General features: G+C 38.2%; 43 protein-coding genes and 4 pseudogenes. 31 read left to right on the plus strand and 16 right to left on the minus strand.

Translation table 11 applies throughout. The features are described 5' to 3' along the window. Positions 1-488: 488 nt before the first annotated feature. A complete protein-coding gene (locus tag ACIQYG_RS24235; RefSeq protein ID WP_402843426.1) occupies positions 489-1,211 on the minus strand; it encodes an NADPH-dependent F420 reductase in 723 nt (240 codons plus the stop codon). A 203-nt stretch (positions 1,212-1,414) separates the two neighbouring features. On the opposite strand from ACIQYG_RS24235, the gene ACIQYG_RS24240 reads away from it, so the two are divergent. After that, the gene (locus tag ACIQYG_RS24240) at positions 1,415-1,774 is read left to right on the plus strand and encodes a winged helix-turn-helix transcriptional regulator (RefSeq protein WP_275729745.1); all 360 of its coding nucleotides are present in this window, start codon (positions 1,415-1,417) and stop codon (positions 1,772-1,774) included. Positions 1,775-2,476: 702 nt separating this feature from the next. On the opposite strand, the gene ACIQYG_RS24245 is transcribed toward ACIQYG_RS24240, so the two are convergent. Beyond that, entirely contained in the window at positions 2,477-3,031 is a 555-nt protein-coding gene (locus ACIQYG_RS24245) for a hypothetical protein (RefSeq protein WP_402843527.1), read from the minus strand. A 475-nt stretch (positions 3,032-3,506) separates the two neighbouring features. Here ACIQYG_RS24245 and ACIQYG_RS24250 point away from each other — a divergent pair. Beyond that, positions 3,507-3,584: pseudogene (locus ACIQYG_RS24250) on the plus strand (hypothetical protein); the annotation flags it as partial. 709 nt (positions 3,585-4,293) lie between these two features. Here the strand turns inward: ACIQYG_RS24250 and ACIQYG_RS24255 are convergent. Both ACIQYG_RS24255 and ACIQYG_RS24260 read right to left on the minus strand, forming a co-directional pair. Beyond that, a complete protein-coding gene (locus ACIQYG_RS24255) occupies positions 4,294-4,512 on the minus strand; it encodes a tyrosine-type recombinase/integrase (protein WP_402843429.1) in 219 nt (72 codons plus the stop codon). Positions 4,513-4,629: 117 nt separating this feature from the next. Continuing rightward, positions 4,630-5,022, minus strand: coding sequence for a site-specific integrase (locus ACIQYG_RS24260; protein ID WP_402843432.1), 393 nt, complete (start codon positions 5,020-5,022; stop codon positions 4,630-4,632). A 486-nt stretch (positions 5,023-5,508) separates the two neighbouring features. On the opposite strand from ACIQYG_RS24260, the gene ACIQYG_RS24265 reads away from it, so the two are divergent. Continuing rightward, on the plus strand, positions 5,509-6,405 hold the full coding sequence (locus ACIQYG_RS24265; RefSeq protein ID WP_402843434.1) for a DMT family transporter: 897 nt from the start codon (positions 5,509-5,511) through the stop codon (positions 6,403-6,405). 159 nt (positions 6,406-6,564) lie between these two features. Here ACIQYG_RS24265 and ACIQYG_RS24270 read toward each other — a convergent pair whose 3' ends face one another. Further along, positions 6,565-8,358, minus strand: coding sequence for a laminin G domain-containing metallophosphoesterase family protein (locus ACIQYG_RS24270; RefSeq protein ID WP_402843436.1), 1,794 nt, complete (start codon positions 8,356-8,358; stop codon positions 6,565-6,567). Positions 8,359-8,809: 451 nt separating this feature from the next. Here ACIQYG_RS24270 and ACIQYG_RS24275 point away from each other — a divergent pair, with 451 nt between their 5' ends. Together ACIQYG_RS24275 and ACIQYG_RS24280 are read left to right on the plus strand one after the other, a co-directional pair. Beyond that, entirely contained in the window at positions 8,810-9,571 is a 762-nt protein-coding gene (locus ACIQYG_RS24275) for a methyltransferase domain-containing protein (protein ID WP_402843439.1), read from the plus strand. A gap of 146 nt (positions 9,572-9,717) precedes the next feature. Continuing rightward, positions 9,718-10,275: a GNAT family N-acetyltransferase gene (locus tag ACIQYG_RS24280; RefSeq protein ID WP_402843441.1), complete on the plus strand. Its 558-nt coding sequence runs from the start codon at positions 9,718-9,720 to the stop codon at positions 10,273-10,275. A gap of 545 nt (positions 10,276-10,820) precedes the next feature. Here ACIQYG_RS24280 and ACIQYG_RS24285 read toward each other — a convergent pair. Then, on the minus strand, positions 10,821-11,147 hold the full coding sequence (locus ACIQYG_RS24285; RefSeq protein WP_402843443.1) for an antibiotic biosynthesis monooxygenase family protein: 327 nt from the start codon (positions 11,145-11,147) through the stop codon (positions 10,821-10,823). A 175-nt stretch (positions 11,148-11,322) separates the two neighbouring features. Between ACIQYG_RS24285 and ACIQYG_RS24290 the strand changes: the two genes are divergently transcribed. The 7 genes from ACIQYG_RS24290 to abc-f all read left to right on the plus strand — a co-directional run bounded on the left by ACIQYG_RS24290 (position 11,323) and on the right by abc-f (position 18,788). Continuing rightward, a complete protein-coding gene (locus ACIQYG_RS24290; protein ID WP_402843446.1) occupies positions 11,323-12,168 on the plus strand; it encodes a nucleotidyltransferase domain-containing protein in 846 nt (281 codons plus the stop codon). Between the two features lie 72 nt (positions 12,169-12,240). Then, positions 12,241-12,792, plus strand: coding sequence for a dihydrofolate reductase family protein (locus ACIQYG_RS24295; protein WP_402843448.1), 552 nt, complete (start codon positions 12,241-12,243; stop codon positions 12,790-12,792). A 200-nt stretch (positions 12,793-12,992) separates the two neighbouring features. After that, complete coding sequence (locus tag ACIQYG_RS24300) at positions 12,993-13,958, plus strand: alpha/beta fold hydrolase (RefSeq protein WP_402843451.1); 966 nt, start codon at positions 12,993-12,995, stop codon at positions 13,956-13,958. An 18-nt stretch (positions 13,959-13,976) separates the two neighbouring features. Continuing rightward, positions 13,977-14,648: a response regulator transcription factor gene (locus ACIQYG_RS24305; RefSeq protein ID WP_402843453.1), complete on the plus strand. Its 672-nt coding sequence runs from the start codon at positions 13,977-13,979 to the stop codon at positions 14,646-14,648. Then, complete coding sequence (locus ACIQYG_RS24310; protein WP_402843455.1) at positions 14,645-15,643, plus strand: sensor histidine kinase; 999 nt, start codon at positions 14,645-14,647, stop codon at positions 15,641-15,643. The genes ACIQYG_RS24305 and ACIQYG_RS24310 overlap by 4 nt, the downstream gene beginning before the upstream one ends. A 196-nt stretch (positions 15,644-15,839) precedes the next feature. Continuing rightward, positions 15,840-16,709 (plus strand): cation diffusion facilitator family transporter, encoded by an 870-nt coding sequence (locus ACIQYG_RS24315; RefSeq protein WP_402843457.1) that lies wholly within the window; start codon positions 15,840-15,842, stop codon positions 16,707-16,709. Between the two features lie 450 nt (positions 16,710-17,159). After that, positions 17,160-18,788 carry a ribosomal protection-like ABC-F family protein gene (gene abc-f / locus ACIQYG_RS24320; protein ID WP_402843459.1) on the plus strand — a complete coding sequence of 543 codons (1,629 nt, stop codon included), beginning with the start codon at positions 17,160-17,162 and terminating at the stop codon, positions 18,786-18,788. Positions 18,789-19,172: 384 nt separating this feature from the next. On the opposite strand, the gene ACIQYG_RS24325 is transcribed toward abc-f, so the two are convergent. Further along, positions 19,173-19,538 carry a potassium channel family protein gene (locus ACIQYG_RS24325; protein WP_402843462.1) on the minus strand — a complete coding sequence of 122 codons (366 nt, stop codon included), beginning with the start codon at positions 19,536-19,538 and terminating at the stop codon, positions 19,173-19,175. A 169-nt stretch (positions 19,539-19,707) separates the two neighbouring features. On the opposite strand from ACIQYG_RS24325, the gene ACIQYG_RS24330 reads away from it, so the two are divergent. Next, positions 19,708-20,127 (plus strand): VOC family protein, encoded by a 420-nt coding sequence (locus ACIQYG_RS24330; RefSeq protein WP_402843465.1) that lies wholly within the window; start codon positions 19,708-19,710, stop codon positions 20,125-20,127. A 119-nt stretch (positions 20,128-20,246) separates the two neighbouring features. Here ACIQYG_RS24330 and ACIQYG_RS24335 read toward each other — a convergent pair whose 3' ends face one another. Then, positions 20,247-20,519: a ribbon-helix-helix domain-containing protein gene (locus tag ACIQYG_RS24335; protein WP_402843468.1), complete on the minus strand. Its 273-nt coding sequence runs from the start codon at positions 20,517-20,519 to the stop codon at positions 20,247-20,249. Positions 20,520-20,894: 375 nt separating this feature from the next. On the opposite strand from ACIQYG_RS24335, the gene ACIQYG_RS24340 reads away from it, so the two are divergent. From ACIQYG_RS24340 to ACIQYG_RS24390, 11 genes and pseudogenes are all read left to right on the plus strand, one after another. After that, a complete protein-coding gene (locus ACIQYG_RS24340) occupies positions 20,895-22,223 on the plus strand; it encodes a PTS sugar transporter subunit IIC (RefSeq protein ID WP_402843471.1) in 1,329 nt (442 codons plus the stop codon). Further along, positions 22,216-22,512 (plus strand): hypothetical protein, encoded by a 297-nt coding sequence (locus ACIQYG_RS24345; protein WP_402843474.1) that lies wholly within the window; start codon positions 22,216-22,218, stop codon positions 22,510-22,512. Before ACIQYG_RS24340 ends, ACIQYG_RS24345 begins: the two co-directional genes overlap by 8 nt. Beyond that, complete coding sequence (locus ACIQYG_RS24350; RefSeq protein WP_402843477.1) at positions 22,509-23,591, plus strand: DUF871 domain-containing protein; 1,083 nt, start codon at positions 22,509-22,511, stop codon at positions 23,589-23,591. The genes ACIQYG_RS24345 and ACIQYG_RS24350 overlap by 4 nt, the downstream gene beginning before the upstream one ends. A gap of 30 nt (positions 23,592-23,621) precedes the next feature. Continuing rightward, positions 23,622-23,927, plus strand: coding sequence for a PTS sugar transporter subunit IIB (locus ACIQYG_RS24355; protein ID WP_402843530.1), 306 nt, complete (start codon positions 23,622-23,624; stop codon positions 23,925-23,927). A gap of 24 nt (positions 23,928-23,951) precedes the next feature. Beyond that, positions 23,952-24,278: a PTS sugar transporter subunit IIA gene (locus ACIQYG_RS24360; RefSeq protein WP_402843480.1), complete on the plus strand. Its 327-nt coding sequence runs from the start codon at positions 23,952-23,954 to the stop codon at positions 24,276-24,278. Positions 24,279-24,540: 262 nt separating this feature from the next. Next, a pseudogene (locus ACIQYG_RS24365) lies at positions 24,541-25,444 on the plus strand (aldo/keto reductase). Between the two features lie 744 nt (positions 25,445-26,188). Further along, positions 26,189-26,788: a nucleotidyltransferase family protein gene (locus ACIQYG_RS24370; protein WP_402843483.1), complete on the plus strand. Its 600-nt coding sequence runs from the start codon at positions 26,189-26,191 to the stop codon at positions 26,786-26,788. Between the two features lie 120 nt (positions 26,789-26,908). Next, the gene (locus ACIQYG_RS24375) at positions 26,909-29,068 is read left to right on the plus strand and encodes a xanthine dehydrogenase family protein molybdopterin-binding subunit (protein WP_402843486.1); all 2,160 of its coding nucleotides are present in this window, start codon (positions 26,909-26,911) and stop codon (positions 29,066-29,068) included. Next, a complete protein-coding gene (locus ACIQYG_RS24380) occupies positions 29,065-29,529 on the plus strand; it encodes a (2Fe-2S)-binding protein (protein WP_034312987.1) in 465 nt (154 codons plus the stop codon). Before ACIQYG_RS24375 ends, ACIQYG_RS24380 begins: the two co-directional genes overlap by 4 nt. Then, the gene (locus tag ACIQYG_RS24385; RefSeq protein ID WP_402843490.1) at positions 29,526-30,392 is read left to right on the plus strand and encodes an FAD binding domain-containing protein; all 867 of its coding nucleotides are present in this window, start codon (positions 29,526-29,528) and stop codon (positions 30,390-30,392) included. The genes ACIQYG_RS24380 and ACIQYG_RS24385 overlap by 4 nt, the downstream gene beginning before the upstream one ends. 26 nt (positions 30,393-30,418) lie before the next feature. Beyond that, positions 30,419-31,213 carry an XdhC family protein gene (locus ACIQYG_RS24390; protein WP_402843493.1) on the plus strand — a complete coding sequence of 265 codons (795 nt, stop codon included), beginning with the start codon at positions 30,419-30,421 and terminating at the stop codon, positions 31,211-31,213. A 338-nt stretch (positions 31,214-31,551) separates the two neighbouring features. Here the strand turns inward: ACIQYG_RS24390 and ACIQYG_RS24395 are convergent. Next, a pseudogene (locus tag ACIQYG_RS24395) lies at positions 31,552-31,649 on the minus strand (IS6 family transposase); the annotation flags it as partial. A 98-nt stretch (positions 31,650-31,747) separates the two neighbouring features. Between ACIQYG_RS24395 and ACIQYG_RS24400 the strand changes: the two are divergent. Continuing rightward, positions 31,748-32,860, plus strand: a complete 1,113-nt coding sequence (locus ACIQYG_RS24400) for a DNA alkylation repair protein (protein WP_402843496.1) — start codon at positions 31,748-31,750, stop codon at positions 32,858-32,860. Positions 32,861-33,018: 158 nt separating this feature from the next. Here the strand turns inward: ACIQYG_RS24400 and ACIQYG_RS24405 are convergent, their stop codons facing one another. Both ACIQYG_RS24405 and ACIQYG_RS24410 read right to left on the minus strand, forming a co-directional pair. After that, complete coding sequence (locus tag ACIQYG_RS24405) at positions 33,019-33,561, minus strand: HPP family protein (protein ID WP_402843499.1); 543 nt, start codon at positions 33,559-33,561, stop codon at positions 33,019-33,021. A 122-nt stretch (positions 33,562-33,683) separates the two neighbouring features. Next, entirely contained in the window at positions 33,684-34,265 is a 582-nt protein-coding gene (locus tag ACIQYG_RS24410; RefSeq protein WP_402843502.1) for a CGNR zinc finger domain-containing protein, read from the minus strand. A 316-nt stretch (positions 34,266-34,581) separates the two neighbouring features. On the opposite strand from ACIQYG_RS24410, the gene treP reads away from it, so the two are divergent. The 3 genes from treP to treR all read left to right on the plus strand — a co-directional run bounded on the left by treP (position 34,582) and on the right by treR (position 38,530). Then, positions 34,582-36,033, plus strand: coding sequence for a PTS system trehalose-specific EIIBC component (gene treP / locus ACIQYG_RS24415; RefSeq protein ID WP_402843505.1), 1,452 nt, complete (start codon positions 34,582-34,584; stop codon positions 36,031-36,033). Between the two features lie 81 nt (positions 36,034-36,114). Beyond that, entirely contained in the window at positions 36,115-37,785 is a 1,671-nt protein-coding gene (treC, locus tag ACIQYG_RS24420) for an alpha,alpha-phosphotrehalase (RefSeq protein WP_402843507.1), read from the plus strand. A 31-nt stretch (positions 37,786-37,816) separates the two neighbouring features. Beyond that, complete coding sequence (gene treR, locus ACIQYG_RS24425; protein ID WP_402843510.1) at positions 37,817-38,530, plus strand: trehalose operon repressor; 714 nt, start codon at positions 37,817-37,819, stop codon at positions 38,528-38,530. Between the two features lie 140 nt (positions 38,531-38,670). On the opposite strand, the gene ACIQYG_RS24430 is transcribed toward treR, so the two are convergent. Next, the gene (locus tag ACIQYG_RS24430; protein WP_402843513.1) at positions 38,671-39,018 is read right to left on the minus strand and encodes a DMT family transporter; all 348 of its coding nucleotides are present in this window, start codon (positions 39,016-39,018) and stop codon (positions 38,671-38,673) included. Between the two features lie 25 nt (positions 39,019-39,043). Beyond that, positions 39,044-39,373, minus strand: a complete 330-nt coding sequence (locus tag ACIQYG_RS24435; RefSeq protein ID WP_402843516.1) for a DMT family transporter — start codon at positions 39,371-39,373, stop codon at positions 39,044-39,046. 277 nt (positions 39,374-39,650) lie between these two features. Between ACIQYG_RS24435 and dnaN the strand changes: the two genes are divergently transcribed. Together dnaN and ACIQYG_RS24445 are read left to right on the plus strand one after the other, a co-directional pair. Continuing rightward, entirely contained in the window at positions 39,651-40,781 is a 1,131-nt protein-coding gene (gene dnaN / locus ACIQYG_RS24440) for a DNA polymerase III subunit beta (RefSeq protein ID WP_402843518.1), read from the plus strand. Positions 40,782-41,421: 640 nt separating this feature from the next. Continuing rightward, complete coding sequence (locus ACIQYG_RS24445; protein ID WP_402843519.1) at positions 41,422-41,565, plus strand: DUF3956 family protein; 144 nt, start codon at positions 41,422-41,424, stop codon at positions 41,563-41,565. 137 nt (positions 41,566-41,702) lie between these two features. On the opposite strand, the pseudogene ACIQYG_RS24450 reads toward ACIQYG_RS24445, so the two are convergent. Together ACIQYG_RS24450 and ACIQYG_RS24455 are read right to left on the minus strand one after the other, a co-directional pair. Further along, positions 41,703-42,006 (minus strand): annotated as a pseudogene (locus ACIQYG_RS24450) (IS4 family transposase); the annotation flags it as partial. Between the two features lie 113 nt (positions 42,007-42,119). Beyond that, positions 42,120-43,316, minus strand: a complete 1,197-nt coding sequence (locus tag ACIQYG_RS24455) for a macrolide family glycosyltransferase (protein ID WP_402843532.1) — start codon at positions 43,314-43,316, stop codon at positions 42,120-42,122. Positions 43,317-44,714: 1,398 nt separating this feature from the next. Here ACIQYG_RS24455 and ACIQYG_RS24460 point away from each other — a divergent pair. Beyond that, on the plus strand, positions 44,715-47,090 hold the full coding sequence (locus tag ACIQYG_RS24460) for a M14 family zinc carboxypeptidase (protein ID WP_402843521.1): 2,376 nt from the start codon (positions 44,715-44,717) through the stop codon (positions 47,088-47,090). A gap of 57 nt (positions 47,091-47,147) precedes the next feature. Here the strand turns inward: ACIQYG_RS24460 and ACIQYG_RS24465 are convergent, their stop codons facing one another. Further along, entirely contained in the window at positions 47,148-47,294 is a 147-nt protein-coding gene (locus ACIQYG_RS24465) for a hypothetical protein (RefSeq protein WP_402843524.1), read from the minus strand. Between the last annotated feature and the right edge of the window lie 242 nt (positions 47,295-47,536).

Below are 47,536 nucleotides of genomic sequence, written 5' to 3' on the forward strand. Positions count from 1 at the left end.
TCATTTCATTTACCCATAAGTCTAATTAAAAGGGTTGTGAAATCCTGCGAATAAGTGAGCATTCGAGAGATATTCGCATCAAACTGAGGGAGTTCCATAAGGCGAACATGTCTTTTACGTCGCATAAGACACAAATAGAGATGTTAATGCTGGTTATTTGATATATAACCATACAGTGGTAAAAACTATTCCAGTGATAATGATGTGATTTTTTAATTATTGGCTCTTTAAAGGATGTTGTTGATTTTCTTGATGAACTAATGGACAGTTTAGTGTAACAACAATACAGTTTTTTTACGGCGATGAAAATTGTTAACAACGGCTAAATATTTTTAAAGTGTTACATCCAAGGTGGATGAACAGAGTTTACTGTAAAGATTTAAAATATGCCAAAATAGTGATCAAGGTTATTTAGATCACTATTTTTGGTTCCAAATTTCCTATTTCTTCTTAAACAGCAGAGCAATGATCAATATGGGTTTCCTAAATTATGAATTATATGTTTCCCTGTTTAGATTCACAATATCTTTATGTGAAAATCTAGCTGAAAACTTCTCCATCGCCTTATCCCGTAGGAATGGGGCTTTTTCTTTATTTGCCTTTTTTAATGCTTCCGTTAGTTCCTCTTTTGTTAGTTCTGTGCAGTATGCAGGAGTTCCTGGCTGTTGTCTCCATGAATCATTTAAAGAACCACTATCTACTGCGTCGAAGCCTAGCTCGTTTACTACGTCCATGATTATTTGTTTTTGTGATCGGTTATTACCAGCAATCGCCATGGCAATGCGTCCACTAGTACCTTCGGGGGTTTCCTTATTTTCTAAAGTATAAGCTAATTGATTGTTGAAAGCTTTAATGATAGGTCTACCTAATTGATTTGAAACCCAAACACTTTCAACCATCCCGTTCTCAATTTCTTCAATTTTATTGTCTCTAAAAGGATAATAATTTGAAGTGTCTACAGCGATTACTTCCTGTCCAGATTTATCTACAATGTTACGAATGCTTGGCATTACATGAAAAGGGATAGATATTATAAGAACATCAATATTTGTTATTACATCTTCTACACTCACAGGTGTTCCAGCAAGCTCTTTTCCTTCTAAACGCTCAATTCCTCGCGCATCTGCAATTTTGACATCATGTCCATTCTTAACTAATTTTTTAGAAATAATTGTCCCTATTGGTCCTGCACCTATAATTCCAAATCTCATTATTGTTCCTCCTAAATATAATTTTATTCGAATATCAGCTAGCCTCAACACGAAATTGTCTACATTCCTTTTTTGTAAGCATTAAGGGAATTGATTTTGGTTATAAATAATATAATGAACTCATTACTCTTAATTTTGAAGTAGGCAATAAAAAATGATATAGTACACTTTTTTGTACTTTATAGAAGAAAAGGGATGTAAGTATGGCTAGAATATGCAAGGATGGATTTGAAAAAGAGTTTATTAAGGAGCAAAGAGACGTTTATGGTATTGCGTATACCCAAAATATGCTTTCAGGACGCTGGAAGTATCTTATTCTTTGGTTTTTAAAAACAAAAGAACGTCGTTATAGCGAAATTAAAGCTTTTTTATGGGACATTTCACAAGGTTCTCTTACAAAACAGTTGAAAGAATTAGAAACAGATGGATTAATTAATCGAGAGGTTTTTCCTGAGGTACCTCCACGTGTTGAATATTCATTAACAACTAAAGGGCGTGAATTTATCCCAATACTTGATATGATGGAGAATTTCGGCAAAAAATTCGGGGAGAAACCTGAGTGAAATAAAAAAATGATATTTTTTATTAATTGAGCCGATATTCTAAAGTGTTGTACTTAAACTAACGGGTGACATCCTATTAGCTGGTTTAGTTCTATAAGAAGGGCTCTTTTCGTAAAGATTGTTGTTTTTTAAACGAAACTATTTAAGGTTGATTGGAGCGGAAGAGTGAGACTCCTGCGGGAGCAGCGGGACAGGTGAGACCCCACAGGCGTTTACGCCGATGAGGCTCACCGCCCGCCCCGCGGAAAGCGAGCATCTGGAGGGGAAATCAACCACACCGCACTACTTGTAAATAGCAACAAAGTATGTGAAAACAGCCATAAGAAATAATCAAACTATATTATAAAAAATTGATATTTAATCAAAAGAAAACCGTTACTTTGCTGAGACACAAGAGCCTATTTCAGAAGGAAACGGGGGGCGTATTATCATTAAAGGTATATACGGGGTCCAACCCAACAAAACGCGGAAAACATGCGCTAAGTGAAATTCGACATAAAAAAAGCCTATTTCCCTACTATAAGGAAATTCGGCTTTTTCATCAGCTTGAAATAGGTTCTAGATATACGCTTCCTCTGCACCTGCCCAAGCCCGGCAGTTCCGACGAAACTTACAAAAAAACCACAATTCTCCCATTCCTTCTAAATCGATGAGAGAATAGTGGTTTTGAAACTCCTTCACTTGGTCATTGGCAATCTCCCGTTACTTGATTTCGATTGCCGAAGCCTGGTTGTCCCAATCCGATGCCATATTAGCAGTTTTACCATACCAATCGGAGTGTCTAAAGGAGACTCCTCTGCCATACCCTTGATATGAAGTATGCTCCCACAGCGTGGTCGAATAGCTTGAAGAAGGTGACGCCGTACTTAAGGAGGAAATTCTGTCATTCCAGCTTGAAGACAAGTTTGTAAACCCGTCTCTCCAGTAAATATAATTCCCACCTTTATATTTATACTCATAGAAATCGGTACAACAAGAACCGCTACCCAGGGTAGTGACTTTGTTTTGAAGTCTCTGTTTATCTTTTTCGATAAATGCCTGCAAAGTTTCCCTGCTCGTAAATCCATAAGCCAACCAATCGCCCTCTTTATTCTGTTTAGGCAGAACCATGGTTACTTTTATTTCTTTGTTAGATATGTTACTTACTTTGGCTTGGGAATCCACATCTTTTCCATCCACATTTAAATAGTGGAACGATTTAATCGTATAATCCTTTTCTGCATTCGTCGCGGCCTTCGATACTGGTGTAAATCCCATGACAACGAAAAGACAACATATTAATACGGAAAGACAATGTTTTACTCGCAATTTCTCCACTCCCATATTATTGAAATTTAGATGCTTTAACCGGAAAAAGTGAATCAATGTTGACTGCTCCTGCGTAAATTCTTGACGGAACAGCCGATACGGCTTGTACACTAATGGCTGAATTCCACTTTTCACTTTTATTACATATTTCCTCCTTCCGGCTTCGCTCCTAGCCGTTTATACGAAATGTGTCAAAGGATGATTCTCCTTCAGTTTACTTTGTATATTATTTCCATACAAGTATATATTTTCCTATATCGTTGGTTGGGTAAATAGTTTGACTATTGAATAGTGCTACTCGTGTGAAGTCTGGCACGCTCAAAACCCTCTGACAGATGAAGGGGGGCTGCAATGCTTGGAGGGCGTAAGATGACCATAGGATCCGGAAGTAAAGCAATGTCTTTCCAGCTTAAAAGGCGTAGAAGCTAGTTTATCGAGTTTAGCATTAAGGACTCAAGAAAACGAATCCAACAAATCTTGCGTGGAACGCTGGTGGATGTGAACGAAATAGTAACAAATTTTAAAAAAAGGGTAGGAGAATTGGAGAATGAGGAATTCCAGTATAAAGGGTTTTAAAATAACGTATGAAAAGGAGGCGTTTTGTAATGCCGGGTTGGTTAGATGTATTATACGGGCTTTGTCGTTTCTCTTTATCCTTTTTTTAGTAATTGAATTGCTAGGTAAAAAGCTGCTATCTCAACTGTCTTACTTTGAGTATGTGGTTGGTAAAACTATAGGTAGTATGGCAGAAGTGATAACGGGACTTGAACGAAATATTTCAGTGGGGTTTTAGGAATTGTGACCACTGCCGCAATATCTTTTTTAATTGAAGAATTTCTTTGGAAGGAAATTCCGGAAGGGTACATTTAATCCTTCTAATCGATGTATCATCTTTATTTCTTCCATATTTCCCATGTTAATTTTCATCTTTTTTATGGACCTTTCTTTCTTGTTATTCATATAGGTTTATAACAAAATGGATTGTTTTTTAAAAAACGGGCCTTAATGAAATTAAATTTTGCAGAAATAAAATAAATTGTAAAGATTGATTTTTAGAAATAGAAGTATAGATGGTGTCTTAGGTTTTCAGTTCTACAAACATACTAAAAAAGGAGAAGACTTTCTGGTCTTCTCCTTCTAGTTAATTATTTCCACGATAATTGGTTCTTCTCTCCCCAAGCTGTTTTGCTGCTTTTTTGGCCTTCTCCTGCTCAGGGTTTGTATAGAGGGCAGCCAGCCTTTGTTGTTGAAGTATGACCAAGTTGAGTCATCAGTAAATGGATGTCTCCTGACTGCTCCATTAAGTTTGTCCCGTACGCATGTCTCAGTTTGTGCGGGGACATCGATTTATTGGACTTAAATGCCTTCGTATATTTCCTTACTAGAGCCTCGATGGCGCGGTTGGAAAGAGGGGTGGCTCCATCATTCACCCTAGTCAGGAATACATAGGCCGTATCATCATTTGAGACCCTATAACGTTCCGTTCGTACAGCTAGGTTTTTTTTATGTCCTGTATAGACGGAGGAGAGACTGCCACTAAATCTTTTTTAGAAGAGGGATAAGATCGCAAAATCACGTTCCTTGTCCCTTTTAAAATAAATGAGTTTCCTGGACTTTTCAGGTAGCTCCTTTTCATAGTCATGCCTTACGAATTCAAGAAACCGAGCATCCTCATCATTGTGGAAAATCTTTGTCAATATTCTGGAAGCACTCGCCCCCAACGTTTCTTTCACTTTATTCACTTCAATTTTCAACATGACATTTCGGTAGAAGTAAGGTTCGCCATCATCATTTTCTGTCTGAGTCGTTAAATATTTGAAAAGGGAGCGTAACGGAGAAATTTTCCGATTGACGGATAACTTTTCGGCTTTTTTTGTTTCCTTCTTATTAATAGGGATATTTCTCCATTCCCGAAATTTTATGGATTGGGCTTCGATCAACTTTAACTTTTCCAGCACTGACAGGGGGATATCTTTTTATTGGGTCAGATCAACTCAATGAAAATCGAGTTTTGCTACAGTTTTTTTATTTAAAAGACATTTCAGTCGATTTCAGAAATCCGCTCCCTTTCCGCCGACTGTCTGTCAAGCCTCCTCGACGCAAGCCTCCTCGACGCAAGCGTCTGTGGGGTCTCGGCTAGCCAGTTATTCGGCAGGAGTCACGCACACCCGCTCCAATCAACTTTGTTTTAACTTTTAGATAGGACTTTTTGGTTTAGCATGCTTTTCAAACCTAATCCATTTTTTAATGAAGAGTTCCAATCCAATCCCATTTGGAATAGAATTTCTTCAGCGATGATTACATCTCGAATGTACGCTAATTCGTTATTTTACTGTGACACTTCACAGCGAGATAGAAATTTTATTGAAGTTCTCACGTATCCATGATACCTTCAGTTTATAGGGAATGGTTGGGAGGAATAGGTTTTGAACACTAAGGCATTTTTATTGGCATTTATTACAGTTATTATTTGGGGATCTACATTCGCTGCTATTCGCGCAAGCTTGCATGGCGGATATTCAGCTGGCCATTTGGTACTTGTTCGTTATCTTATAGCATCACTGGTTTTTATCCTTTATGCTCTTTGGCCTGGGGTGAAATTTCGACTCCCGAAAAAAGAGGATTTGTTGAGGATTTCGATCCTTGCATTTATTGGTATTAGTATTTACCATATCGGCGTGACATTCGGGGAACAAACAGTTTCGGCTGGAACGGCAGGAATGCTGATTGGTTCAGCACCTGTATTCATCGCGATCATTGCTGCGTTCGTTTTAAAAGAACGACTAGGACTTTTCGGTTGGATTGGTTTAGGAATAGGATTCACAGGAATTACCTTAATAACATTAGGTACTGCAGGTCCTTCGCTGAATATTTCTGAAGGAGCTTTTTTAGTGCTGATGTCTGCTATTGCTTCTGCGGTGTTTTTTGTTTTCCAAAAGCCACTGTTTAGCCGTTATAATCCGATTGAATTGACAGCTTATTTCACATGGATCGGTACAATACCCTTTTTTGTATTTTTTCCTGGGCTATTTCAAGAAATTCAACATGCAACGATGGAAGGTCATTTATCAGCGATTTTTGTTGGTGTTTTCCCTGCAGCCATCGGTTATGTAACTTGGGCAGTCGCTTTATCATTAGGAAAAGCCAGTTCCGTTTCTAGTTTGTTGTACATTGAACCTGTGATTGCCATTTTCGTCGCGTGGGTTTGGCTGCAGGAGGTGCCTAGTACCCTTTCAGTCATTGGCGGCAGTATTGCAATATTAGGGGTCCTTGTCGTTAATGGTTTCGGAAAGTATAAATCGGTGATTAAAAAAGCAGCATGAAAACTAGAAAAAAATAGCAGCATCCCAGATCATCATGAATGAACGTTTATCCTTCTTGTACGACTAGACACATAGGAGGGAAACCTAATCAAAGGAATTCACCCAGGTTGATGAGGTCAATCAAATACACCTGGGGAATTGGATTTTTCGCCCTGTTTATTACCTAAAATCAAATCTATTTTTAAAGTCCCAATCCAATTTAAATGAATTATTTTCACCTGTTAAAAATTTATAATCGATATAGGATTTTTCTTTCTTAGTCATTCCGTCGACATATGGGGAATAGGTACGGAATAATAATACATTTTTCTTTTCATCAAATTCTACAAGTCTTAGCCAGCCATTTCCCCCTCGATAATTCGTTTGGTAATTGACCAGCATTTGAATGACATCATTTCCTGCTGAGTTTTGTTTTACCCGATGTGCTATCCCATAATAGTGTCCATTTACCGTCATGAACACTTGATTATGGTCCTTTACAAGTTCATCCCATATCAACCGTCCATTAGATGAATCGGCGGCAATGGTTTTATCATCTTTAACCTTCGGAAAAATAATATCATGTGAGACGAGGATTGTCGGTTTATCTTTATGCCGTTCTAGAACTTTTTTTGACCATTCCAGGTCCTTATGCAGGTTTTTCATATCCACTATTAAAACTAAGTATTCATAACTCCCTGCCTTAGCAATTGCATATGAGCTATAACGAGAGGGAGACGAACCCTTATAGTATTTTTTATTCATAAAACGCTGTGGCCCATAATGTGCTAAAAAAGGATCTCCGGCAGCATAGTCATGATTCCCTGCCGCCATCATATACGGTACTTCCTTTTTATCCAAATGGGAAATGGCTATGAGCGAATTCTGCCATTGTTTTTCTGAATCACTATCGACTATGTCCCCAACAAATGTATTCATGATAATATTGTTCTTCTTGGTGTTATTGGATATCCAGTTCATTTGGCTATTGAAAATCTCAGGATTTTGGCTTGAATATTTCTGGGTATCTGGAATGAAAAGGAAATTATAATTCTTCTTATTCGTTAGAAGGGGGAAGGATTTGTTTGATCCTTCAAATGGTTCATCATCACGCGCATCCTGTACTAGCCATTCTTTTTCCGTTAATGCCTTATTGGCAATTCGTATTTCCTGGATATTCCCTCCGAAAAGCGCATCCAACTTATTTCCCAACTCTGTTGCTCCGATATTCCAGCCTTTACCTTTTAATGCTGCAATACCTATGGCCTTTTCTGATTCTCCATAATCACTAACGCCATTCAAAGTCAGGGTCGTCGTGCTACCATCATTAACGACTGCCAAATGGTACCATTCATCAGCATTTAAAGATCGAGACCAATTGCTTACATTATAGTTTAAATTGGATGGATGGCTTGTCCAGTGCAACTTTTGATCACTGGATATAGATAAAGCAGAAAGGATTTTTTTCTCGCCTTCCATTTTATTAAGGTCTGCCGCCTGTCCTTGTCTTGAAAAAAGCCCCATGTCACTTTTGGGTTTCCTTGGCATCTTAAATACCGCTTCAATGGTATAACCCCTATCGAAATTCTCCGAATTGATAGGTGCATCCCATTTGGTTTTGAAATACCTACCTGCAGGGGCATTTTCGTAATTTGCGAATTTCAAGCTATCAACTTCATCTTGAGCATAATAATCTTCTTCAGACCATTTCAACATACTTTTTAATTCGGGTGATGCAGGGTCTCCTATCGTCACTAACTCTAAATCGTTTCCTTGTTTGGTTGTATCTTCTATAATTAAATTACCTTTATCGATTGAACCGCTTTTAACATGTTGTTTTGTGAATTTCCAATTTGCAACGATACTGCTCCGATCATTTTCAGCAACGGAATTTAAAGAATCGGCTGACTTTGCAATACCAGGAACAATCATACATAAGAGTGAGAGACCTATAAATGCTTTTTTCATTCTCATAAAATATTCACCCCTTTAAGTTAGATTAAGCAATTTAAGAATAATGGTTAAATATGTATTCTTTTCTTACTACCTGGGTAATTTTTGAAGAAATTAGCCTAGGTAGGGAGATTCCGTATAAGCTGCAATATGGTTTAGTTTGCTTATCTTCTCGATAACTTATTAAGGATGAGTAAAAAAGACTTATTCCTAAAAAAGACATTAGGAGATAAGGCCTAATGCCTACAATTTGAAATCAAGGGATACAACTAATTGTCATAAGAGATTGTGGTTTGAAGTAATTTGAACTTCAGTTGGGGAGGTAGGAAAACAAGCTATGTGTTAGTATTTGGACAGTGATCCATCAAGAAAATGAGGTGAAAAAAATGGTGAGAAGGAGATAGGTTGCCTCCTGTAATAGATGTGGTATTAATCTTAGGAGGCTATCTTGAATTATAGGAGATGTTTTAATATGAAACAAAACAAATACGATGATGCAAATTTCTTTTCTGCGTATGAGCAAATGCCACGATCGGTCAAAGGGCTCGAAGCTGCCGGGGAATGGCATGTATTAAAAGAGCTAATGCCAAATCTGCGTAATAGAGTTGTACTTGATTTGGGCTGCGGTTTCGGCTGGCATTGCCGATTTGCCCGAGAGCAACAAGCCAGTTCCGTCGTTGGTGTGGATATTTCCGACAATATGCTTCAAAGAGCACGTGAAAAAACGAATGACCCTTGTATTTCGTATATTAAAATGCCGATTGAAGACATCGATTTTTCCGGCTCTGAATTTGATGTGGTTATCAGTTCGTTGGCTTTTCATTACATTGAGTCATATGAGGCAATCTGCAAAAAGGTCCATGATTGTTTAAAGCCCGGAGGCACTTTTGTTTTCTCGTTTAAACATCCAATTTTTACTTCTCGCAACGAACAAGCTTGGTATGTAGATGATCAGGGAAATCGTCTGCATTGGCCAGTTGACGACTATCAGTCCGAAGGTGTGAGAGAAACAACCTTTTTAACCGAAAACGTAGTAAAGTATCATCGTACGGTTTCAACGTATATGAATGACTTGATTGGTGTTGGTTTCAGCATAAAGGCAGTAAAGGAACCGATGCCTTCTGATGAAATGTTAAAACGTGTTCCTGAAATGAAAGATGAAAATCGAAGGCCCATGTTTTTAATGATTTCAGCAGTAAAGGAACCGAATTCTTTATTTGAAGGAATCAAGTAAACGGAAAAAGGCGTTTCTACGAAAGTAGGGACGCCTTTTATTATTAACATTAATTATTAAGCAATAAAGCGTTGATTATCGGCTTTAATTAGGTAATGATTAAATAGTTAAATATGGAAAAGGGGACTTTGGAGGAGGGAAATTGGATGGAGAAGGTATTTCCGCTTATTAAAACAAAACGATTGATATTAAGGGAAGTAACACTAGAAGATGCGGGTGACATGTTCAAATATCTATCTGATACGGATGTGGTGAAGCCAATGGGGTTAGACCCATTCAAGACAGTAAATGATGTATGGGATGAAATTAAGTGGTACGAATCTATATTCGAAGAAGATTCGGGCATTAGATGGGGAATTACATTAAAGAATTCCGGTAAGGTTATAGGAAGTTGTGGTTTTTTGAATATGGTCACCAAACATCATCGAGCTGAAATTGGATATGAATTAAGTAAAGATCATTGGGGAAAAGGTATTGCGAGTGAAGCGTTGGAAGCCGTTGTTATGTATGGTTATCGCCATTTTCACCTGGAAAGGATTGAAGCCTTGATTGAACCTGATAATCATTCATCCCAAAAACTAGTGGAAAAACAAGGGTTTAGAAGAGAAGGACTGCTTAGGCATTATGAATATACCCGTGGCAAATTCGATGATTTATATATGTATTCACTTATAAAAGAAGATTTTAACGGCATTTCCTTTTAATTAATTCATTGTGAAGATCATTTAAGAAGCGGTCTCTGTTTGTCGACAAAAGTGGATTTCGGAATGCCCTCATCCCGAAGCTCTTTTACGATTTTGCTGAGGGGATGATTACCAATTGGGATTTTAGCGGTCTCATGCTGAAGACAAACTCAATGGAAAGCTAGTTTGATTTCAGTTTCAAAAAGTTCTAACCGCAAGCGTCTTTGGTATCTGAAAGTTACTCTCCAAGGGTATGGTAAAATTGTCCAATTTAATAAGTGTTTCATAAAACAGTAAAAATCCATAATGGGAATTAGTCTATAACATGGTTTGGGATGAACATCCTAAAGTGAAAAAAAAATCTAGTTGATTGAAATGGAAGGTACGAGACTCCTGCGGGAAAAGCGCGTCCAAGGGAGACCCCACAGGCGCGAAGAGCGCCGAGGAGGCTCCCGGACCGCCCGCGGAAAGCGAGTGCCTGGAATGGAAATCAACGTTCAAATTTACAAACCCAAAATAGTAAAGCAAATTTTTTTATAACTATATATACATAAATCTTAGTTTACTCATTCGCTTGTATAATCTCTTTCAACTTTACAAATACGGGTAGTATATGACGTGTACCAATCTTTCATACCTTTTTCCTGTGCTTTTTTGTGAGCAGCATTTTCCTTCCAAAGCTTTATTGCATCCAAGGATTTCCAATAGGATACGGTAATTCCGAACCCGTTTTGATCTCTTACGCTTTCGACTCCTAAATAGCCATCTTGTTGAGCGGCAAGTTGATTCATGAATTCAGCAGTTGAATTATAACTTGCAGCATTTTTATCGCTTCTTCGGGAAGTGAAAATACATGCGTAATAGGGCGGTTCGGGGGTATTTGCAAAAAACATGAAATAACGCCTCCTTTTAACTTAATATTCAAAATAATACCATATAGGTAAAAACATGGATAGATGCCCGGTAAAGCGCATACTCAGCAAAGAAAAACGAAATTCTGCTAAAGGGATTTTATTCTGATTCACGAATATATATTACTTGGACGGTTTACAAAAAAAGGAGATGGTCTTGTGTGCGGGATTCGTTAGCAAACATATAGAAAGAGATGCATTTTTACCGAAACAACGCGATATTCTTTTAGAAAGTGCATTAAAAGATTTATCAGCAGATCCTGATGTTTTGGCTATTTACATAGCTGGTTCATTGGCAAAAGGAAACCATGATAACTACTCTGATATAGATTTGCACACCATTGTTATTCCAAAACGTAAAGCAGAATTTTTAAAGGGAAAAAGGGATAGAGCCAACAATTGGGGAGATGTTTCATTTCAAGAAGACTGCAATCCTTATTCACCGTATGTCGTCACTCATTATAAATCGTTTGTGAAAGTGGATAGCTGGTATCATGCACCGAAGGAAATTGTTCCATCCATCTGGTTAAAAGGTGTTGAAGTCATCTATGATCCTTTTAATATTTTGAGTCCTGTTATTAAGGAATCGGCAAATAAAGTGTATAAACCTTCACCGGATGAAGTTGTGCATTGGAGAGGAAAGCTGCTTGCTTTTGTCCATGAAACCTACAGGGCCGTTATGAGAAGAGAAATGTTATATGCACTATCCAATCTTGATAGGATACGGTGGCTGATTGTGTCTGGTTGGTATATGGAAATGGAACAACATTTAGATGTCCCCTATGGAGTATGGACAAAAATCGAGGGCAATAGAAGTAAATTAGCTGGAAAGCAATTATCCCTATTGGAAAGTTGGGATTGTGGGCGCAATTCAAATGAAATCATTAAAACGTTGAGACGTATGATCCCAGAATTCCTCAGACTAAATGAATACCTATGTACTCAAGTGGGTGTCGAAACAAATGAAGACCAAATCAAAAGAATAATCGACTTGGCTATCTGATACCTTTTACAAAAGGTTATGGCACACTCGTTGTTCGTGTAAAATGTGTAATCACTTTTGGAGGGATGCTAAGTGGCAGAATTGGTATATCATGTAGCAGTTTCACTGGATAATTTCATTGCCGACCAAGCAATGTTGGAAGGGAATATCAATCATTCTTTTTTCTTATTTGAAGGAGATCATGTCCCGGACTTTTTATCCGATATCCAGCAATATGAAGCGGTGTTGATGGGTAGTAAAACATATGGATTTGGATTTCAATTCGGAGCTAAACCGGGTGAACCAGGTTATAAGGGTTTGAAACATTATATATTTTCGAGCTCCCTTCAGTTTGAATCGAATGAGGAGGTAGAACTTATCGAAGGTGACGCTGTTGCGTTTATTGAAAACCTCAAGCGGCAAGGTGACGGAAAGCTATGGCTTTGCGGGGGCGGTGAACTGGCTGGAACGTTATTAAAGCATAAACTCATTGATCAATTGGTGCTGAAAGTGAATCCAGTCATAATCGGTGAAGGCATCCCTCTTTTCGGCAGTGTTAAGCCAAGTCTAAAATTGGATTTAGTTGAAATGAAACACTACCCAAACGGAGTGATTAAACCGACATATAATATTATTTATACGTAGGAATGGGGTAGAGGCTGCTAATACTTCATACGTAAAGGCTTTCCTTCAATAATTAGGTCTTTGGCGCAGTCTTTTTCTAATGAAAATTCACTGGTCATTAAAAATTAAACTTTTTTAAAGTGAAAATATACAAAGAAAATTTATTAGAAATTTATTTTTAACATATATCCTTTCAGTATAACTTGAAAGGAGTTTTCTGTATGAGAAAAATGTTGAAAGTATCAAAGAATATATTATTCGCCTTCTTTGCTATTATCTTATTTGTAGCAATAGCTGTTTTTATTTACCATAATTATCAAAAGGGCAAGGAATCATCATTAATTAGTGAAGGAACATCCGTTGATTTTAATAACAAAGAAATAAATGTATATACGGAAGGCAGCGGTGAGGACACATACGTTTTTATGTCCGGTTCCGGGATTGCTGCTCCTGTTTATGAATTGAAAGGATTATATAGTAAGTTTGCAAAAGAAAATAAGATTGCAGTCATTGAAAGAGCTGGATATGGTTACAGTGATGTTTTTCATGATGATAGGGATATTGATACAATATTGGAGCAAAGCAGGAAATCATTGATTGAAAGTGGAAATAAACCCCCTTATATTTTGGTTCCACACTCAGTATCAGGCATTGAGGCTATTTACTGGGCACAAAAGTACCCAGGTGAAATAAAGGGAATTATTGCTTTGGATATTGGTTTACCGCACCAATATGTAACGCATAAATTGGGCATAGTTGATTCATTGACTATAAGAGGGGTGAATATTTTGACGAAAATGGGTTTCCATCGTCTTGTTCCTTCTGCTGTTTATAATCCCGAAGTGATTCGACAATCATTCTTGACTGACCAAGAAAAGGAATGGTATAAAGCACTATCTTATAAACAGTTTTTTAATGATGATATGGAGCAAGAACTTTTACAGAGTTACAATAATGGTAAAAAATCAGTTAACTTGCCGATTCCAAAAGAAACACCCATTTTATTTTTAGATGCGATAGCCGATGAAAATAAAAATTCAAAATATACAAAACAAGAAAATGAAGATTATGAGGAGTTTGCAGAGAAACTATTAAAAGCGGATGTAATAAAGCTGAAAGGGACGCACAGCATTTATTTATACGCTCCTGATGAAATATATGATCTTTCCATGGAATTTATCAAATGAATAAAGAAAGGCCCTGTGATGAAAAGATATAATATTTTACTTGTTGAAGATGATTGGATGATTGGTGATTTATTGAAAAAAATTATGGAACGCGAAGAGTACAATGTATGTTGGATGAAAGAAGGAAAAGATATTATTGATATCATCCATGAGGTCGATTTAGTCATTATGGATGTTATGCTGCCAGGGGATGATGGCTATCAAATTACAAAGAAAGTAAAAAGTCTAGGATTGAATATTCCAGTTATTTTTCTATCCGCCCGAAATGATATGGATAGCAAACTCCAAGGTTTGACAATAGGTGAGGATTATATGACTAAGCCTTTTGATCCTAGGGAGCTATTACTAAGAATGCAGAAATTGCTGGATAATCAATATGGTACTTTCACGCAAATTAAACATTTATATATTGATGCCGAACATAAGAAGGTATTTAATAATGACCTGCATAATGAAGTGGTTTTTACTGCGATAGAGCGTAAAATTTTTTTCTATTTATATGAAAATAGGAATCGGATTTTAACGAAAGAACATTTCTTTGAATATTTATGGCAGCTCGAAGATAGGAATCAAAATATCATTAATGTACATATAAAAAAAGTTAGAACAAAAATCAGCGATAACACCGGTGAAATCATCCAAAATATATATGGAGAAGGGTATAGATTGAATACCTATATAAAGAAATGAAATTAAAGAAAAAATACCAGCTATTGTTATTTATTGCCGTTATTAGCGTGCCATGTATATTACTGATGATCAGTATCCTTATGTCACTAATTTATGATATGGCCTTTAAAACCAAAAATGGTGACATTCCTTTTCATGAATCTTTTGCATATCCTACAATGCTGGGAGTATTCATTTTATCATTATTATTGTTAGCCTTCTTATTTTCCAAATCTATTAACTCGCTATTAAATAAAATAAATATATTAAATGAAACCATCAGGAATTTAGCTAGTGATGAGGAGATTCCTAATAAATTAGAAGTTCATAGCAATGATGAAATCGGAAAATTAACTAAATCAGTGAACTTACTAATTGAAAGAACGACTTATCGGGAATTGGAACTAAAGCAACAAGAGGAAATGAAAAAGGAACTCTTAAATAAATTAAGGCATGACATAAATACACCCTTAACAGCAGTAAGATTACAATTATTTTATTTAGAAGGCCAATATACGGATCAAACTCCACTATTACAATCACTATATCAACAAATAAATTATATTTCCGAATTAACAAATGAATATAATATTCAATCCACGGATGTGCTAGATAATTCCTATATCTTAAATGATGAAGTGAATATGCACGATTTATTAGAAATGATGGTTAAAAAATGGGGTTATTTGTATAACATGCACGGTATTGAAGTAATGTACCATCCTTTAAATGGAGAGTTGGAATGGATTAGTAATGGCTTGTGGCTCCAAAGGTTATTCGATAATGTTTTCCAAAATGTGTTGAATCACTCGAGGGCTGATAAACTTGTGATAACCATTGAAAATAGTGTGGTAAGTATCAAGGATAACGGAATTGGCTTTGATATTGATAGTAAAAGTAAGGGTCTTGGCTTAAAAATAATTGAGGATATAGCTAAGGCACTACATATAAAATATAATTTGCAATCAAATGAAAGCGGAACTTTATTTTGTTTTACAGTCGATAAAACGATGTAAATCTCTTAGTTATCCGGGGATGATATCCGGTGATTTTGTCAGGGATTCATAAATATCATTCTTTTCAGATAGTTTGCCGTATGCAACATAGTTATCTATCACTTACTTATATAAAGATATACAAAAAGGTTGCTATAGACCCACCCATTTTTAAGTTGATATTATATTCAGGTACTTAATTGTGGGGGGAAGTTGAATGGAAGAACAAAAATATAATGACCTCAAATTAGGCGAACGTGGTGCAATCATCAGTATTATTGCTTATATTTGTCTATCAATCATGAAGCTGGCTATCGGATACATAAGCGACTCAGCGGCCTTGAAAGCGGATGGGTTGAACAACACGACTGATATTATCGCGTCCGTTGCCGTACTGATCGGTTTAAGGCTAGCTCAAAGACCCCCCGATAAAGATCATGGTTATGGTCATTGGAAAAGTGAAACAATTGCATCGATGGTAGCTTCATTTATCATGTTTGCTGTTGGTGTACAAGTATTAATAGATGCAGTTGCTTCCATGCTTAAAGGTGGAAAGGAATCACCTGACATTATTGCCGGGTATGTAGGTGTTTTATCAGCAATAGCCATGTATTTTGTATACCGATATAATAAAAAGCTTGCTATGAAAATTAACAGTAAAGCCGTTATGGCAGCTTCGAAAGATAATATTTCCGATGCTTGGGTAAGTATCGGAACAGCTATAGGGATTTTTGGCTCCCAATTAAACATGCCTTGGCTTGATCCCCTTACTGCCATCATTGTTGGATTATTAATATGTAAAACAGCCTGGGATATATTCATTCAAGCCTCGCATGAACTTTCTGACGGATTTGATGAAAATAAAATTCATCTTTACAAGGACGTAATTACAAATGTGGATGGAGTCAAGGGGATAAAAGAAATTAAAGGGAGAAATTACGGGAATAATGAAGTGATTGATGTAGTGATCCTTGTCAATTCTACCTTGGATATTAAAGAAGCACATGATATAGCGACACATGTAGAGAAAGTGATGATGAAAGACCATGGAGTATATGATGTTCATGTCCATGTAGAGCCCAATTAATTCTCTTTTTTATGAGCACTAATAAAAAGGGGGATAAATCTGCTTTACAAACATATAAATAATATGCAATCATTAATTCATTACATTGGAAGGAAAAGGTACCTTATACAATGAAGCAGTAATCTTATCAAATAAACAGTAAATCTGAATCAATTTCAATGGGTGTTATCTGTTAGTTATATTCAAATGAAAAACCGCGTCACTTTATTGACTTACCAGATTTAATGGTGAGTAAGTGAATTCACTTTTTCATTTGAACAAGAATCCTTTTAGATACCCATGTGAGATTTTTAATGATTATGTTTAGAGAGGATTCGTCTGTTCGTTTATAGGTACTAATTCATATACAACTACTTTTTCTGTTATCAAATCAGATGAGGTATATTTGGTTTATGTATATTAATTTAGTAACAGGCGATCTCTCTCTAGAAAAATAGAGGGGGATTTTTCATGTTATTTTTAAAAGCGACTGATTTAAAGAAAAGCTACGGGAACCGTGAAGTTCTTTCTGTTGATTCACTTCATCTTTACAGTCATGACCGTGTTGGTTTGGTTGGCAGGAATGGCGAAGGTAAAACGACCTTGCTTTCTATACTCGCGGGCGTTAGGGAACCCGATACCGGTCATATAGAGAGCTATGGAACAATCAGCTATATCCCGCAAATAGAAGAAACCGAACAAGAAATAAGCGGGGTATTGAAGAGCATATGGAAACTGCCCAATGAGAATCAAGAAATCATAAGCGGCGGTGAACGTACTCGAAGAAAAATCGCTGCAGCTCTTTCTTCCAATGCGGATGTATTGATTGCGGATGAACCTACCAGCCATTTGGATTTATCCGGAATTGAACAATTGGAAAAGGATTTAAAGTCTTTTAATGGCGCTGTTTTGCTTACTTCACATGATAAAGCATTCTTAAATCATCTGTGTACAACAATATGGGAAGTTGAGCAATGCAAGGTAACTGCATATGAAGGGAATTACGAAGCGTATATCAAACAGAAGCAAGCAAAAAAAGAAAAGGAAAATAAGCAATATGAAGAGTATACCCGCGAAAAGAATCGGTTGAAACAAGCTGCACAAAACCTCCAAGCCAAATCCGATTCAATTAGGAAAGCCCCTAAACGAATGGGTAATTCAGAAGCAAGGCTGCATAAACGGAGCTCCGGGAAACAGAAGGCGAAATTGAACCGTTCTGCTGAAGCGATTGAAACTAGAATCGAAAAATTAGCAAAAAAAGAAAAACCGAGGGAAAATCCCCCCATCATCTTTGATATTTCAGAATTTCCATCTTTGCATAGCAAAAGGGTCATTCGCTTTAATGGCTGTTCCCTGAAAGTCGGATCAAGGGTGCTGAAACAACATATCTTTGGAGATGTCCCCTTAGCTTGCAGACTCGCCATCAATGGTCAAAATGGTTCTGGAAAAACGACTTTATTGAAAAAGATAGTGGAAAGGCACCCAGATTTATATGTCGCGAAGCCAGCAAAGATTGGATTTTTTGCCCAACAACAAGAAAATTTAAATGAAAGTAAAACGGTTCTTGACAATATATTGGAGGACAGTCCCTACAATCTAGCCTTTATTCGTACGTTATTATCACGATTAGCTTTTAAAGGAAATGACGTCCACAAACAAGTATCACTTTTAAGCGGTGGGGAACGTGTCAGGGCTTCCCTAGCAAAAGTTTTTTTGGGGAATTATAATGTACTGGTTTTGGATGAACCTACAAATTACCTGGACATTCATACTAAAGAGGCTTTAACCGAAGTGTTAAAAGCATATCCAGGAACGATCGTTTTTGTGACTCATGATCGTTCATTGATCCAATCGCTTGCAACACATTCACTTTCAATTGAAAATGAACCTCCGAGAATAAGTGCTATCAATCAGGAATCAACAAAATCGGCTTCTCGCAAGGATGATCATCATGATAAACAGGCTGAACTACTTATGATTGAAGTGCAAATAGTAGAGACACTTGGGAAACTGTCCAGTGTTAAGAAGGAAGAGGAAAAGGAGGAATTGGATAGGGAATACCTCCATCTATTGAACAAGAAAAAGGAGCTTGAAGGTTAAGTGCAACCCATTAAAGTCCCTTCTCAATCGAGAGGCACCTTTTACACTTGAAATACCAATAAAATGGATTAGTGAAAATTAATAAAGAAGATGGAAGATGTTATAATTAACCAAGTTTATGTAGAAGGGACTTATCTGGAATGAGATTCGATTAGAATTGATGACACTCAATGGGGGAAGGAAGTAAAGTGCGATGAATATCATTTCTTCGTATTTTGCCACTGATAGACTTGTGACCAAAACAACTGAAGAAAACCAATATATAGGGGAATTAAGGTCCCTGCTCAAACTTCAGTAGGAGACCCTTCACTTGGTCCTTTTTTGAATGGCGATATTTACACCAATCAAAAAGGAATGCCAATTATTATAAGCATTCCTAAGCATTCAGATTTTGCTCTCGTTTTCCGGTTTCTTTATGATTGCGTATGCTAGGTATCCTATTAAGCCCATAAATAATCCAGTGCCGCCTATAATATAAATCATTGTAAATACTTTTCCAAATGTTGTCTGCGGTTCAAAACTGGGAAGCCCAACGGTACTAAGTGTTACAACACAGAAGTATAGGGATTCAATCACAGTCAGACCTTCCTGCTTAACATAGAAAATTGTACCGGAAAATAACATAACGAGGACCAATATGAAAAGAACCTGGAAGTTCTTCAATTTAAAGGCGGACCACAGAGCTTTTAGAAAACGTTTCAAGGTGAGGATAAATGAAATCATCGGTAATCGCTTTTCCTTTCGGTTCATTACAATTTAAGTAAAGTGAATGAGTAAATCTTAATATTCGAACTTGATCAGTTAATCATTCTACTATACAGGAATTCAGTTTGGATTGAAAAAAAACTTGTTTTTTTGATTTCGTTGTACTAAAAAAGTTGTAACCAATAGAAGAATGTGAGTAAGAAGGAGGGCAATCATGAAACCGCGTATTACTGTCATTACATTAGGTGTGGATGATTTGGAAAAATCGCTGGAATTCTATCGGGATGGCCTGGGATTTCAAACAGAAGGAATAGTGGGCAAAGAATTTGAACATGGGGCCGTTGCCTTTTTCGACCTGCAAGAAGGCCTAAAACTTGCCATATGGAAACGAAAGGATATAGCTCATGAGGCCAAGGTTCCTTTGTCTCCGGCAAGTCCTTCTGAATTTACCATTGGTCACAACGTAGGAAGTAAAGAAGAAGTGAATATTGTGCTGGAAAAAGCCAAAAATGCTGGCGCGATCATAACCGACCCGGCACATGACACTTTCTGGGGAGGATATTCTGCACACTTTCAAGACCCTGATGGACACCTTTGGGAAGTCGTTTGGAATCCGCTGTGGGATGGTGTATAGAATCATGTTTAGAGAGCATTTTTTTCATACCTCAGATTAATCCTTCTATTTTAATACAAAAAAAATGTAGGCAAATCGAATTTCAATGAGTTTGCCTACAGTATGAAACAAGTACTTTCCTAGGGGTTATGTGCTTGTTTTTTATTGATGAATTCTCTGCTTTTTGCAATCAATTCTTTATTTTTTTCAATCGCTTCGTTATTACTGTATTTCACCTGATTAACGGTCTCATTATCTTCCATGTATTCAAGAAGCAAGTCCACTGCTTTATCCATCAGTCTTTCGATGGGGATACCTCTTTCTTCAGCCAGATTAGCGAGTCTATTAGTCAAGTACGGATTGAGGGTAATGTTTATTGGTTTTCTCGTTTCAGAATTGATAGGCCGTTCCACCTTCAGTCTTTTAATCTATCATATACCTTTCATTGGGGTTAAACAAATATAGTATTGGGAAATGTGCATGCTTGTGGTTCATTTTGGCCCCTCAATTCTGGAAATGAAAAGTGATTTCAAAAAAGAAAGCAGGAAATTGACAGTGATCAATTTCCTGCTTTCTTTTTTTGAGCTTTTGCGGGATTCAAGAGCAGGATTGGTACTTTTTTTATCAACAGCGAATATATAACAGCACTATTTATTCTAAGATTTCAAAGATTATAACACAAACCATATTTTCAATAAAAATATTGACATAATGAATATAACGTTATAATGTTTATTTATTGGAATTGTTTGTTTTTTCAGACTCTTAATTAAAAGGGGGAAAAGTTATTGAATAATTTTATGGGGTTACTCGAAATGAAAGTGCTTCCAGTTGCAAACAAAATTGGTTCACAAAGACATCTGCTGGCAATCAGGCACGGTGTTCTAGCAACACTCCCACTGACGATCATTGGCTCATTCTTTGTTATTTTATTGAATTTTCCAATCGATGGATATGACGAATGGATTGCACCTTATCGTGGTGCTTTGGATGTTCCGTTTCGGTTTACGGTCGGAGCAATGGCTTTATATGCAGCTTTTGGGGTGGGATCAGCGCTTGCTGGTCATTATAAAATAGATCAGCTCAGTGCAGGCCTTCTATCGGTCTTAGCTTTTCTGATTACTTGTGTTGTGCCTACCCAAGTCATGGAATCCGTTCCAGGTGTAATAGAAGCGGGTCGCTGGTTACCTATCAGCTCCTTGAGCGCAGCCTCATTATTCGGGGCAATAGTAACATCTTTAATCTCCGTAGAAATTTTTCATTTTCTCATTAAGCGGGATATAAAAATCAAATTACCTGATAGCGTTCCGCCAATGGTTTCGAATTCCTTTGCAGCCCTGATTCCAACATTAGTCGTGGTCCTTCTTTTCTGGGGCATTCGTTATGGTTTGGGCTTTGACATTAACTCGATCATCACTACTTTGGTGTCACCTCTCAAAAATTTATTGGTTGGCAATAGTTTAATAGGTGGTTTGCTTACAGTCTTTCTCATCGTTTTCTTTTGGTCGCTGGGGATTCATGGACCGGCAATATTGGGTCCGATCATACGGCCAATGTGGGATTCGGCGATTCTCGAGAATATGGATGCATTTGCAAGAACGGGTAATGCGGCGAATTTGCCCAATCTATTTACCGAACAATTCATTCAATGGTTCGTATGGATTGGCGGGGCAGGGTCAACTTTATCACTTGTTGTACTGTTCTTATTTTCAAAATCGAAGTATTTGAAAGAGCTGGGTAAACTGTCCTTTGTTCCAGGGATTTTTAATATTAACGAACCTATCATCTTTGGAGCGCCAATTGTCATGAACCCCATTTTAATGGTTCCATTCATTGTTGCACCCTTGGTAAATGTCATCGTTTCCTATACATTCTTTCAATTAGGGTTAATACCGATGATAATGGCTAAGCTGCCGTTTACGGTCTTTAGTCCAATTGCCGCTGTCATCAGTACAAATTGGACAATCATGGCCGGGGTTCTGGTTTTATTGAATTTCGTCATCTCTTTAATGATCTATTTTCCCTTTTTCAAGATGTTCGAGAAGCAGCATCTACGTGATGAAAATAAAATAGAAGCTGGACCAGAAGAAAAGAAAGCGGGCATTAAATATGCTTGAAATTATATTCGCCATTCTATCATTTGTAGGGGCACAAATCATTTTTTCCCGAACAAGGCTTGGTGAAAAATTAACACCCTGGAAATCGGTTGGCCTGTCTATTTTAATCATTAGCTTTTCTATCTTTCTGTTTACCGCAATGGGATCGACTTATTATTTGATTGTCATTGTACCAACGATTATTTGTTCTGTAATGGTATCCTCCCGCTACCGTGACTATTTAATGGGATTACAGGCTAAGCGGGCTCAATGGAAAGAAAGTAGAAAAGGAGTGAACGATAGCTTATGAGAAGATTAGGTATTTCAATATATCCGGAACACTCTACACCTGATAAGGACAAGCAATATATTAAACTTGCCCATAGTTATGGTTTTGAACGAATTTTCACGTGTTTATTATCGGTTTCAAAACCATATGAAATTGTCATGGAAGAATATAAAAATATTATTTCTTATGCGAAAGCGCTACATATGGAAGTCATTCTTGATGTTGCTCCAGCTGTTTTCGATAAGTTTGATATTAGCTATGATGATTTAAGTTTTTTCGCAGAAATGGGAGCAGACGGCGTTCGATTGGATCTTGGGTTCGATGGCTTGAAAGAAGCTAAAATGACCTATAATCCTTTAGGATTGAAAATCGAATTGAATATGAGTAATGATGTCGATTATTTATCGAACATTCTTACGCATCAGGGGAATAAAAATCAAATCATTGGCTGTCATAATTTTTATCCGCAAAAATTCACAGGTCTCCCTTACGACTTCTTCATCGCCTGCAGTAAACGTTTTAAAGAACATGGCATTCGTACCGCTGCATTCGTTACTTCACAAACCGGTGATATAGGTCCTTGGAGTATTAATGATGGATTATGCACATTGGAACAGCACCGGGAACTATCAATTGATGTACAGGCCAAGCATCTATGGGCAACGGGTTTAATTGATGATGTCATCATTGGGAATGCTTACGCTAGTGAAGAGGAACTAAGAATGCTGGGATCTCTGCAGCGTGACATGATCGAGTTGAAAGTGGAACTCCATTCGGAGGCGTCACCAATTGAGCGAAAGGTCGTGTTGGATGAATTGCACCTTCGCCGTGGAGATATCAGTGAGTATATGGTCCGTTCAGTGGAGGTCCGGAAAAAATATGCGAATGATGATTTTGCAATCCGGGAAAGTATCCCACAGCATAAAGGGGCCGTTTTCATCGGCAATGATTCTTTTGGAAAATACAAAGGCGAACTTCAAGTCATCTTAAGGGATATGCCATTGGATGAACGAAAAAATGCAGTCGCCCATGTTGTAAATGAGGAACTTTTTTTGCTGGATTACATTAAACCTTGGGGCACATTTAGATTAATTAAATAACCTGAACCTAGTTTATAAGGAGGAATAATGATGAATATACTATTATGCTGTTCTGCAGGAATGTCCACTAGTCTATTGGTTAATAAGATGGAGAAAGCGGCGGTGGAAGAAGGATTGGACGTGAAAATCCAGGCTGTTGCCACTATGGAAATAAGAAACCGTATAGATGAGGTGGATGTTATTCTTTTAGGCCCTCAAGTTCGTTATTTACTTAATGAAATAAAGAAAATAGGGGATGAAAAAGGAGTACCTGTAGATACGATAAATCCAATGCATTATGGATCATGTAATGGAAAGGAAGTATTGCATACGGCCCTCCAATTAATTTCAAAATAACATACGATCATAAGGAGTGGTAAAATGACGAAAACGAAAGAGGATCTATCAGAATTATCATTTCAATTAATCCTCCATAGCGGGAATGCCCGCAGTTGTGCAATGGAGGCCATCGCCTTGCAAAAACAAGGTAAATCAAGCGATGCCCAGGATAAATTAAAGGAAGCGGAACATGAATTTGTTGCTGCACATAAAATCCAAACCGCATTGATTCAACAAGAAATAAATGGTGGGAAATTCGATATTCCAATGCTCTTGATCCATGCTCAAGATCACTTGATGACTTCCATGACAACAAAAGATTTAGCGATTGAAATCGTGGAATTACACGAGAAAACTCAAAAGAACTAACAAAATTCAGGAGGTTGCTGCGGCAGCCTTTTTCTTATGTTCATAACGTGTGAACTTGCACGAGAAGGCGGCGATATATTTCTTCATGAAACTAAGCTAAATAAATATGGCAGATAAGGGTCACTCAAGATTAGGATTCTCCGAAAACTTAAATTATACTAAGGTTTGTGGCAGTAGCTATAGATACTGACACAGATTAACGAAGGATAGTCATGATAGGAAAAACAAACAACTAATTAGCAAGATCAAAGGGGAGAAAAACATGCAAAGAGTCAATCTAACTGAAGAGCTTAGTCTTTCACGCATTGTACACGGTATGTGGAGATTGTCAGATTGGAGAATTTCTGCCGAGGAAATCTTATTTCTTATTGAATATGGAATGGAACGGGGCATCACTACATATGATCACGCCGATATATATGGAAGTTATACGTGTGAGGAGAATTTTGGGAATGCACTTTCATTAAAGCCTTCTTTACGCGATAAAATGGAGATCGTTACGAAATGTGGCATCGTTCTCCAATCAGAAAACCGTCCTTCCCATAAAAGTCACCATTACGATACTAGTAAAAGCCATATCATAAAGTCTGTTGAACAATCACTTATGAATCTTAAAACGGATTATATTGACCTAATACTTATCCATCGTCCGGATCCCCTGATGGACCCGGCGGAAACGGCTGAGGCTTTTTAATCAGTTAAAGGAATCAGGGAAGGTCCGAAACTTTGGAGTATCGAACTTCAAAAAACCGCAATGGGATATGCTTCAATCTTATCTAGAATATCCGCTTGTGACGAATCAGCTGGAGCTTTCTGCATACAATCTTGAAAACTTCGAAGATGGAACCTTGAACTTATGTCAGGAAAAAGGCGTTGCGCCGATGGCATGGTCACCGCTTGCAGGAGGAAGCATCTTTGAGGAGTCGAATGAAAAGGCTGTCCGCTTAAGAAAAACGTTAGAAATCGTGAAAGAAGAAATCGGTGCCAATGGAATAGATGAAGTGATGTATGCATGGCTATTGAAACATCCCGCAAAAATCATACCAATCGTTGGATCCGGTAAGAAAGAACGGTTGGACAGCGCCATAGATTCACTAAACTTAAGCATGGAAAAAGAGCAATGGTTTAACATATTCACAAGCTCGATGGGACATGATATTCCGTAATGAATTGTACCGTTGAACAAGAAACCTTGCCTTCATTAATGGGGACCTCCGTAAAGAGGTCCCCATTCTTAAATTTCAAACAATGACGAGAGGGACTTTCACTTTTCAAACAAAATGATTTTTGGTGAATTTTTTTTAGTGCTAATAAGAACTTGCCATAATAATAATACTATTTGATTTTCGAGGTGAAACAACATGAAAATCGGGGTAATAGGCTCAAAGTATTTTGTTGGAATCCATATCAATCCACTTTCCCATGTTTCCTAAGGTACAATTCACTTCCTTTCAATATGATATGTGGAAGAAAGCAGTCTATTTATAGAAAATGCGGGAAAATAAACCGATCTAGTACTGTTTTCAGGTTCCATACCTTTTTTATGGATACGAAAAGGTTAAAAGGGATTTAATGGAAATTATTCATATCCCATCTTCTGGACTTTCAGATAATCCTTTCTCAATACCTTCTATTTGTCTTTCACTAACAGTGGTCTTTGTGAATTATAAATAAGGACTATGTATTGTCTCTTTGTATCTTTTGATAATTTAAAAATAGTATCAAGTTGGTTAATAAGTAATATAATGAGGCTTTTATGCATATAAAGAAAAAACACTATCCAGATTGTTTAATTAAAATTCAAAACATAAACAATCAATGTTCTCTTAATAGTCCATACAGCAAATCCTTACACCGCTTGTGCTTTTATTGTGAGAATTAAGAAAAATGATAGGTAGAAGGTGACGAATATGGAAGCAATCGTCCTAGCTGCTGGATATTCCAGCCGAGCGAATGCATTTAAAATGACTTTGCCGATGGGGCAAATGAGCGTGTTGGGGCAAACGATCTCTAAATTTGAAGGATTATGCAGCAGGGTCATCGTCGTAGCTGGATTTCAAGCGAAAATCATCCAAGAGGAAATTGTCAAAATCATCAGTGAAAATGCCTATTCATTTCAGATCAAGTTTGTTTATAATGAAAACTTTAACCAGGGAATGTTTCATTCCATTCAAAAGGGCTGCAGCGAAGTAAAAGCCCCAACCTTCTTTATAACACCCGGCGATTGTCCGCTTGTAAAAAAAGAAACTATTCAGCTACTAGCAAAACACAAAGGAAACGTGGTTATTCCCAGCTTTGACTATAAAGGCGGCCATCCCATTAAATTATCAAGCGAAGTGAAAAAGAAAATTCTCGAAACCAATCCAGAAAGTAATTTGCGTGTGGTCCTGGGCGGTTACGAAAAGCAATACATGAATGTAGATGATGCGGGAGTATTAATGGATGTTGATACACCGGAGGATTACCAAAAAGTCATTGATTATCATAATGCTTTAAATTTCTCGAAGTAAAAATAAAATTATAAACTACGAAAATCTTTAATAGAAATGAATCATAAAAGTTCATTCTCATTGATAAAATCATAGGAAGAGGTTTCCCATTAAAAAAATGAGTCGAAGGGTGTTGTTGCAATGAATCTCAAAGACATAAGCACCTCAGTGCCCAAAAAGGACCATAAAGGTAAAGTATCGGGCCAGTTGCCCTATATTAGTGACGTGAAAGTGGAAAATATGGTTTATGGTGTTTTGTATCGATCGCCAATTGCTTATGGAAAAATCATATCCATTCAATTACCTAACCTTCCGGAAGGGTATGAAGCTGTTGGAGCAGAGCATATCCCCGGACCGAATTATGTCAAAATTATCAAAGAAGATCAGCCCATTTTTGCCAATGAGTGGGTCAATTATATTGGTGAGCCAATTCTCATGCTCACGGGCAAAGACCTGGATATCCTGTACAGTTTGTTAAATGAAGTGAAGGTTGAATTTGAAGAACATCAGGCTATCTATACATTGGACGAAGCGATCAAGCAAAAATCAGTATCCTTAGTTTTGGCAAGCTATGAATTTGGGGAAAGCTTAGAAAACATTTCAGCTATCGAGCAGGGAGCCCATCAAATCATCGAAGAAGAATATGATACGGGTTATCAGGAGCATGTCTATCTTGAGCCGCAAGGAATGCTCGCCGTTTATAAGGATGATGAAATTGTCGTCCAGGGATCGATGCAATGTCTTTATTATATAAAAAATGCATTGCTAAGCGCATTAGCCTGTGGTGACGATGAAGTCAGAGTTGTTCAAAGTCCTACCGGCGGAGGTTTTGGCGGCAAAGAAGATTATCCTTCTATGATGGCTTGTCACGTAGCCGTTGCCGCAAGAGCAGTCAAAAAATCGGTAATGCTCGTGTTCGACCGTTCTGAGGATATGCTGGTAACGACGAAAAGGCATCCGGCCAAACTCAAATATCGGACGGCCCTTGATAAGGAAGGTAATATTTTGAGCATGTGTGTTGACATCTTTCTCGATGGAGGGGCAAATGTGGGGTTGAGCTCTGTCGTGCTGCAGCGCGCATTAATAAACAGTGCCGGTGTTTATAAAATTCCGCATTTTCATGCAAAAGGCTATGTCTTAAAAACCAATACCGTTCCGAACGGCGCCTTCAGAGGCTTTGGTGCTCCTCAAAGCTTTGCCGGAATCGAAAGTCATATTGGACATCTTAGTAAACTGGCAAAAATCGACCCGCTTGAATATAAACGAAAATACCTCGTCAAACAAGGAGACCCCACCATCACCAAAGGTAAATTCCGCGACCCGATATTAGTGGAAGAAATGATTGAGGACGTACTCAACGTGTCAGAATACAAAAAGAAAAAAGAAGACTTTCAGCGCTTAAATCAACAAAATCAGCGCTATAAAAAAGGCATAGGAACTTCGCTGTTCCTCCACGGCTGTGGATTTACTGGCAGTGGCGAAAGAGATCATATTAAAGCAAAGGTGAAACTGGTTAAATCAAAGGACGACCAGGTATCACTAAAAATCTCAAACTCTGATATGGGACAAGGTATTTTGACGACGTTGTGTAAAATTGTCGCCAAAGAACTTAACCTCCCGTTCGAAGATATTTTGTACCCTTATCCCGACACAAAAGAGGTTCCCGACTCGGGTCCGACCGTAGCTTCCAGGACGACGATGATTGTCGGAAAATTGCTTGAACGGGCCGCAAAAAAACTTAAGAATCAGTGGCAAACTGGGGTGGAACAGGAAGTAGTTGAGCACTATGTTCACCGTGAAATGATTCCTTGGGACGAGAAAACCTTCACTGGAGATGCCTACCCGGCTTATTCATGGGGCGTTAATATCGTTGAAGTAGAAATTGATACGTTAACAGGTAATTTAAAGTTAGAAAAAGTATACGGCAATTATGAAGTTGGGAAGGTCATCGATGAACGGATTATGAAAGGCCAAATTGACGGTGGTTTGGCTCAAGGGCTAGCATACGGTTATCTAGAAAAGATGACGTCAAAACAAGGTAGAATCCAACAAAAAAGCATATCGGATTATGGACCGCCGACTTCATTGGATGTTGTTTCAATTGAAAGCAAGGTCTTTGATAACCCCTATGCTGACGGTCCATACGGGGCGAAGGGCGCAGGTGAATTGACTTTAATCGGAGGCGCTCCAGCAGTCCAAGCGGCGATTGAGGATGCCCTGCACACTTCATTTCAGCAAATTCCGATTACACCGGAAGCCATTATTGAAAGTCTTTGGATGAAAGAAGGTGAAGAGGGTTGATTAAATTCACACTAAATGGAAGAACGGTAGAAACTGACGCCCCTGCTACAGCAAGATTACTAGATTTATTAAGAGATGAGTTTGAGTTAATCGGAACAAAGGAAGGCTGTGGTGAAGGGGAGTGCGGAGCCTGCAGTGTTTTTGTGAATAACCTCCTGCAAAACAGCTGCCTTATTCCAATTGGCTCGATTGCTGGTGCCGATATTCAAACGATCGAAGGCATCATTGAAACGGAACAATTTAAAATTTTAGATGAAAGCTATTCCATCGCCGGGGGAGTGCAATGCGGCTATTGCATACCGGGAATGATTATGGCAAGTGCAGCTTTGTTATCTGAAAATCCTCATCCTTCAGAGGCTGAAATTCGTGAGGGCATCTCCGGAAATCTGTGCCGATGTACGGGCTACAATATGATTGTTGAGGCGATTAACCTAGCAGCTAAAAAAGGTGATGGCTTATGATAGAGAAAATAACAGCGTATCGCTTCGAGAGTTTAGACGAAACTCTGAGCCAATTGAATAGAGAAGATTGTGCAATCATGGCCGGAGGCACCGATGTTATGGTTCTTCACAAAAGTAGAAGGGGAGTACCTCCAAAAATCCCTAAACCGATTGTTTTTATTAATCATCTTTCCGAATTAAAGCAGGTGTATCAACATCACAAGGATCTCCACATCGGGGCCTGCTGTACCTATAGTGAATTACTTGAAAATCCGTTGATTCCTTTTGCTTTAAAGAATGCAATTAAAACAATAGCTGCCCCGGCAATTAGAAACCGGGGAACATTAGGCGGTAATATTTGCAACGCCTCTCCAGCCGGTGACATGCTTCCTTTATTATATGTATACAATGCAAAGCTTCTGTTGCGCTCCGTAAATGGTGATCGCATGGTTGCGATCAGCGATTTCATTCAAGGTCCACGACAGGTTCAACGCTTTCACAATGAAATAGTAACGGAGATTATTCTGCCGTTCGTATTAGGAGATTCACATGTCGTTTTCGAGAAAGTCGGCAACCGCAACGCAGATGCCATTGCCAAAGTATCGTTTGCGGGTTTCGTCCGGATAAGCAAAGATCGAATCGATGACATTCGATTTGCCTTCGGGGCGGTCGGTCCTACGATGGTTCGTTCCATTGATATTGAGAAGAAGCTGGTTGGAAAAACGATACCATTAGCCGATGCAGACATCGCTGAAATTGTGGCAGCCTTCGATAAGATCATTAGACCAATCGACGATCAACGCTCCACTGCGGCTTACAGAAAAACCGTTGCGTTACATCTTTTACGTTATTTTCTTAGCATGAAGCAATATCAACCGAATTAATGTTTAAAGATAGGGGGGAGCTTTTCATGCAGCTGATGGAAAAAGTGGCCATGCTGACGCGTCAAAACGAAACCTTTGCTTTAGCCATGATTATTGAATCAAAGGGCTCGACTCCCAGGCATGTTGGAAAAATGATTGTCTACCGGGATGGTACCATTGAAGGGACTGTCGGAGGGGGCTTGGCTGAACACTATGTGATCGAAGATAGTGTAAAGGCGATCCAAAATGGCCAATCGAAAATCGTTGAATATAAATTGAATAAACATGCAAAAGACGGAATTCAGATGAATTGTGGCGGCACGTTACGGGTCTTTATTGAAGTCTATACAAGCAGGCCTGAACTCATTCTCGCTGGGGCCGGTCATTTAGGCCATGCGTTGGCAAAGCTCGCTGATTTCCTCGAATATCCTTATTGCATTGTCGATGATCGCGTTAGTTATTGTACAAAGGAACGCTTTCCGAATGCGGCAAACCTTTTTGTGAACGAGGATATTGGAAAGGCTTTGCTCGCAGCCAACCTAAATGAAAAATCATATGTGGTAATTGTTACAAAAGATTGTGATGATATTGTATTAAAAACGGCACTGCAATTTCCGATTGCATATGTTGGGATGGTAGCCAGTAAACGCAAGGTCATAAGCATATTTGAAAAGTTAAAAAGTGAAGGGGTCACGCAAGAACAGTTGGAGCAGGTCCATTCTCCAATCGGATTGGAAATTGACTCGGAAACATCAGAAGAAATTGCCATCAGTATTATCGGACAAATCATCAAATTAAGCAAGGAAAAAAAGCCTGTAAAAGTGAAACAATTAAATAGATAAGTAGAAAGGTCAGATAAAGCTAAAATCAAAATGTCTAATAGACAATGGGGTCAGTCACCGCTGTGTTAAAGTATTAACACAGTGGGACTGACCTTTTTTCTTTGATAAAAGCTAGAAGCAGGCCCTTGCTCTTCGAGTGGGCATTTTGTCGTTTTGATTAATTCATTAATATGGTAGGAATATTTTACTTTATATGCTACTACTATCATACTATACACAAAGGAAAATTTCGGGAGGGATTTTGTATGGGGATATTAGATGGACTTATGGGAAACGGGTTCTGGTACAAAGATTATATCCATTGGAAAGAGGGATATAGATTCCTATAGAATCAGCTCTTATGCAGCCATTCCAAATAGTGATGAATGAACTTCACTTGATTTTGGACAGACTTGTTCTGTAAAGTAAGCTGTCCTTTTTTAATGATATGCATCGCTCTATGGATGAGAGTGCATAAAATAAGTTGAAATGATAGCTGATAGGTAGTGCAAGTATCCAAAAGCAAATTTAACCTGAAGAAAAGAAGTGAATGAAATGGCTGAGCCTTTAAAGGATTTATATAATGAAACGTTCATTCGTGAATTCAGTGAAAAAGTAAGAGGCGTGTATCCGTCATTTTCTACTGAATCGTTCATTGGGAAAGTTATGGATGAACATTGGGACGAAAGAAAGTTAAAGGAACGAATTAGACACATTTCGATTATTCTTGGAAAGCATCTTCCAAGTGATTATCAAGAGGCTTTGGATATTTTGTATCGGCTTGAAAAGGATTGTGAAGGGTTTAGATATTTATTTTTCCCGGATTTTGTAGAGGTACATGGATTGAATAAGAAAGATTGGCCATTATCGCTAGATGCGTTGGAGCGTTTTACTGCAAGGTCATCCTCCGAATTTGCCATCCGTGCTTTTATCTTGCTTGATCCCGTTTTAATGATCGAGAAGATGAAGGAATGGACCAATCATGATGATGAGCATGTCCGCAGGCTGGCAAGTGAGGGGTGCAGGCCCAGGTTACCTTGGGGCCAAGCTTTACCGATGTTCAAATCCGATCCGGCACCAGTCTTGGAATTACTTGAGAACCTGAAAAATGATCCATCCCTATATGTTCGCAAAAGTGTGGCCAATAACTTGAATGATATTGCCAAAGACCATCCCAAAACCGTAATAGAAACTGCCAAGCGCTGGTATGAAAGCGGAGAACCCAACACGATTTGGATTGTCCGTCGGGGATGCCGGACCCTTGTTCGGCAAGCAGATCCAGAAGTCCTTTCATTATTTGGATACACGGATATATTGAATAATCCGAATATCATTACAAATGCATTTATTAGAAATGAACCAGACTCGATTTTTATTGGGGAAACCAGTGAGCTTCATTTCAAGTTTCAAGTGGACGCGAAGAATACGGCGAAACTTCGTATTGAGTACGCCATCGATTTTGTAAAAGCCAATCAGAAAACTTCCCGTAAAATTTTCCTTTTGGCTGATAGGGATTTTTCAGATGGTGAAGGAGTTGAAAGAGTGAGGATTCACAATTGGAAAGACCTGACGACACGTCGACATTACATGGGAATCCACCGAATATCACTCCTAGTAAATGGTGTGGAAGTTGCCGAAACGCATGTCAAACTAAATGATGGAAGATAAAGGATATTGAAAGGCGTGGGAGATCTTAATTTACAGGAATACCAGCACTTATAGCTGACAAACGAGGACCCTGAGAGTTCCTCGTTTTTAACTTTTTCATGATAGTGAAACATGGTAAAATTACTTTTTACTTTATCTAATAACACTTTAAAAAACAATCAAATCCAAAAAGTTGGATAGCTCCGATTACTGCGCAAATTATTAATTAACAATGCCAGTAAAACGATTAACACGGCACCAGTTAAAACAGGCGTAAATAAATAACTCCAGCTATACTGGCCAAGCATGACTACAAGCGGGTCTGCCCCAGCTGGCGGGTGCGTCGTTTTTGTCAGCATCATCACGGCAATTGCTAATCCCACAGCCAAGCCGATTGCCCAAGGTTCATCGCCAAAAAAATGAAAGGAAGCTAAACCTACGAATGTTGAAACAAAATGGCCGCCAATAATATTCCGCGGCTGTGATAATGGGGCGTTCCAAAGACCGAACGCCAGTACACAGCTGGCGCCAAATGGAGCCATTAACCACACTGTTGATGTTATTTTTGTTAAGAGAATTAAAGCGAATATAGTTAAAAATCCCCCAAACAGTCCCGTTATCGCGTCCTTTACATTTATCTGTAAAGGGCTTCTTCCTTTTCCCTTCATCTTAGATAAATAACGGATATGAATTTTATGTCTCGCTACTGAAATACGGTCCAAAATGCCCCCTCCTTATTTATATAATTAGACTTTACATGAAATATATTAACCTGTCAAAACCATTTTTAAAGGTTAGTTTGAGTATCCATAAAAAAAGCCAACTTATATAAGTTGGCTCTTCATTACTCATCAAATTTCCGGTGTTGAAATCGGGCTACCTTTTTTCTATTCCCGCATATTTTCATTGAACACCACTTGCGTCTTCCGCTTTCATCGATAAATAACAGGACGCAGTCATCATTCGAGCATCGCTTTAGTGATGACAGCTTATTTTCTGCAATTAAAGTTAATGTGTCAAAGGCAATATAAGATTGCAGGATATCTTCCGCTTCACCAACAGGTATGGGAACCAGTTTTTGATCACTTAATTTATAAGTGAAAGGTGATTTTTCGATTTTATTTTCTAAATAGGCGATAAACTCATCAGGAATCGGATTCCCATCAGCTATTAATTCAAATTGTTTTCTTAAAATAGTACGCATTTCTAGAATGCCTGCAAAAACCTTTTGAATTCTCTCTTCAATTTTTAAGGATAACGGATTCTCCAAATATGAGTTTTTCCCTTTTATTACAGAAATCCAGTCCAGTACATCCCCTTCTGATAGAAATAAGTCTTGCCGTTGACCACGACTGACCAGTTCCGTATTCACTAAATCCAGAGAAAGATTACCTGATATAAGTGGAAATTTATTAGTTTCAGACATAAGTTCATCTCCCATGTTCCTACTAAATTCTAACCATTAAAATGTTAATTGAGAGGTTATATCACCATTATACCCCATTTCGGAATTTTCCAGCTACTCGTTTTAATTATGGGATAATATGAAAGTTATCCAAAAATCCAAATTAGCAATAACAGAATAGTAATGAAACTACATGATAATCAATCCTTTTAAAGTGAGGGAAAAAGTTCTTGACATAACCTGTACGTACAGGATAATATGAAAGCGTATACAGAACCTATACGTACAGGTTATAAAAACAACTATATTTTGCTTTCTAGGGAAAGGAAGTAGTGAAATGGGTAAATACACAGAGCCAGCAACGGATTTGCTTCAACATGTCGGAGGGAAAGAAAATATTGCGACGGTTACGCATTGTGCGACAAGAATGCGTTTTGCGTTGAAAGATCCCGCCAAGGCGGATGTAACGAATATCGAATCGATTAAGCTTGTGAAAGGAACGTTTACGCAAGCTGGCCAGTTCCAGGTCATAATCGGGAACGAAGTATCATCGTTTTATAATGAATTCGTTTCCATTGCTGGACTTCAGGAAGCGTCAAAAGAAGATGTGAAAAATGCGGCTAAACAGAATATGAGCTGGCTGCAGCGTATGATTGCACATTTAGCTGATATTTTCACCCCGCTGATTCCTGCCATAGTCGTTGGCGGACTCATTCTTGGGTTCCGCAATATCATCGGCGATATAAAAATGTTCGATGATAGCACAAAGACCCTTGTGGATATTTCACAATTTTGGGCAGGGGTACACGCCTTCCTTTGGCTGATAGGTGAAGCTATTTTTCATTTTCTTCCTGTTGGGATTACATGGTCGATCTCGAAGAAAATGGGCACGACTCAAATTCTCGGGATCGTCCTTGGTTTGACCCTGGTTTCCCCACAGCTTCTTAATGCATATGCAGTGGCAAACACGAAGGCAAGTGACATACCTTTTTGGGATTTCGGTTTTGCCCAGGTCGATATGATCGGCTACCAGGCCCAAGTCATCCCAGCGATACTTGCAGGGTTCGTCCTGGCGTATTTAGAACGGTTCTTGAGAGATAAAGTGCACAATTCCATTTCCATGATCGTCGTTCCATTTTTCGCTTTACTTCCAACTGTAATCATTGCCCATACCATATTGGGGCCTATAGGCTGGAAAATCGGTTCTGTCATTTCTACGGTTGTATATTCCGGATTGACTTCATCAGTTGGTTGGCTATTTGCTGCCGTTTTCGGCTTTGCTTATGCACCCCTTGTCATCACGGGACTGCATCACATGACAAACGCAATCGATCTTCAGCTTATGAGTGAACTTGGCGGTACGAACCTATGGCCAATGATCGCATTATCCAATATTGCACAAGGAACGGCCGTGCTTGCAATGATTTACATCAACAGAAAGGACCAGGAGGAAAGACAAGTTTCCATACCCGCTACGATTTCATGTTATCTCGGTGTAACCGAGCCAGCCATGTTCGGGATTAATCTGAAATACGGCTTTCCGTTCTTAGCCGGTATGATCGGTTCACTTTTCGCAGGCATCGTTTCAGTCGGATCTGGAGTAATGGCAAATTCCATTGGTGTTGGAGGGATTCCAGGTATCCTATCCATCCAACCACAGCATATGGGAATGTTTGCACTCGCGATGTTGGTTGCTTTCGTTGTGCCATTCATTTTGACTATAGCATTCTCCAAGCGTCCTAAAATGAACTTGAAAACTAGAACGAAAACAACGAAATTAAATGCTTAATAACGCGGAGGGAGAAGGATTCTCCCTCTTTTTTACCATACTTACAAAAGATACATCTGGGATAGCAGAGGAGGAATCACAATGAAGGATTTTAAAAAAAGTACCATCTATCAAATTTATCCGAAGTCATTTAAGGACTCGAACGGTGACGGCATCGGGGATATAAATGGAGTTATAGAAAAACTTGATTATCTGAATAAACTGGGAGTGGATTATATTTGGCTGACGCCTTTTTATCGTTCACCGCAAAATGATAACGGATATGATGTAGCGGATTATACATCCATTGATCCTGTTTTTGGGACGATGGATGATTTCGAAAGATTGGTGAAGGAAGCTAATTCACGGGATATCCAAATCATGCTTGATATGGTATTCAACCATACATCAACAGAGCATGAATGGTTCCAAAAAGCATTGGCTGGAGAGAAAGAATATAAGGACTATTATATTTTCAAGAAATCGAAAAATGGAGAGCCCCCTACCAATTGGATTTCGAAATTCGGGGGCCCTGCATGGGAATATGTAGCGGAACATGATGAATACTACCTCCATTTGTTCGATCGGACACAAGCTGACCTTAACTGGGAAAATCCCAAAGTAAGGCAGGAAATCTTCAATATAGTAAACTTCTGGATGGAAAAAGGTGTAAAAGGATTCCGTTTGGATGTCATCAATCTTATTTCGAAACCTGACATCTATGAAAATGACAAAGATGGAGATGGACGATGCTTTTATACAGACGGTCCCAAAATTCATCAATTCCTTAAAGAGATGAATGAAGAAACTTTCGGGAAGGATGAAGAGGTGATGACTGTAGGGGAAATGTCATCGACGACCATTGACCATTGCATCAAATATTCATCTCCAGTTGAAAGCGAGCTGTCCATGGTATTCAGTTTCCATCATCTAAAGGTGGATTATAAGGATGGGGAAAAGTGGTCACTTGCAGATTTTGACTTCGGGCAGTTAAAGGAGATCCTAAGCAGCTGGCAATATGGGATGCAAGAAGGAAACGGGTGGAATGCCCTGTTCTGGTGCAACCATGACCAGCCGAGGATCGTATCCAGGTTTGGGAATGATCAAGAGTATCATAAGGAATCGGCCAAGATGCTGGCAACAGCCATTCATATGCTTAGGGGAACCCCTTATATTTATCAAGGGGAGGAAATAGGGATGACCAACCCGAAATTCAATGATATTGGACAATATCGGGACGTGGAATCGATTAATTATTATAATATTTTAAAAGAGGCAGGCAAGGATGAAAAGGAAATAATCGAAATCCTTCAAGCTAAATCCCGTGATAACTCGAGAACTCCCATGCAGTGGGAAAATACGGAGCATGCAGGATTTACAAAAGGGACTCCATGGATTACGGTGCCTGATGATGTTAAGAACATCAACGCTGAACACGCACTAATGGATCAGGATTCCATTTTTCATCATTACCAAAAACTTATATTCTTACGCAAGAAACATGATATCATTGCATATGGGCACTATCAGGAAATTCTTGGCGACCATGAAGCTTTGTTCGCTTATGTACGCAGTCATGAAGACGAGAAACTTTTGGTCATCAATAACTTTTATGCAAATGAAGCGTCCTTCGAAATGCCAAAGGATATTGACCTATCGGGATACAACTCAGAGCTCCTGCTTTCAAACTATATCGATTCGAAAGAAATTGCAGGTGATTTTATCCTTCGTCCCTATGAATCGGTTGTCTATTTGTTGAAAAAGTATGAGTAGCAGACTAAGAAAAATATATTGTGGTGATGAAATGAACAGCAAATATCTATCGCTATATGGTGATATCGTTTCAAAAATTGAAGAAGGAACCTATCCGACAAATTCAAAGCTTCCTTCCGAAAGCAGCTTCATGGAAGAGTATGATATATCCAGGGATACTGTGAGAAAGTCCTTACAGTTGCTTGAACAAAATGGATATATCCATAAAATCAAAGGCAAGGGTTCATTTGTCTTGGATTTCAGCAAATTTAATTTTCCTGTAGCAGGGTTGATTTCCTATAAAGAAATGGTGGAAAAGTTGAATTTGCATTCCAAAACGATCATTCATAAGTTGGAGCTTGAGACCCCCGACTCGAACATGGCCAAGCTTCTGGACTTAACTGATGATGGTAAAGTATGGAAGGTCTTCCGGGTACGGCAAATCAATGGGAAGAAGATCATACTGGACAAAGACTATTTCAAAAGCGAGTTCGTAACTAATCTGACCAAGGAAATTTGTGAGGATTCGATTTATGGATATATCGAAAAGGAACTCGGTCTCCAGATTGGGTTTTCCAATAAGGAAATTACCGTGGAGCCATGCAGTGAAGAAGATAAACAATTATTGGACATTGAAGACTTCGATATGGTGGCAGTTGTGAAAAGTACGGTCCATTTAATCGATGGAAGCTTGTTTCAATATAGTGAATCCAGGCATAGACCCGATAAATTCAAGTTCACGGACTTTGCACGGAGGACTTGGTGAAGGCTAAGGATGAAATGAAAAGAAGAAATGACTCTTAAAAAGAGATGCCGGGCGGACTTTTCTAATTCAGTTCAAGGTATCGTGTTAAACTTATAGATATTAATATTTTTGAATGAGCGGGGAGAGTAGGAGAGTCAAACTTAGTTTGATTCTCCTTCCGCTTGTTTGGAGGTATGGGAAGCATTTAGTAAAACCACTCCGCCGATTATTAATACTAAGCCGCCTAATGTAGTGATACTGAATGGCTCATTCCATAAAAGTACGCCAATCAATGCTGTTAAAGCTGTGCCTATTCCTGACCAAATGGCGTATGCTAAGCTTAACGGAATTGTTTTAAGACATACAGATAAACTATAAAATGCAATTCCAAATCCTATTATAACCCCAAATGAAGCGAATAAATGTGTGAAGCCTTCAGACAGCTTAAGCATGGTCGTACCAAATACTTCGCTTATGATTGAAATTCCTAAAGCTATGTATCCTTTCATATTGTTACCTCCGATTACTAAATTTTTAAGAAGTGCCTTCACTAGAGAGCTTCAATACAACCACTCCGCCAATAATCAAGACTAAACCTAAAAATTTTTTCAGGTTAAAGCTTTCTTTATAAACGATAACTCCCACTAAAGCAGTTAAAGCTGTTCCTATTCCCGACCAAATGGCATAAGCCGTTCCAAGCGGGATGGTTATTAGAGATAATGACAGGCAATAAAAAGCCAAACCCATTCCAATTACCACACCAATGGAAGGGAATAACCTTTTAAACCCGTTTGATACTTTTAACATCGAACTGCCAAACACTTCACTTACGATGGCCATTGCCAAAAATGCATAATGATTCAAGATTTAACACCTCCTAAATATGGATTACTATTTCTCAATCTCTTCCCCCAAGAATCTTAACATCTAAAGGACTCCTATTAAACTAATACCACCTATAGCCAGACTCATATTTTCTGTCATTGCAGAAAATATCCTTTCACGCTCAATTTTAGGCTGAAAGTGGTACAATAAGCCGCCTCTTCGAACCTGAAAGCAACATATAAGAGTGTTGAACAGGGATTTTAAGGGATTTTGTCGAATGGTTCCTTTAACGATTATATTGGGGTGAATTTATTTCATGGAATTTAAAATAAACAAAGAATGTTTCAATAAGGCGATTACAGATGTCAGCCATGCCGTTTCCATAAAAACGCCTATACCCATTTTATCAGGTATAAAGATAGTGGCTAATGACGATTGCTTAACCCTTCTTGGTAGTAATTCCGATATTGTCATTGAAAAAACGATTCCTTTAACGATTGATGGTGTAAAGGAATTGGAGGTTTTTGAAAAGGGTACGGTCGTTTTATCAGCTAAATATTTAAGTGGAATCGTAAAAAAATTACATGATGTCATCCATGTAAAGCTGAACGAAAATCTATCAGTTACTATTAAATCAAATGAAATAGTCATGAACTTAAATGGATTACATTCCGGGGAATACCCAAATACCCCTCAAATGGGTGGATCTGGTTATTTTAATATCCCATGTGTTGAATTATTGGAAATCATAAAACAGACTGCGTTTGCCGTTTCTAAAAGCGAGGCCAGACCTGCACTGACAGGAGTCAATTTGTCTATCAAGGGAAACAAGCTAACTTGTGTTGCAACAAATTCCCATCGTTTAGCGCTAAGAGAACTTGTTTTAGAATCAAAGTTGAATGGGTCTTTCATCATTCCAAGTAAAAGCCTTAATGAATTAACCAAGTTATTCATTAATGAAGCGGATATCATACATATTTTCATCACAGAAAGCTTTATCGTCTTTAAATCAAATAATATCTCACTTTTTTCAAGGCTGATTGAAGGTAATTATCCTAATGTATCAGGATTGCTGCCAAAAGATTTGAAAACGATCATAACCTTGGACACCAATACACTGTTAAAGGGTATTGATAGGGCCTGCCTTTTTGCAAATGAATGGAGAAATAACAATGTACATATAGAAATCCTTGATAAAAGTAAGTTAAGGATATCCTCTAATTCATCGGACTTAGGGAAAATAGAAGAAACACAAAGCATCAATTCATTCAGAGGTGCGGCCGGGTTATGTGTATCACTGGATGGAAGTTTTTTATTGGATGCCTTAAAAGCAATAAAAGAAAACGAGGTAAAGCTAAGTTTTGGCGGTCCAATGAGACCTGTCTTAATCGAGCCAAGCGATAATTCCTCCTATCTTCATCTCATTTCACCAGTGAGAACATACTAAAGGGCAAAGACTGCAGGATACGAATACAAGGGTGAATCACCAAACTTCAACAGCGGATTATGTAATTAGCAGTCGTTTTGGCTGCTGAGCATTGTCGGAAGAATCTCTTTAAAGAGGTTTATTTTAAAATAAACCACGGTAGAATATATAGTGGCCCCTACAATAGCTAAATACTCACGATTCGTTTTTCAGTCCCTATATCCGTAAGGAACGCTCCAAGTACAAATACCCGAGCATTTAAGCCAATGGGTCTTTGTCTTTACAGAAGGTTCATTTTATAACATGGAAAAAATAACAAAGATGATGATATGCAGCAAGTTCATGCCAGGCTTTGAAATAAAATAAGAAAGGGGAGAACGAGTCAGCCATATGACCTGTTCTCCCTTTTGTTCTTAGGAATCCGTCACTTCAATCAGATAGTAAGGTCGAAAGTGACGGGTAGTTAACAAAAATGCCTTTTCCAAATGCAAAACTAATACAATAACTGCTAAAACTCCATACTTTAATATGATCTGATTGTCTTTATCTACATAGTAATTCAAATATACTATTTCCTCTTAGAAACAAACTATTAACCTATTACACTATTATATATCTTTCATATACTAATATAGCTTTTAATAGAAAGGGGGAAGAAAGAGTGCAATCACCTTGTATCCTAGAAGTTAATGACCAATTCTTTTTAGTCACTGAAATTGATGATGTAGCTACACTTAGAATCCGTATTTCATCTCAATTAGCATCAGCTTTAATGGCATTAGGATTCCCAGTCTGCGGCGAATAGGTCACTTTCCTAACATTTTTTAGGTATCCCACTTCAAAAAGGGTTAGTGCATACCCTATAGTAACTAGTTAATATAATCAGATGTTATCGGCATGTAAAAAGGGATTTTCTATAGGAAAATCCCTTTTTACTACTTCGAGTGAAGTAAAGACTTCTTGGAGGAATGCGACAGCTGCTGGATTAAAGCGTTGATTCAGGCCTTCTGGCTTATTAATTAGGACTCCGTCGAAGCTTCTAAACGACTACATAAGTGCGTGAGTGATGTACTAGCGACTTCTTCTTGGCAGAGCCAAACGCAAAGGGCGACAAGTCCATTTGCTTGATACTTACTAGATCGCTGTGGAAATCCCACCTGTTGGGCAGTTCTTGCAGGACTATTGGGGATAGAAAACATTGTAATTCTTGTGCAAAAAGTGTCAGTTCACTGAAGGTAGGATTCATAAAAAAACCCATCCTTTCTCGTAAACTATTTACGATAAGCATAGCGTTTTTTTATTTTAGAAGGTATTGTTTAACTTAGGTTGATGGGCATGGGGCTGTACCCCTTATATGCCTTAGAAGATACCCGAACTTACCTTTTTTAAGTACTCATCTATAGCCGTTAGAGCTTCTTTTGCTCCACCTGATTTTTTAAAGCTATTGCTCAACTTCTTAGCATTTTCCCGATAAGCAGGATTGGACAATATCTGTTGAACGGATTCTTGTAGCTTTTCTATGCTTACTTCATGTGGATCAATTTTAAACCCGGCTTGAAGTTCCTCTAATCGATTAGCGATCAAAGGCTGATCTGAGGTCTGGGGGATTACGACAAGGGGGACTTCATAATAGAGAGCCTCGCTCGTACTATTCATTCCCCCATGGGTAATGAAGGCGTCTGTATGCTTTAAAACTTCGAGCTGCGGTAAATATCTACGTACAATGAAGTTTTCCGGCAAAGGCTGCAGCTTGGCTAAATCAGTAGCCATGCCCACTGAAAATATGACTTTCCCCTCAAAGTTTCTAAAAGCCTCTACACAGGTTTGAAAGAAAGATTCAAATCCTTGCAATATGGTACCCATTGAAATATACAGTACTTTCTGGTCTTTCAGTTCCTCTAACGGAAAATCATGTGTTTGCACCCGTTTCGTGATGGAAGGACCGATAAATACATATGAATCATCCATATATTCTCCACCTGGTTGAAACTCTCTGCTTGTATAGACAATATTCAAATCAGAAGCATTCATCATAAATTGGAAGTGGTGCTTTACCTTCACACCGAAACGTTCCTGGATCCGTTCCGTTATAGTCGAATTTTCTTTCTCCATTTCCGGTGATGGATTTAGAGGAAGACCCCTGCTACTTTCTAGCATTTTCAGGAATTGCTCCTGAGGAATAGCGAAAGAAGATGATGAAGAGATAGAAGGAATGTTTAAATAGTCTTTGACCAGCAGTCCCGCACCAAACGTATCATGATACACATAATCAAATGGGATGGAATCAGCTAATTCTTGAACAACAGCCAAAATATCATAGGAAAGTTTTAATATGACTTGCATAAATTCATGGATACTAGTGACTTTTTGAGGTGTTAATCCCTTTAAATGATTTGGATGAAGATATACATTCGCACCCAAACCTTCAATTCTCTCTTTAAATTCTTCAGTGGTTATGTAATGAACAGAATCTCCACGGTCAATTAAAGCTTTTACTACACCAAGAGTCGGATTAACATGGCCCTCAGCCGGAATGTTTATCATTAATACATTCATCAACTTTCACTCCCCTTTCAAATAATATATAAATCACTCAATCTCTTTTCATGATACAATACCATTCTTATCTTTTTCCAATATAAACCATCATGTTTGTCTAAAAGGGGTGAGGCAAGAATTATTTCTTTTTTAAGCCATTCACTAAAGACAATAGTGATTTGAGCTATTAATGAAGTTCTACGTCACTTTTTCTTTATCGTTAACTGATGGATTTACAGGATCTTTTATGCCGATCTCATTCAAAAATGGCGTATAAGACATCTTCTATGCCTTTTTTACCTCTATGGTTCCAAAAGTAACGAATTCTTGCCGTACCCTGTTAAGGATAGAAAAGTCATTTCAAAAAGTACTTTAAAGAAATGACATTACATCCTTATCGTTTGAAAAATGGCAATTTTTTAGCCTGAATTCCCTTAAGTATCAAGGTAAAGTTTTTAGTACCCCCAGAACGGAATTTTGGACTTTCATTGTAACTTATAAGCTCCATGTATTGTTTTTTTCCATGGCAGTCATGGAGGACGGTACACTTTGGTGGTGGGGAAATACATAATACAGACTAATTGCATGATATAGGATCGTGATGTTCACGTTTTGTGAACATTCATGGTTTACCAGAACAGATTTAACGGGTGAAACAAATGTAATATAGGGTTTTCTTTTCTCGCATTAAATTGCGAGCTTTTTTTAATCGATAATATCTGCTAACCTTTCACTATGGAGGGATTAAAATATACCGTTTCTTCGTTTGTTAGTTTACAAAATCAAAAATCCCATGAATTATATAGAATTCGATGGCTTTTCCATGTAATTTGACCGTTGGGGACAAACTACCAAAACAGATAAACGAGTTTTTTACCGATTTAGAAGCTCGTGTGAATTATTTATAAATACAAATGCTTCTGAAGTGGTGTAAATAGAAAAAAAATCCAGTCATCATTAACTGAAAATTCTCAATTAACACAAAAATGAGTGTATAATATGATAAAACGGTTATCTAAGTTTGTGGGTAACTATTTCTTAATAAGGAGGCGATACTCTTAAATATGCATGGAAATTTATTCATTAGAAGGTAAATACCGGTGGAATGCAGAAGAGGAGAAATTTATTAGTCTAGAAAGGAATTAAAGCAGCTTAGTTGCCGTTGGGAATGTGGGTTTAGATATTGCGTTTCCACAAAGTCGTTCAATGTTAATTTTTATTGGGATGCGCTCCTATAGCAGCACTAGTTTCGGAAGGTCAACTATAATACAGAATATATTTAACGATGTGGTTTGTTCAACGTTTTAAAATTAAAGCGCTTTCCATTAGCCAGCCATTTCGTGTTGTACTCAATTAAACTATGCATTAATTAATATATACAAAAAATCACTATATATACATACTGGAGGTATTAGGATGAAAAAGAAAAAAGCATTAACCGGCCTGATGGCTGTTAGTTTACTAACAGTAATTCCGTGGAGTTCTGGACATGCTGAGAAACCTCAATGGACAAATGTGAATACATATGAGGAACAGGACGGAAGCAAGTTTAATAGCGAAAACTATGACTTTGTGAAATTCTCACAAATTGGTTCCAAATTAAAAGAGATTGAAAAACTTTCAAACCGTGTGAAAGTTGAAGTCCGTGGAACATCAGCTGATGGAAACCCACTCTACGTTGTCACGATTGCTGACCCGACAACGCAAGGGAAGTTCGGAAAAGTGAAGGCACTTAGAAAGCAAATGTTTAAGAATCCAGGCAAAGCTCAAGAATGGGTTGCCGATAATCCTGACTTTAAAGTTCCAATTATGATTAATGGTTCTATTCATGGGACTGAATTTGTCGGAAGTGATGCAATCCTTCAATTAATTGAACGTTTTGCTACCCAAAATGATGCAACAACGAAAGACGTTTTAGAGAATAATATTCTTATTTTCAATGTCGTACAAAACCCTGATGGACGTATTGATGCGACCCGCTTTAATGGCGAAGGAATTGACATTAATCGTGACTTTATCACCCAGTCGCAGCCAGAAACAAAAGAGATGGTTGAGCTCATTAAAGAATGGAACCCGATGGTGTTCCTTGATACTCATGGTTATGTGAAGAATTATCAGCCAAATCTGCAGGGGTTAATTGAGCCTTGTACGCCTCCGCATAATCCTAATTACGAGTATGACTTATACGGAAAATGGGCCTATAAACAGGCAGAAGCGATGGAAGCGGAAATAATGAAGGATCATGAGAACTATTCAGGACCCTTGTATCAAAACATGAAAGGTACCTATATTCCGCTGCGCGATGATTCCGCCGGCTGGGATGATTACCCACCAATTTTCACACCAATGTATGCGATGTACCATGGTGCTTACGGTCATACATTAGAAGCCCCAACAAATGATTGGGATGGCGTACGATGGATGTATAATTCGATTATGGGGGCACTGAAATTTGCAACAGCTAACAAGCAATCCATGATTACTGATCAAATTGAAATTTTTAAAAGAGGAATTAACTTTGACCATCCTTTTCATAAGGAAGGGTTATTTCCAAAAACCTACATACTTCCACTAAACCCTAAGGATCCGACTGTTACGAATAAGGCAGTAAATCATTTGATCAATAATGATATTGAAGTTGTTCAAGCTGTGAATGCATTTGAAGCGGATGGAGTGTCATATCCAAAAGGAACTTATCTCGTTGAGATGGATCAGGCGAAAGCCGGATTAGCAAACACGATGCTCTGGGATGGGGAAGACATCACGAACGATACCCCAGCAATGTACGACATTTCCGCATGGAGTTTACCGGAGCTTTGGGGATTCGAGGCAGTAGCCACACAAAATCCTATTAAAGTCAATACAACGAAAGTAAACCGGATTACAGGTCAAGGAACGGTTTCAGGAAAAGGACCGTTTCTGATTCCGAACAGCTCTGTCCAATCGGTAAATTTAGTAAATGCATTGCTTAAGCAAGGAATACCTATAGTACGTGATGCACAAGGCAACTTCTTTGCAAAAGCTTTAGCTAATAAGGTATCAGCAGCGGTGAAAGAATCGGGGCTACAGGTTGGGACTGCTGAGGTACCAGCGGATGCAGTGGCTGTTACGTCTTTAAAAGTGGCTATATTAAAGGATGGAGGCATGGGTAAACAGAAATCACACGCAGGAACAAAGCTCGCTTTGAAAAGACTAGGTTTTGATGTGACAGAAGTTACTCCAGTCGAAGTGGCTAAAAATGCCCTTACCGGTTTTGATATTTTTGTCTATAGTGGGACGGAAAGTCTCATTTCTACCAACCTATCTGAAGCTAATAAAGAATTTGGATTACAGACCGCCGGGCAATTTAATGCGTTTAAAGACAATGTGACAAGCTTCTTAAATGAAGGAGGCAAATATATAGCTGTAGGTGCTGGTGCATCTAGAGCAACTAAGACACTTGGTCTTACAGACGACATCATTAATGTAGGAGGTTCCAACAGTAATGGTATCGTAAAAGTCGATTATGTGGGAACCGGTTTAACAGCAGGATATGGAGAGGATGATATCGGCTTTGTCTATCGTCCAACATGGTTCACGGGTACGGATAATGATGAAATCGTTGCGACTTTTGCAGATTCAGATAATTTCTTCGTAGCTGGTCACTGGAAAAATAACATAACCGCCAAGGGCCAAGCCGTAATCGTAAAAGAACAGAATAAAGATGTGACTCTTATTGGGTTAGAAGCAGGTTTCCGCGACCATCCGGATTACTTGTTCCGTCTTCTATCAAATACAATTTTTGAAAAATAGTAGAAATAGCCAAAGCCGGATTCAGCAATGAATCCGGCTTTGGCTATTTGAAAAATGTTAAACACTTGCTAATGAGTCTTGAACAAATATCTCAGCAACTGCTATATAAATACTTATTACTTTTAAATCATCTGCTGCAAAAACCGTTGAAGGACTTCTATCAAGAAGTAGTTGTTTAGCCGATTGAAAGGCGTTTTCTACCATATCCCCACTATCTATTGAGTATATTAGGTTGTAAAAAAAATCTCGCAATATAAGAGTTTATAATTATTGTTCTTATTTACTATCAGGTGCGTTAGCTGAAGATCAGAGCTGTCTTTAAGGCGGCTTTTTCTTTACTATCGGGGCAGATTAGCATTCCTGTAGATCGTTAAATATCAGGTTTGAAAAAAATAGAGCCCCTCAGTAAGATACGAGTATAGAGTCCAATCTAACTCAAAGTCTTA

This window comes from Peribacillus sp. NPDC096622 (assembly GCF_044762665.1).
Taxonomy (GTDB): domain Bacteria; phylum Bacillota; class Bacilli; order Bacillales; family DSM-1321; genus Peribacillus; species Peribacillus frigoritolerans_B.

Coding starts and splice junctions, on each gene's coding strand:
- ACIQYG_RS24455 (WP_402843532.1), bottom strand. CDS start 43,316: ATGAATGTATTAATGATAAACATTCCGGCTGAGGGCCATGTTAATCCG.
- treC (WP_402843507.1), top strand. CDS start 36,115: ATGAAGGATTTTAAAAAAAGTACCATCTATCAAATTTATCCGAAGTCA.
- ACIQYG_RS24300 (WP_402843451.1), top strand. CDS start 12,993: ATGAGAAAAATGTTGAAAGTATCAAAGAATATATTATTCGCCTTCTTT.
- dnaN (WP_402843518.1), top strand. CDS start 39,651: ATGGAATTTAAAATAAACAAAGAATGTTTCAATAAGGCGATTACAGAT.
- ACIQYG_RS24465 (WP_402843524.1), bottom strand. CDS start 47,294: ATGGTAGAAAACGCCTTTCAATCGGCTAAACAACTACTTCTTGATAGA.
- ACIQYG_RS24270 (WP_402843436.1), bottom strand. CDS start 8,358: ATGAGAATGAAAAAAGCATTTATAGGTCTCTCACTCTTATGTATGATT.
- ACIQYG_RS24305 (WP_402843453.1), top strand. CDS start 13,977: ATGAAAAGATATAATATTTTACTTGTTGAAGATGATTGGATGATTGGT.
- ACIQYG_RS24275 (WP_402843439.1), top strand. CDS start 8,810: ATGAAACAAAACAAATACGATGATGCAAATTTCTTTTCTGCGTATGAG.
- ACIQYG_RS24390 (WP_402843493.1), top strand. CDS start 30,419: ATGCAGCTGATGGAAAAAGTGGCCATGCTGACGCGTCAAAACGAAACC.
- ACIQYG_RS24280 (WP_402843441.1), top strand. CDS start 9,718: ATGGAGAAGGTATTTCCGCTTATTAAAACAAAACGATTGATATTAAGG.
- ACIQYG_RS24370 (WP_402843483.1), top strand. CDS start 26,189: ATGGAAGCAATCGTCCTAGCTGCTGGATATTCCAGCCGAGCGAATGCA.
- ACIQYG_RS24315 (WP_402843457.1), top strand. CDS start 15,840: ATGGAAGAACAAAAATATAATGACCTCAAATTAGGCGAACGTGGTGCA.
- ACIQYG_RS24460 (WP_402843521.1), top strand. CDS start 44,715: ATGAAAAAGAAAAAAGCATTAACCGGCCTGATGGCTGTTAGTTTACTA.
- ACIQYG_RS24430 (WP_402843513.1), bottom strand. CDS start 39,018: ATGAAAGGATACATAGCTTTAGGAATTTCAATCATAAGCGAAGTATTT.
- abc-f (WP_402843459.1), top strand. CDS start 17,160: ATGTTATTTTTAAAAGCGACTGATTTAAAGAAAAGCTACGGGAACCGT.
- ACIQYG_RS24350 (WP_402843477.1), top strand. CDS start 22,509: ATGAGAAGATTAGGTATTTCAATATATCCGGAACACTCTACACCTGAT.
- ACIQYG_RS24355 (WP_402843530.1), top strand. CDS start 23,622: ATGAATATACTATTATGCTGTTCTGCAGGAATGTCCACTAGTCTATTG.
- ACIQYG_RS24345 (WP_402843474.1), top strand. CDS start 22,216: ATGCTTGAAATTATATTCGCCATTCTATCATTTGTAGGGGCACAAATC.
- ACIQYG_RS24360 (WP_402843480.1), top strand. CDS start 23,952: ATGACGAAAACGAAAGAGGATCTATCAGAATTATCATTTCAATTAATC.
- ACIQYG_RS24325 (WP_402843462.1), bottom strand. CDS start 19,538: ATGAACCGAAAGGAAAAGCGATTACCGATGATTTCATTTATCCTCACC.
- ACIQYG_RS24235 (WP_402843426.1), bottom strand. CDS start 1,211: ATGAGATTTGGAATTATAGGTGCAGGACCAATAGGGACAATTATTTCT.
- ACIQYG_RS24400 (WP_402843496.1), top strand. CDS start 31,748: ATGGCTGAGCCTTTAAAGGATTTATATAATGAAACGTTCATTCGTGAA.
- ACIQYG_RS24330 (WP_402843465.1), top strand. CDS start 19,708: ATGAAACCGCGTATTACTGTCATTACATTAGGTGTGGATGATTTGGAA.
- ACIQYG_RS24375 (WP_402843486.1), top strand. CDS start 26,909: ATGAATCTCAAAGACATAAGCACCTCAGTGCCCAAAAAGGACCATAAA.
- ACIQYG_RS24240 (WP_275729745.1), top strand. CDS start 1,415: ATGGCTAGAATATGCAAGGATGGATTTGAAAAAGAGTTTATTAAGGAG.
- ACIQYG_RS24285 (WP_402843443.1), bottom strand. CDS start 11,147: ATGTTTTTTGCAAATACCCCCGAACCGCCCTATTACGCATGTATTTTC.
- treR (WP_402843510.1), top strand. CDS start 37,817: ATGAACAGCAAATATCTATCGCTATATGGTGATATCGTTTCAAAAATT.
- ACIQYG_RS24410 (WP_402843502.1), bottom strand. CDS start 34,265: ATGTCTGAAACTAATAAATTTCCACTTATATCAGGTAATCTTTCTCTG.
- ACIQYG_RS24245 (WP_402843527.1), bottom strand. CDS start 3,031: ATGGGATTTACACCAGTATCGAAGGCCGCGACGAATGCAGAAAAGGAT.
- ACIQYG_RS24310 (WP_402843455.1), top strand. CDS start 14,645: ATGAAATTAAAGAAAAAATACCAGCTATTGTTATTTATTGCCGTTATT.
- ACIQYG_RS24385 (WP_402843490.1), top strand. CDS start 29,526: ATGATAGAGAAAATAACAGCGTATCGCTTCGAGAGTTTAGACGAAACT.
- treP (WP_402843505.1), top strand. CDS start 34,582: ATGGGTAAATACACAGAGCCAGCAACGGATTTGCTTCAACATGTCGGA.